This is a genomic window from Streptomyces sp. Pv4-95, assembly GCF_045782725.1.
Lineage (GTDB): Bacteria > Actinomycetota > Actinomycetes > Streptomycetales > Streptomycetaceae > Streptomyces.
On the sequence record NZ_CP127172.1, the window covers coordinates 4,006,946 to 4,064,616 of the forward strand.

General features: G+C 72.1%; 46 protein-coding genes and 3 tRNA genes (2 of these 49 running past the window's edge). 26 read left to right on the plus strand and 23 right to left on the minus strand.

From position 1 onward, the window contains the following. The 3 genes from QOM21_RS17590 to QOM21_RS17600 all read left to right on the plus strand — a co-directional run. On the plus strand, positions 1-524 hold the end of the coding sequence (locus QOM21_RS17590) for an ATP-binding protein (RefSeq protein WP_407550579.1). The gene continues 952 nt to the left of window position 1, outside the view; only the last 524 of its 1,476 coding nucleotides appear in the window; the start codon falls outside the window, past its left edge; its stop codon occupies positions 522-524. Positions 525-1,001: 477 nt separating this feature from the next. Beyond that, complete coding sequence (locus QOM21_RS17595) at positions 1,002-1,199, plus strand: helix-turn-helix domain-containing protein (RefSeq protein WP_078889597.1); 198 nt, start codon at positions 1,002-1,004, stop codon at positions 1,197-1,199. Beyond that, positions 1,199-2,482 (plus strand): tyrosine-type recombinase/integrase, encoded by a 1,284-nt coding sequence (locus tag QOM21_RS17600; RefSeq protein WP_407551217.1) that lies wholly within the window; start codon positions 1,199-1,201, stop codon positions 2,480-2,482. Before QOM21_RS17595 ends, QOM21_RS17600 begins: the two co-directional genes overlap by 1 nt. A gap of 80 nt (positions 2,483-2,562) precedes the next feature. On the opposite strand, the gene QOM21_RS17605 is transcribed toward QOM21_RS17600, so the two are convergent. Then, positions 2,563-2,635, minus strand: a tRNA-Arg gene (locus QOM21_RS17605). A 464-nt stretch (positions 2,636-3,099) separates the two neighbouring features. Continuing rightward, positions 3,100-3,190: transfer RNA gene (locus QOM21_RS17610), tRNA-Ser, on the minus strand. A gap of 239 nt (positions 3,191-3,429) precedes the next feature. Between QOM21_RS17610 and QOM21_RS17615 the strand changes: the two genes are divergently transcribed. Together QOM21_RS17615 and QOM21_RS17620 are read left to right on the plus strand one after the other, a co-directional pair. Further along, positions 3,430-3,930, plus strand: a complete 501-nt coding sequence (locus tag QOM21_RS17615; protein ID WP_407551219.1) for an SSI family serine proteinase inhibitor — start codon at positions 3,430-3,432, stop codon at positions 3,928-3,930. A gap of 272 nt (positions 3,931-4,202) precedes the next feature. Then, a complete protein-coding gene (locus QOM21_RS17620; RefSeq protein WP_407551220.1) occupies positions 4,203-8,483 on the plus strand; it encodes a PAS domain-containing protein in 4,281 nt (1,426 codons plus the stop codon). Positions 8,484-8,593: 110 nt separating this feature from the next. Here the strand turns inward: QOM21_RS17620 and QOM21_RS17625 are convergent, their stop codons facing one another. After that, a complete protein-coding gene (locus QOM21_RS17625; protein WP_407551221.1) occupies positions 8,594-10,243 on the minus strand; it encodes a long-chain fatty acid--CoA ligase in 1,650 nt (549 codons plus the stop codon). An 812-nt stretch (positions 10,244-11,055) separates the two neighbouring features. Beyond that, positions 11,056-13,065, minus strand: a complete 2,010-nt coding sequence (locus QOM21_RS17630) for a SpoIIE family protein phosphatase (protein WP_407551223.1) — start codon at positions 13,063-13,065, stop codon at positions 11,056-11,058. A gap of 93 nt (positions 13,066-13,158) precedes the next feature. Here QOM21_RS17630 and QOM21_RS17635 point away from each other — a divergent pair, with 93 nt between their 5' ends. After that, positions 13,159-17,466, plus strand: a complete 4,308-nt coding sequence (locus tag QOM21_RS17635; RefSeq protein ID WP_407551225.1) for a HAMP domain-containing protein — start codon at positions 13,159-13,161, stop codon at positions 17,464-17,466. Next, positions 17,463-18,218 (plus strand): two-component system response regulator, encoded by a 756-nt coding sequence (locus QOM21_RS17640; RefSeq protein ID WP_407551227.1) that lies wholly within the window; start codon positions 17,463-17,465, stop codon positions 18,216-18,218. The genes QOM21_RS17635 and QOM21_RS17640 overlap by 4 nt, the downstream gene beginning before the upstream one ends. A gap of 48 nt (positions 18,219-18,266) precedes the next feature. Here QOM21_RS17640 and QOM21_RS17645 read toward each other — a convergent pair whose 3' ends face one another. The 7 genes from QOM21_RS17645 to QOM21_RS17675 all read right to left on the minus strand — a co-directional run bounded on the left by QOM21_RS17645 (position 18,267) and on the right by QOM21_RS17675 (position 24,384). Beyond that, complete coding sequence (locus tag QOM21_RS17645; protein WP_407551229.1) at positions 18,267-18,800, minus strand: SigE family RNA polymerase sigma factor; 534 nt, start codon at positions 18,798-18,800, stop codon at positions 18,267-18,269. 180 nt (positions 18,801-18,980) lie between these two features. Next, on the minus strand, positions 18,981-20,147 hold the full coding sequence (locus QOM21_RS17650; RefSeq protein ID WP_407551230.1) for a lipid-transfer protein: 1,167 nt from the start codon (positions 20,145-20,147) through the stop codon (positions 18,981-18,983). After that, on the minus strand, positions 20,144-20,563 hold the full coding sequence (locus tag QOM21_RS17655) for a MaoC family dehydratase (RefSeq protein WP_407551232.1): 420 nt from the start codon (positions 20,561-20,563) through the stop codon (positions 20,144-20,146). Before QOM21_RS17655 ends, QOM21_RS17650 begins: the two co-directional genes overlap by 4 nt. Beyond that, positions 20,560-21,666 (minus strand): acyl-CoA dehydrogenase family protein, encoded by a 1,107-nt coding sequence (locus tag QOM21_RS17660; protein WP_407551234.1) that lies wholly within the window; start codon positions 21,664-21,666, stop codon positions 20,560-20,562. The genes QOM21_RS17655 and QOM21_RS17660 overlap by 4 nt, the downstream gene beginning before the upstream one ends. 1 nt (position 21,667) lies before the next feature. Then, positions 21,668-22,720 (minus strand): bifunctional MaoC family dehydratase N-terminal/OB-fold nucleic acid binding domain-containing protein, encoded by a 1,053-nt coding sequence (locus QOM21_RS17665; RefSeq protein WP_407551236.1) that lies wholly within the window; start codon positions 22,718-22,720, stop codon positions 21,668-21,670. Continuing rightward, positions 22,717-23,874 (minus strand): acyl-CoA dehydrogenase family protein, encoded by a 1,158-nt coding sequence (locus QOM21_RS17670; RefSeq protein ID WP_407551237.1) that lies wholly within the window; start codon positions 23,872-23,874, stop codon positions 22,717-22,719. The genes QOM21_RS17665 and QOM21_RS17670 overlap by 4 nt, the downstream gene beginning before the upstream one ends. Before the next feature lie 204 nt (positions 23,875-24,078). Continuing rightward, positions 24,079-24,384 (minus strand): hypothetical protein, encoded by a 306-nt coding sequence (locus QOM21_RS17675; RefSeq protein ID WP_407551239.1) that lies wholly within the window; start codon positions 24,382-24,384, stop codon positions 24,079-24,081. A gap of 418 nt (positions 24,385-24,802) precedes the next feature. Between QOM21_RS17675 and QOM21_RS17680 the strand changes: the two genes are divergently transcribed. Continuing rightward, positions 24,803-25,795 (plus strand): bifunctional DNA primase/polymerase, encoded by a 993-nt coding sequence (locus QOM21_RS17680; RefSeq protein ID WP_407551241.1) that lies wholly within the window; start codon positions 24,803-24,805, stop codon positions 25,793-25,795. A 153-nt stretch (positions 25,796-25,948) separates the two neighbouring features. Here QOM21_RS17680 and QOM21_RS17685 read toward each other — a convergent pair whose 3' ends face one another. The 3 genes from QOM21_RS17685 to QOM21_RS17695 form a co-directional block, all read right to left on the minus strand. Continuing rightward, on the minus strand, positions 25,949-26,719 hold the full coding sequence (locus tag QOM21_RS17685) for a class I SAM-dependent methyltransferase (protein WP_407551243.1): 771 nt from the start codon (positions 26,717-26,719) through the stop codon (positions 25,949-25,951). A 155-nt stretch (positions 26,720-26,874) separates the two neighbouring features. After that, the gene (locus QOM21_RS17690) at positions 26,875-27,372 is read right to left on the minus strand and encodes a GNAT family N-acetyltransferase (RefSeq protein ID WP_407551245.1); all 498 of its coding nucleotides are present in this window, start codon (positions 27,370-27,372) and stop codon (positions 26,875-26,877) included. A gap of 291 nt (positions 27,373-27,663) precedes the next feature. Then, positions 27,664-28,269 (minus strand): TlpA family protein disulfide reductase, encoded by a 606-nt coding sequence (locus tag QOM21_RS17695; protein WP_407551247.1) that lies wholly within the window; start codon positions 28,267-28,269, stop codon positions 27,664-27,666. Positions 28,270-28,463: 194 nt separating this feature from the next. On the opposite strand from QOM21_RS17695, the gene QOM21_RS17700 reads away from it, so the two are divergent. Beyond that, positions 28,464-28,919: a hypothetical protein gene (locus QOM21_RS17700; RefSeq protein WP_407551249.1), complete on the plus strand. Its 456-nt coding sequence runs from the start codon at positions 28,464-28,466 to the stop codon at positions 28,917-28,919. Between the two features lie 35 nt (positions 28,920-28,954). Here the strand turns inward: QOM21_RS17700 and QOM21_RS17705 are convergent, their stop codons facing one another. From QOM21_RS17705 to QOM21_RS17720, 4 genes are all read right to left on the minus strand, one after another. After that, positions 28,955-29,137: a DUF6381 family protein gene (locus QOM21_RS17705; RefSeq protein WP_407551250.1), complete on the minus strand. Its 183-nt coding sequence runs from the start codon at positions 29,135-29,137 to the stop codon at positions 28,955-28,957. A 311-nt stretch (positions 29,138-29,448) separates the two neighbouring features. Next, a complete protein-coding gene (locus tag QOM21_RS17710) occupies positions 29,449-30,069 on the minus strand; it encodes a hypothetical protein (protein ID WP_407551252.1) in 621 nt (206 codons plus the stop codon). 652 nt (positions 30,070-30,721) lie between these two features. Next, positions 30,722-30,808 (minus strand) — tRNA-Ser (locus QOM21_RS17715). A gap of 42 nt (positions 30,809-30,850) precedes the next feature. Continuing rightward, on the minus strand, positions 30,851-32,428 hold the full coding sequence (locus tag QOM21_RS17720; RefSeq protein ID WP_407551253.1) for a trypsin-like peptidase domain-containing protein: 1,578 nt from the start codon (positions 32,426-32,428) through the stop codon (positions 30,851-30,853). A 285-nt stretch (positions 32,429-32,713) separates the two neighbouring features. Between QOM21_RS17720 and QOM21_RS17725 the strand changes: the two genes are divergently transcribed. The 3 genes from QOM21_RS17725 (at position 32,714) to QOM21_RS17735 (ending at position 35,643) form a co-directional block, all read left to right on the plus strand. Next, on the plus strand, positions 32,714-33,559 hold the full coding sequence (locus QOM21_RS17725; protein ID WP_407551255.1) for a glycerophosphodiester phosphodiesterase: 846 nt from the start codon (positions 32,714-32,716) through the stop codon (positions 33,557-33,559). A 53-nt stretch (positions 33,560-33,612) separates the two neighbouring features. Further along, positions 33,613-34,284 carry an ATP-binding protein gene (locus tag QOM21_RS17730; RefSeq protein WP_407551257.1) on the plus strand — a complete coding sequence of 224 codons (672 nt, stop codon included), beginning with the start codon at positions 33,613-33,615 and terminating at the stop codon, positions 34,282-34,284. Positions 34,285-34,671: 387 nt separating this feature from the next. Continuing rightward, the gene (locus tag QOM21_RS17735) at positions 34,672-35,643 is read left to right on the plus strand and encodes a DUF5926 family protein (RefSeq protein ID WP_407551259.1); all 972 of its coding nucleotides are present in this window, start codon (positions 34,672-34,674) and stop codon (positions 35,641-35,643) included. A gap of 360 nt (positions 35,644-36,003) precedes the next feature. On the opposite strand, the gene QOM21_RS17740 is transcribed toward QOM21_RS17735, so the two are convergent. Then, positions 36,004-36,666, minus strand: a complete 663-nt coding sequence (locus tag QOM21_RS17740; protein ID WP_407551261.1) for a hypothetical protein — start codon at positions 36,664-36,666, stop codon at positions 36,004-36,006. A 209-nt stretch (positions 36,667-36,875) separates the two neighbouring features. After that, complete coding sequence (locus QOM21_RS17745; RefSeq protein ID WP_407551263.1) at positions 36,876-37,586, minus strand: bifunctional DNA primase/polymerase; 711 nt, start codon at positions 37,584-37,586, stop codon at positions 36,876-36,878. Positions 37,587-38,238: 652 nt separating this feature from the next. On the opposite strand from QOM21_RS17745, the gene QOM21_RS17750 reads away from it, so the two are divergent. Continuing rightward, positions 38,239-39,825, plus strand: coding sequence for a PP2C family protein-serine/threonine phosphatase (locus QOM21_RS17750; RefSeq protein ID WP_407551265.1), 1,587 nt, complete (start codon positions 38,239-38,241; stop codon positions 39,823-39,825). A gap of 117 nt (positions 39,826-39,942) precedes the next feature. Further along, positions 39,943-41,412: an aminopeptidase P family protein gene (locus QOM21_RS17755; protein WP_407551267.1), complete on the plus strand. Its 1,470-nt coding sequence runs from the start codon at positions 39,943-39,945 to the stop codon at positions 41,410-41,412. An 86-nt stretch (positions 41,413-41,498) separates the two neighbouring features. Here QOM21_RS17755 and QOM21_RS17760 read toward each other — a convergent pair whose 3' ends face one another. Beyond that, positions 41,499-42,131, minus strand: a complete 633-nt coding sequence (locus QOM21_RS17760; RefSeq protein ID WP_407551269.1) for a TetR/AcrR family transcriptional regulator C-terminal ligand-binding domain-containing protein — start codon at positions 42,129-42,131, stop codon at positions 41,499-41,501. 324 nt (positions 42,132-42,455) lie between these two features. Next, the gene (locus tag QOM21_RS17765; RefSeq protein WP_407551271.1) at positions 42,456-43,145 is read right to left on the minus strand and encodes a TetR/AcrR family transcriptional regulator; all 690 of its coding nucleotides are present in this window, start codon (positions 43,143-43,145) and stop codon (positions 42,456-42,458) included. A 92-nt stretch (positions 43,146-43,237) separates the two neighbouring features. Here QOM21_RS17765 and QOM21_RS17770 point away from each other — a divergent pair, with 92 nt between their 5' ends. Beyond that, a complete protein-coding gene (locus QOM21_RS17770) occupies positions 43,238-44,674 on the plus strand; it encodes an amidase (protein ID WP_407551273.1) in 1,437 nt (478 codons plus the stop codon). A gap of 96 nt (positions 44,675-44,770) precedes the next feature. Here QOM21_RS17770 and QOM21_RS17775 read toward each other — a convergent pair whose 3' ends face one another. After that, the gene (locus tag QOM21_RS17775) at positions 44,771-45,259 is read right to left on the minus strand and encodes an ATP-binding protein (protein WP_407551275.1); all 489 of its coding nucleotides are present in this window, start codon (positions 45,257-45,259) and stop codon (positions 44,771-44,773) included. A 245-nt stretch (positions 45,260-45,504) separates the two neighbouring features. On the opposite strand from QOM21_RS17775, the gene QOM21_RS17780 reads away from it, so the two are divergent. The 11 genes from QOM21_RS17780 to lysA all read left to right on the plus strand — a co-directional run. After that, positions 45,505-46,347, plus strand: a complete 843-nt coding sequence (locus QOM21_RS17780; protein WP_407551277.1) for a hypothetical protein — start codon at positions 45,505-45,507, stop codon at positions 46,345-46,347. A gap of 111 nt (positions 46,348-46,458) precedes the next feature. Then, a complete protein-coding gene (locus tag QOM21_RS17785) occupies positions 46,459-47,283 on the plus strand; it encodes a YcnI family protein (protein ID WP_407551279.1) in 825 nt (274 codons plus the stop codon). Between the two features lie 71 nt (positions 47,284-47,354). After that, positions 47,355-47,996, plus strand: coding sequence for an SCO family protein (locus QOM21_RS17790; RefSeq protein ID WP_407551281.1), 642 nt, complete (start codon positions 47,355-47,357; stop codon positions 47,994-47,996). Beyond that, positions 47,993-48,445, plus strand: coding sequence for a copper chaperone PCu(A)C (locus tag QOM21_RS17795; RefSeq protein WP_407551282.1), 453 nt, complete (start codon positions 47,993-47,995; stop codon positions 48,443-48,445). The genes QOM21_RS17790 and QOM21_RS17795 overlap by 4 nt, the downstream gene beginning before the upstream one ends. A 48-nt stretch (positions 48,446-48,493) precedes the next feature. Then, the gene (locus QOM21_RS17800; protein WP_407551284.1) at positions 48,494-50,722 is read left to right on the plus strand and encodes a copper resistance protein CopC; all 2,229 of its coding nucleotides are present in this window, start codon (positions 48,494-48,496) and stop codon (positions 50,720-50,722) included. After that, complete coding sequence (gene efeB / locus QOM21_RS17805) at positions 50,719-52,077, plus strand: iron uptake transporter deferrochelatase/peroxidase subunit (protein ID WP_407551286.1); 1,359 nt, start codon at positions 50,719-50,721, stop codon at positions 52,075-52,077. The genes QOM21_RS17800 and efeB overlap by 4 nt, the downstream gene beginning before the upstream one ends. 96 nt (positions 52,078-52,173) lie before the next feature. Then, positions 52,174-53,100, plus strand: coding sequence for a prephenate dehydratase (pheA, locus tag QOM21_RS17810; protein ID WP_407551288.1), 927 nt, complete (start codon positions 52,174-52,176; stop codon positions 53,098-53,100). Positions 53,101-53,728: 628 nt separating this feature from the next. Beyond that, complete coding sequence (serS, locus tag QOM21_RS17815) at positions 53,729-55,018, plus strand: serine--tRNA ligase (RefSeq protein WP_407551290.1); 1,290 nt, start codon at positions 53,729-53,731, stop codon at positions 55,016-55,018. Next, positions 55,015-55,884: an HAD family hydrolase gene (locus tag QOM21_RS17820; protein ID WP_407551292.1), complete on the plus strand. Its 870-nt coding sequence runs from the start codon at positions 55,015-55,017 to the stop codon at positions 55,882-55,884. The genes serS and QOM21_RS17820 overlap by 4 nt, the downstream gene beginning before the upstream one ends. Before the next feature lie 306 nt (positions 55,885-56,190). Beyond that, positions 56,191-56,505: an SAV_915 family protein gene (locus QOM21_RS17825; RefSeq protein ID WP_407551293.1), complete on the plus strand. Its 315-nt coding sequence runs from the start codon at positions 56,191-56,193 to the stop codon at positions 56,503-56,505. 15 nt (positions 56,506-56,520) lie between these two features. Next, positions 56,521-57,671 carry the 5' portion of a diaminopimelate decarboxylase gene (gene lysA, locus QOM21_RS17830; protein ID WP_407551295.1) on the plus strand. It continues 340 nt past the right edge of the window, so the window shows 1,151 of its 1,491 coding nt (coding positions 1-1,151); its start codon is at positions 56,521-56,523; its stop codon lies off the right edge, out of view.

The window sequence follows — 57,671 nt, forward strand, 5'->3', positions numbered from 1 at the left end:
CCGAACTGTGGACCGAGTACGCGGAGGTGCTGCCCGTGGTCCTCGGCTCGCTCCTGGACCTCACGGTCAAGGTCCGCGCAGCCGACGCGGAGACCCCCACCGACCTGCGGATGGCGGACTTCGCCCACCTGTGCGCGCAGCTGGATGCGGCAACCGGCCTGGGGGCGCTCACCGCTTACCGGGCCAGTCTGGACGATCTGAACGACGACGTGATCGAGGGCGATCTCCTCGCACAGACCGTTCTCCGGCATGCCGACACCATCGAGCCGGGCGGCGAGCAGCGGATGACCTCAACCGAGTGGCTGCACTGCCTCAGTCGCCTCTACAGCGGCGACGAACTGCGTCCCGTGCCCAAGGGCTGGCCGACCACGGGCAAAGTCCTCTCCGACCGGCTCAAGCGCCTCCAGCCGACGCTTGCCGCTCGCGGTGTCCTCATCGACACGGGCCGCACCAGCGAAGGGCGCTACCTCGAAATGACCCGCCTACAGGCCCCGCCACCGCACGTCCCGAAGCCGATGTTCTGACCCGAGATTCGCGCGCTCGCCCGGACAAGCAAGAAGAGCAACATGCCGCCCACGCCAGAGTTGCTCCTCTTGCTGTTCGGCGGAACGCCGCCCCAAGGCGCGCCGCGCAGCGGCTCCTTCTTCACGCTGTGAGGCGCACCCAACTACAACAAACACCCCCTCTTTTGTCCTAAGAGGGAAGACGCTGCGTCATCTGCGTCATGCAGGCCAAAAAACGGCACCTGACCTGCGGCACCAGCCATGACGCAGACGGAAGCGGCTGCGTCATCCTGCGTCATCTGCGTCATGCGATGACGCAGCCCAAGACGCTGCGATGACGCACCCCCAAACCGCTGCGTCACACAAAACCGCAGGTCAGAAGCGCAAATGACGCTGATGACGCAATGACGCAGGAATCCGCGCCTCGGACAGGCGCCACGTGGAAACGGGCGCGTCCGCCCTACCAACTCAACAGAGAGCCAGCCCGTGGAGGCAGCCGTGAGCACAGCTCCGCCCACCTCAATCGACGCGCTACGGGTGCCGGAAGTCATGACGGCACTGCGCCTCAGCCGCAGCAAGGTCTACGACCTCATCCGCTCGAACGAACTCCCCAGCATCACGATCGGGCGGGCCCGCCGCATCCCGGTCGACAGCGTCCGCGCGTACATGCGCGACCGATTGGAGGAAGCTGCCTGATGGCCAAGCGACGCGCCAACGGCGAAGGAACGATCACCAAGCGCACTGACGGGCGTTATCACGCCGCCGCTTACGTCTACCGGCCCGACGGGACCAGGGTACGGAAGTTTGTCTACGGCAAGACTCGCGAGGACGTGGGCAACAAGCTCATCGAATTGCAGGAGAAGACCCGGCAGGGAATTCCCGCCGCTACCTCCGCCATGGCGTTCGGCGACTTCCTCACCTACTGGCTCGCAGCCATCGCGCCCAACCGACTCAAGCCCGCGACGCTCAACAGCTACGAGGGCCTCTCACGGCTCTACATCAAACCCGCCCTCGGCAAGAAGAAGCTCAATCGCCTCTCCCCTACCGACATCCGACTGTTCCTCGCAGCGTTCAAGGGCGGCTGCCTCTGCTGCTTGCGAGGAGTTGACGCGGCACGCGACAAGGACGACCGGACTTGCTGCGCAGTGAACAAGTGCTGCAGGCGCCGGCCATCGGCACGCACCGTGCAATACATCCATGCAGTGCTTCGGTCCGCGCTCCAGCAGGCCGTCCGGGAGGAACTGATCGCACGCAACGTCGCCCGCATCGTCGAGACACCCACCGTCGAACCCCAGGAGGTACAGCCTTTGGATGCCGCTGAGGCCCGAATTTTGCTGAAGACGGCCCGCAACCACCGCCTCTACGCCCTGTGGCTGCTGCTCATCTCCACCGGCCTTCGGCGCGGGGAAGCTCTTGCGCTCACCTGGTCGGACATCGACCTGGCCGCCGGTCAGCTCCGGGTCCGGCGCAATCTCCAACGCATCAAGCGCGAGTTGCTCTTCGGCACACCGAAAACGGCCCGGTCGCTCCGAACGGTGTCCCTGCCGAAGAGGTGCGTTGACGCTCTCATCGCCCACAAGGCGCAGCAGGACGAGGAACGGAAGGTGGCCGGCTCCAAATGGCAGCCGGTCCCCGACCAGCCGAACGGCCTGGTCTTCACCACAGCCACCGGCCGGGCCACTGACCCCCGCAGCCTCAACCGCATGCTCACGATCCTGTGCCGGAACGCCAAGGTCCGTCGCGTACGGGTGCACGACCTCCGCCACACCTGCGCCTCATTGCTGCTGGCTCAGGGCGTCGATGCCCGCACGATCATGGAGACGCTGGGCCACAGCACCATCACCATGACACTGGATACGTACGCCCATGTGATGCAGACCACTCTCAAGGCTGCGGCTGACCGGATGGACGACGCCTTGGGGGTGGACAACCTGGGCGACGAAGAGAAGGACGACCCGGAGGACCAGCCGGTCGCGTGATGCCCAGCGCACCCCGCATTGATGTCACCCGCTGATGTCAAAGGCCCCCTGGACGATGTCCAGGGGGCCTTTGACCTGTGTGCGCTCGGCAGGATTCGAACCTGCAACCTTCTGATCCGTAGTCAGATGCTCTATCCGTTAAGCTACGAGCGCTTGGCTTTCCCGGCGGTTTTTCTTGCCGGTCGGCGTTGCGGGAACAACATTACATGACCGGCGCCGTGAGGTGAAATCCATTCCCCCAACCCCCTCTGACCTGCGCAAACGCGTTCGCAGGGGGTTCTGAGGGCGGTTCTCGCCGGGCGGGCTCCCCGGCGATTCGGATGAAGTTCGGGTGGGCGTCGTCCTCTTCGAAGGGGCCCCGGCCCACAGGGAGACATCCGCCCTCGTCACCGCAGCGGGCGCGCGTTCCGGGGGGGGCCGGGGCGGACGGCCTCGCAGCGGTCGCGCGGGCCGGCGGGGGCGTACACGTACCGGCACCCACAGAACCCGAAGGAAGGAGAAGGAAGTCGCCGGAGGGCGTCGGGTGTCGGCCGGAGGGCACGAAGGGAATGCGCGATCGGGTACGGAAAAGCGTTCAGGCCCCGGTCGCGGACGACCGGGGCCTGAACGAAGAGAAGCGGAGGCGGAGGGATTTGAACCCTCGATGGGGGGTAAGCCCCAAACCGCATTAGCAGTGCGGCGCCATAGACCGGACTAGGCGACGCCTCCACACACCCCACACGCGCAAGCGCGCTGTGGCGTGTCCAGATGATGGCACAGCTCTGCGGGCTGTCACCAATCGCCCCCTACCGTACTAGGCAGGCGACCCGAGCGGCAAAGACGTTCCCGCGGCGCAACGTCGGCGTCGGCGGCGCGTTAGGAGAAGCGGGGCCGTGCGGCCACGCAGTCGTACGCCCCCAGCGCGTACGCACCGCGTGCCCGCCCCGCACTCGCCCTTGGAGCTTGTGATGCCGCACCGCCGGACCTCCCTCTTCGCCGCGGCCGCCACCGCCGCCGTGTCCGTCGTCTCCGCCGTCGCCGCCCTCGCCCTGACGCCGGCCGCCGCGGCCGCCCCGATCCCGCTGGCCCAGCACCGCGCCCCGGAAGGTCTGCCGCCCCTCCTCTTCGGGCCCCGGCCCTCCGACCACCTGACGGTCACCGTGCACCACTCCGGTTCACCGCGGACCGACGGCACCTTCGAGCTGTACTGCCACCCCGACGGTGGCACGCACCGGTCCGCCAAGGACGCCTGCGACAAGCTGGACGGGATGTCGCGGTGGGGCGAGGACCCGTTCGCCCCCGTTCCGCAGAGCGCGCAGTGCACGATGATGTACGGCGGCCCGGCCACCGCGCATGTCACCGGCACCTGGGCGGGACGCCCGATCGACGCCGACTTCCGCCGCACCAACGGGTGCGAGATCCACCGCTGGGGCCGTTTCGTGCCGGTGCTGCCGGCGACCTCCTCGTGAGCCGGCCCGGGACCGGCCGGCATGCGGGCGTGGTCCGGCGCGGCGCGGGGTCCGGCCGCGGGACGGACGGCTGTTGGCGGACCGTTTCGTGCCGGAGTGGCGCGGCAGATCAGGACGCGGGGCACATGTCCGGCGTGCGGTGAGTCGCGCACAGCCGTGGCATTACCTCCTCGTCATCCGCCTCCGCGTCGCGGGCAAGTGCCCGTAGACTCCTTTCCAGCGACCTGCCACGGTGGGTCGGCAAGGTGCGGTAACAGGGAGGAAGCGTCGTCGTGAGCAGCAGGCCATCCCGAGGCGCTGCTCGCCTCGCAGCCATACTCGACGCCCTCCCGGACGCGCTGTTGCTCGTCAACTGCAACGGCACGGTCGTCAACGCCAACACCATTGCCCTGGAGACCTTCGAGGCGCCGGGCACCGCCCTGGTGGGGCGCGGCCTCCTCGATCTGCTGCCGACCTTCGACTCCAAGCGCATCCCCGGCTCCATGCGGCGCCGGGACGAGGAGATCGAGGGCCCGCGCACCAAGCCGACCCGGATGGTGGCGCGGCGTACCGACGGCACGGAGCTGCTGGTCGAGGTGACCAGCGCCAACCTCGAGGACGGCCGCACGCCGTACGAGTCCGCCTTCGAGGCGGCGTACGCCGAGCACCGGACCGGCTACACCGGCGATGAGCTGCTGATGCTCGTCGTCCGCGATCTGACCGGGACGCTGGACACCGAGACCGAGCTGGCGCGCCAGCAGCGGCAGACCGAGATGATCCTGCGGGCCGCGGCCGAGGGCGTCGTCGGCGTCGACGCCGAGGGCAAGGTCGTCCTGGTCAATCCGTCCGCCGCGCAGATCCTGGGCTTCCGGGCCAGCGAGCTGGGCGGCAAGGAGCTGCATCCGCTGATCCACCACTCCCGGGCGGACGGCTCGCCGCTGCCGTGGGAGGACACCCCGCTCGCCGACACCCTCAAGTCCGGGCGCAAGCACCGGGTGCGCGGGCAGGCGCTGTGGGCGAAGGACGGGCGCGCGGTGTCCGTGGATCTGACGACGGCGCCGGTGCGGGACGGCGATCAGCTCGTCGGCGCGGTGATGACCTTCACCGACCGCCGCCCTTACGAGGCGCTGGCGGCACGGCACGCCCAGCTGCTCGCCGTGCTCGACCAGGCGCTGCGCGGGCCGCTGGAGGAGCTGAACGGCGAGCTGAGCACGCTCGCCTCCGATCCCGCCGGGCAGCTGTGGCCCGAGGCGAACCAGATCCTGCATCACCTCGCCGCCGGGCACGCCCGGATGACGACGCTGGTGGACAACGTCCTGAGCTATCAGCGGCTGGACTCCGGCACGGACCGGCTCAACCGCGCGAAGGTCTCGCTCGACGGCGTCGTCGCGGCGGGCGTGGAGGGCGCGATCGAGCTGATCGGGCCGGGCCGGGCGCAGTTCGCGGTGCACGCGCCGCCCATAGAGGCCACCGTCGACGCCGACCGGATCGCCCAGGCCCTCTCCCACCTCATCGCGGACGTCGCGGGCGTGGACTCCACGGGCCGGATGTCGGCCGGCGGCGGGGACGCGGGCGCGCGGACGGGGCCGGTCCCCGGCGACTCGACGATCGTGGTGGCGGCCGCGCAGCGCGGTGATGTCGTACGGATCGAGGTGCGCGGCCCCTACGGCGGCGGGGACCCGGTCCACGGGCCGATCGTCCGCGGGATCGTGCGGCAGCACGGCGGCCTGGTGCAGACGCACGACGTGCCGGGTGCGCCGGGCGCGGGCGGCAGCGCGTATGTGCTGGAGCTGCCGATGGCGGCGGACGGCGCTGCGGCGCAGCCGGACAGTGCGCCGGAGACGACGGGCAACGAGACGACGGTGATGCCGGTTCCGGCGGCCCGAGCGCGCGGCACGCAGGCGGCGGACGGGACGGACGGTGCGGGCGTCCGGCAGCAGGGCGACGAGGGCACCGAGGGCGGTGACGGGGGCGCCGGTGGTTCCGGAGGCCCCGGTGGCGGCCCGGGTCCTGGTGGTTCCGACGGGACCGACGGCGGTGGCCTCGGCGGCGCCACGGGGCAGAGTTCTTCGGACGGCGGCGGTGTGGCGCTGCCCGCCCAGGCGAACGGCGCGCAGCCGACGGGACGTCGGCGGGCGCGGCACTCCGGCGCGGAGCAGGGCGAGACGTCCGGCGGTCCGCGGGCGCTGGGACCGGGGCAGGGGACGGGACCGCAGAACGGGCAGGGGCCGGCCGCCGCGGAGGAGCGCGGTGCGGCTCCGGCAGCCGCGAGCGGCGACCCGCGTGACACGTCCGGCTCCGGTACGCCGGGCGGCGGGGTGAGTGCCCAGCCACAGCCGCAGCACGCAAACGCGGCGGGCGGCTCCGAGGGCGACAGTCAGGGCGGCCGACCGGGCACGGCAGGGCCGGCGGTGCCTCCGGGCGCCGAGGCCGTTCCGCCGAGCGGTCGGCGACGGGCGCGGCAGGCGGCGCCGGAGGGCAGCGCGCTGCCCGCGCTCCCGGCGGGGGCGCAGGGCGCACCACGGAACCACACCCCGCCGCCGGCCCCGGCGCAAACGCAGGCACAGGCACAGGTACAGGCGCACGAGCAGCGTCAGGGCGGGCCCCAGGGGCTGTCGCCGGTGCAGCCGGCCGGCCGGCGTGCGCGCCGGGCGCTGGCCGAGGCGCCCGAGCGGCCCGCGGCGGGCGAGCGGGGCCCCGGGCACCCGTCCGACGCGACACCGCAGCCGGGCGGCGCACCGCATCCGTCGTCCTCCCGGTCCGCGGATTCGCTGTCACCCGCAGGGGCGCGTACGGCGTTCGCGCTGCCGCCCGCCGCGGCGGACCGGTCCCCGCAGTCGGCGCCGTCCCTGCCCGCGCAGGCGGGCCCGCAGGACAACGGTGGCACCGGCCGGCGCCGGGCACGCCGCGCGGTGGCGGGCGGGCCCGACGCGGCACCGGGTGAGCAGACCGGCCTCGCCCTCGAAGGACCGGGCAACCACGTCGACGCACAAGGCGATTGGGACGCCGAGCCGACCGGCCGCAGGCGCGCGAGGCGGGCCGCCGCCGAGGAGCGGGCGGCCGCGGCGATGGCCGATTCCGAGGCGTCCGGCACGTTCGTGGCGGGCCCGGAAGGGCTGGTGGCGCAGCCCTCCGAGCCGGCCGAGGCGACCGGTACGGTGACCGGCGCGGCGCCCGGGATCGCCCCGGCCGCGGACGCGTCCGCGGCTCCGGCTCCGGCTCCGGCTCCGACGGGCCGCCGTCGTGGGCGCCCCAGCCCCGTCGAGGAGCCGCCGGGTCAGGCCCCGGAGCAGGCCCCGGCCCCCGCGCAGGGACAGCCGCCCGCGCCCCGGCAGCCGCTGCCGCCCGCCGACGACGCCGGGGGTCCGCCGCCCGGCCATGCCCAGGAACGGGCGTTCAGCGTGCGCACGCTCGGCCAGGGCGTGCCGTTCGCGCAGCAGATCTCCGACCAGCAGCGTGCGGCGGTGCCGCCGGGCAGCACACCGCCCGGTGGCACGTCCGCCGGGTCGGGGCGCCGCCGTAAGCTCGCCGCGCCCCCGCAGGAGGGTGAGCGCGCGGCGGCCGCGGAGGCCCCGGCCCCCCAAGGCGGGCGCCCGCAGCCGGGGCCGCAGGTGGCGCAGCCGTCCCCTGCCCCGCAGCAGGCCCCACAGCATCCGCAGCACCAGCAGCACTCGGCGCAGCAGAAGCCGCAGGCCGCGGCGTCGCAGTCGCATCTGCTGGATGTCGGCGAGGGGCGCGCGTTCGCCATCTCGGCGCCCGACGAGGGCAGCGAGGGCCCCGAGCCGCTGGACGGCCCGAACGGCGCCATAGAGGTGATGGACCGTCAGCCTCCGCCCATGGACGACGAGTTGCCGCCGGAGCCGCTGGACAATCCGCGGCGGCTGCTGGTCTGGCCGGCGCCGGACGTCTCCACCCAGCAGGCGCTGAGCGACCGCGGCTACCGCCCGGTGATCGTCAACTCCCGCGAGGAGGTGGACGCGCAGATCGCGGCCTATCCGGCGGCGCTGTTCGTCGACCCGCTGACCGGGCCGATCACCCGCACCGCGCTCCAGTCGCTGCGCCAGGCGGCCGGCGCGGCCGAGGTCCCGGTGCTGGTCACCGCGGGCCTGGGGCAGGCCACCCGGGAGGCGGCGTACGGCGCCGACCCGGCCGTGCTCCTCAAGGCCCTCGCCCCGCGCGACAGCGAGCAGCACCCGCCGCGGGTGCTGCTGATCGAGCAGAACGACGCCATCGCGGGCGCCCTGACCGCCTCGCTGGAGCGGCGCGGGATGCAGGTCGCCCGGGCCGACGCGGACACCGACGCGGTGACCCTCGCGACGCAGATGCGGCCGAACCTCGTGGTGATGGACCTGATGCAGGTGCGGCGCCGGCGAGCCGGCATCGTGGACTGGCTGCGGGCCAACGGGCTGCTCGACCGCACGCCGCTGGTCGTCTACACCTCCGCGGACATGGACCCGGCCCAGCTGCCGCGGCTCGCGGCCGGCGAGACCGTCCTCTTCCTTGCGGAGCGCTCCACGAGCGCCGAGGTGCAGGCCCGGATCGTCGACCTGCTCGCGAAGATCGGCACGAACTGACGGAGCGGTCCGGGGGCCGCCCGACGAGCGGTGCGCCGTAGGGGAGACGCCTCGCGCCTTCCCTACGGCCGTCCCGGAGGGGGCCCGTCCGGGCCCCCTCGCCCGTCGGCTCAGCCGAGGGTCGTCACGTCCAGATCGCCGTCCGCGTACTGCCGGCGCAGCACCTTCTTGTCGAACTTGCCGACGCTCGTCTTCGGCACCGCGGGGATCACCGCCCACCGCTCCGGCAGCTGCCAGCGCGCGATGCGCTCGCCGAGGAACGCCTTCAGCTCCTCGTAGCCCGTGGCGGCGCCCTCCACCAGCACCACCGTCGCCAGCGGGCGCTCGCCCCACTTGTCGTCCGGTACGGCGACCACCGCGGCCTCGGCGACGTCCGGGTGGGCCATCAGATGGTTCTCCAGCTCCACCGAGGAGATCCACTCGCCGCCGGACTTGATGACGTCCTTGGCGCGGTCGGTCAGCGTCAGATAGCCGTTCGCGGTGATGGTGCCGACGTCACCGGTGCGCAGCCAGCCGTCCGGGCTGAACTTGTCCTCGGGGCGCAGCGGTTCGCCCTGGGCGCCGCCGTAGTAGGAGCCCGCGATCCACGGCCCGCGGACCTCCAGTTCGCCCGCGGACTCGCCGTCCCAGGGCAGTTCCTCGCCGCCCGGGCCGATCAGCCGCGCCTCGACGGAGGCGGGGAAGCGGCCCTGGGTGGCGCGGTAGGTCCACTCCTCCTCGCCGCTCACCCCGGCCGGCGGGTGGGAGACGCAGCCCAGCGGGGACGTCTCGGTCATGCCCCACGCGTGCACGACGCGGATGCCGTGCCGCTCCTCGAAGCCGCGCATCAGCACGGGCGGGCAGGCGGAGCCGCCGATGATGACGGTACGCAGGCAGGAGACATCGCGCTGCTTGGCGTCCAGTTCGGCGAGCAGGCCCTGCCAGATGGTGGGCACGGCGGCGCCGATGGTGGGGCGCACCGCCTCGATCATCTCGGCGAGCGGGGTGGGCTGCAGGAACCGGTCGGGCATCAGCAGGGACGCGCCGGCCATGAACGCGGCGTGCGGCAGGCCCCAGGCGTTGACGTGGAACATCGGCACGACCGGCAGGGCGGTGTCGCGGGAACTCAGGGCGAACGCCTCGGCGTTGTTGACCTGCAGCGAGTGCAGGTACAGGGAGCGGTGGCTGTAGAGCACGCCCTTGGGGTCGCCGGTCGTCCCCGAGGTGTAGCAGAGGGCCGCCGCCTGCCTCTCGTCGATCTCGGGCCAGGGGTAGCTCTCGTCCCGCCCGGCGATCAGCTCCTCGTAGTCGTGCACCCGGGCCTGCGCGCCCGCGAGGGGAGCGCGGTCGCCGGGACCTGCGACGACGATGTGCTCCAGCGTGGGCAGCTGCGGCAGCAGCGGGGCGAGGAGCGGGATCAGGGTGCCGTTGACGATCACGACCCGGTCCGCGGCGTGGTTGACGATCCAGATCAACTGCTCGGCGGGCAGCCGGAGGTTGAGGGTGTGCAGCACCGCCCCCATGGAGGGAATCGCGAGATACACCTCCAGGTGTTCGGCGTTGTTCCACATGAGGGTGCCCACGCGGTCCTCGGCGGCGACCCCGAGTTCGTCGCGCAGGGCGTGGGCGAGCTGCCCGGCACGGCTGCCGACCTCGGCGAACGAGCGCCGCTGCGGTTCTGCGCCGGTCCAGGTCAGGACCTGGGACTCGCCGTGGACGGTCGACCCGTGGGCCAGGATTCGCGAGACCGTGAGCGGTACGTCCTGCATCGTGCTGAGCACCGGGTGCCTCCGCTTGTTACGGGCGGGTAGTGGTGCTGTGATTCTCGACGCGTACCGGGCGGTATGTCACGCCCTTGAGATGTGTTCTTTATCCTCCGCCGCCGGGACCGGGCCGGAGCGGGTCCGCGGGACTGCCCACCCGACCCGGTCCGGCGCCCGTAGCCGCAGACGGAGAGTCGAAGCCTGCGGCCCGGGCAGCAAACGCCCCGGCGAGGGCAACTCCCGCCGGGGCGTCGTCCTCTTCTGCGACGGGAGCCGGAAATCCCGAAGGGCCGGCCGGACCACGGAGGAAATGGTCCGGAAAAGCGCCCTCAGGAGGCCATTGCCTCGCGCAGAAGAGTCGAATCCCAGGGGCGCCGATAAACCCTCGGGATAAATGCGCTGCCGGCCTCGTCGTAAAACTCTTCCGGACGGCGCAGCGAAGCCGTGCCACACCTCGGCCGCACCGGACGAGAAGGAGCCCGCGCCGGGGGCGAGGTGGTGGCCCCAGGTGGTGGCGTAGGGCTTCGCGCCCTCTGCGAACCCGGCCATGACGTGCACTTCATGCCGCTCCTCGCCGACCGGCCGGGGAAGACCCTCGGAGCCTCGGCGACCCGCCGCGCGCCTGTGAGATCGTCAACGAAATTGCTGTACGGACTCGTGCCTTTGAATGCGGAATTCACCGGAGCCACTACTTCCTCCGCTTGCGCTGGCACTACCTTTTCGCCATTGCCAAAACTAGCGGCAGGGGCGAGCCGCAACAATTCCCCGAAAGGGTGACCACGAACCCGTTGGCGGATATCTGATAATTCCCCGCGGGAAAAGGAGCCGTCCTATTCCGGGGCGGGCTGCCCCTTCGGCGCGGCCTGCAGGACCAGCACCGAGAGGTCGTCCTCGACCGGTCCCACACCGAAATCGTGCGCCGCCCGCCGTACGTGCTCCGCCAGCGCCTTGGCGCCCATCCCGGTGCCCTCGCGCAACACCTCGGCAAGCCCGTCGTTGTCGTCCAGCTGCCAGTTGCCGCAGCGGCGTTCGGTGACACCGTCGGTGACGCACACCAGGGTCTCGCCGGGGGCCAGGGTGAAGGGGCTGGCCCGGAATTCGGCGCCCTCGTCGATGCCGAGCAGCATCTGGGGGTCGCCGGTCGTCGTCACGGAGCCCTCCGCGGAGAGGTGCAGTGGCAGCGGGTGGCCGGCGCTGGCGACCATGCCGCGCGCGCCGGCCCCGCCCGGATCGACCTCCAGCTCCCCGAAGAGCAGGCTCAGGAAGCGGGAACTGGCGAGTTCGCCGCCGATCGCCACGGCCTCCGCGCTCTCCTCGGCCATGGCGACGTTCAACCGGCCGAGCACCGACTCGACGCCGTGGCCCTCGCGGGCCAGCAGGCGCACCAGGTGGCGGGCCAGCCCGGTGACCGACATCGCCTCCGGGTCCTTGCCCTGGACGTCTCCCAGGAGGAAGCACCAGCGGCAGTCGCCCATCGAGAAAACGTCGTAGAAGTCGCCGCCGACGGTCTGGCCCTCGCCGTGCGGCTCGTAGACGATCGCGGTGTCGACACCGGAGATCGTCGCCAGCGACGCGGGCAGCTGCCTGCGCTGGAGGGCCCGGCTGATGGTGGTCTGGCGGGTGTACTGGCGGGCGGTGAAGACGGCCTGCGCCACCCTGCGCGCCACGTCCTCCACCATCCGCGCCACCGCGTCCGTCATCATCAGCTGCCCTGCCCGGCCGAGCAGCAGAACGCCCTGGTCGGTGTCGCGGGCGACCAGCGGGAAGGCAAGTGCGGATCCGCCGCCGGGGTCCCCGCCCGCGCTTTCCGGCCAGGGCCACGGCGTCCCGGCCATCCGGGCCCCGACCGCCGGTGAGTCCCGCTCCAGCTCGGCGCGCAGCGGGTTGATGCGCTGCTCGTCGACGTGCCAGACGCGGGACAGCTGCATGTCCGGCCCTTCGCCGGTCAGCCAGATGCCGCACCAGTCGGCGAGGCGGGGGACGAGCAGCTGCGCGGCGAGCGCGGTGACCATGTCCTGGTCGAGCTGTCCAGCGAGGAGTTCGCTGGTCTCGGCGAGGAACGAAGGGCCGCCGCGGTCGGCCCACTCGGCGGCGTTGCGCACATGGGGCCGGGATGGGGCGAGGCCCGTCGGCGGCTCGACGGGCGGTTCGGTGGGGGACGCCGCCTCGGGAGGCGGCTCGGCAGGGGGCGCCGCTGCGGGCGGTGGCTCCGCGAGGGGCGGCGCCGCTACGGGAGGGGGATCCGTGGGAGCCGGGGACTCGGGAGGCGGCTCGGCCGGATAGGTCTCGGCGTCGGGCACCTCCTCGCGGGAGGGGAGCGGCGGCGCCGTCACGTACACAGGGTCGGCGATCGCCAGGCGGAACCACACGGTCTTCTCCGCGTGGCGGTAGGTGACCCCCCACTCCTCCGCCAGGGCACCGACGAGCTGGAGGCCGTAGCCGGGCTCGTCGTGGCGGGCGTCCACCCCGCCCCGCACCATGCGGGAGGGGTGGCGGTCGGTGACCTCGACGACCACGCCGCTGGGCCTGCTCCCGGCCGTCGCATCGGGCGGGGAGGGCAGCCGCTGCTCCATTCGGCAGAGCACGTCGATTTCGGTGCCCGCGTACATCACGGCGTTCGTCACCAGCTCGCTGACCAGCAGGGAGACATCGTCCGCGAGGTCGTCGGCGACCGCGTCCGGGACGGCGCCCGCGGGCGCGTCGGCGGGTTCGGTCACCGTCCGCGTGCGCCCGGTCAGCACCGCCCGGACGAACTTCCGGGCGGCGGAGGGCGCGAGTGGGTTGGCCGGCAGCCCCTTGCGGGACACCGACTGCGTCGCGTGAGCGGACAGCTGTCCCACTGCGCCCCCTGGGTGCACCGGGGAAGAAGGAGTGTCGGGCGCTTTATACTATGACATACATGCCCAAACGGATCATTGGGGGGATGGTGCGACATGGCACTCGACCCGGCCCGGCCTGATGCCGCCTCTCCGCCCGCGGAGTCCCCTGATACCCCCGACCCGCCGGCCGCCTCGGCACCGGCCGCTTCGGCGGATTCGGTCACCTCACCCGACGGGCAGTGGGTACGCACGAGCGCGCTGCGGCCGCTGCTCGCGGCGATGAACGCCCTGTGCGACGGCGACTTCTCGGCCCGGGTGGCGAGCCCCGACGACGGCGTGGTGGCGGACATGACCGGCGTCTTCAACCGGATCGTCGCGCGGAACGCCCATCTGGCCCAGGAGATGGAGCGGGTACGCGGGGAGATCATCCGGCAGGGCCGCCTGGACGAGCGGATCACCGCGAGCCCCGGCCAGGGCACCTGGGCGGCGAACGTCGACGCGGCGAACACCGTGCTGGAGGCGCTCGTGGTCCCGGTGGCGAAGGCCACCAGGGTGCTGGACGCGGTGGCGGACGGCGATCTGACCCAGCATGTCGACCTGCACGACGGCAAACGGCAGATGCGCGGCGATCTGCGCCGCCTCGGCAGCGGCGTCAACCGCATGGTCGATCAGCTCTCGCTCTTCACCGGCGAGGTCACCCGCGTCGCCCGCGAGGTCGGCACCGAGGGCCGGCTCGGCGGCCGGGCCAAGGCGCAGGGCCTGTCGGGCGACTGGCTGCATGTGACCGAGGCGGTCAACACCATGGCGTCGCGACTGACGGCTCAGGTGCGGGACATCGCGGTCGTCACCACGGCGGTGGCGCGCGGCGACCTGACGCAGCAGGTCACGGTCGAGGCCACCGGAGAGCTGCTGGAGCTGAAGCTGACCGTGAACACCATGGTCGACCAGCTGCGGGCGTTCGCCGACGAGGTCACCCGCGTCGCCCGCGAGGTCGGCACCGAAGGACAGCTCGGCGGCCGGGCCCAGGTACGCGGCGTCTCCGGCGTCTGGAAGGACCTCACCGACAACGTCAACTTCATGGCGTCCAACCTGACCTGGCAGGTCCGCAACATCGCGCAGGTGACCACGGCCGTCGCCAACGGGGACCTGAGCCAGAAGATCACGGTGGATGCGCAGGGCGAGATCCTCCAGCTGAAGTCGACGATCAACACGATGGTCGACCAGCTCTCCGCGTTCGCCGACGAGGTCACCCGCGTCGCCCGCGAGGTCGGCACCGAAGGACAGCTCGGCGGCCGGGCCCAGGTACGCGGCGTCTCCGGCGTCTGGAAGGACCTCACCGAGAGCGTCAACTTCATGGCGGACAACCTCACCTCCCAGGTCCGCAACATCGCCCAGGTGGCCACCGCCGTCGCCGAGGGCGACCTCGGCAAGACGATCACCGTCGAGGCGAAGGGCGAGATCCTGGAGCTGAAGTCGACGATCAACACCATGGTCGATCAGCTCTCCGCGTTCGCCGACGAGGTCACCCGCGTCGCCCGCGAGGTCGGCACCGAAGGCAACCTGGGCGGTCAGGCGCAGGTCAGAGGGGCGTCCGGGGTCTGGAAAGACCTCACGGACAACGTCAACTTCATGGCGCTCAACCTCACCTCCCAGGTCCGCAACATCGCCCAGGTGACCACGGCCGTCGCCAACGGCGACCTGTCGAAGAAGATCGACGTGGACGCCCGCGGCGAGATCCTGGAGCTGAAGGACACCGTGAACACGATGGTCCAGCAGCTGCGGGCGTTCGCCGACGAGGTCACCCGCGTCGCCCGCGAGGTCGGCACCGAAGGACGGCTCGGCGGCCGGGCCACCGTCCACGGTGTCTCCGGGGTCTGGAAGAACCTCACCGACAACGTCAACTTCATGGCCGACAACCTCACCTCCCAGGTCCGCAACATCGCCCAGGTGGCCACCGCCGTGGCCCGCGGCGACCTGTCGAAGAAGATCGACGTGGACGCCCGCGGCGAGATCCTGGAGCTGAAGACCACCATCAACACGATGGTCGACACCCTGTCGTCGTTCTCCTCCGAGGTGACCCGAGTGGCCCGCGAGGTGGGCAGCGAAGGGCAGTTGGGCGGCCAGGCCCGGGTGGAGGGCGTCTACGGGACGTGGAAGCGGCTGACCACCAGCGTCAACGAACTGGCACTGAACCTCACCACCCAGGTGCGTGCGATCGCCGAGGTCGCCAGCGCCGTCACCCAGGGCGACATGTCCGGCTCCATCTCCGTGGAGGCCCAGGGGGAGGTCGCCGCCCTCAAGAACAACATCAACCTCATGGTCTCCAACCTCCGCGAGACCACCCGCGCCAAGGACTGGCTGGAGTCGAACCTCACCCGTATCGCGGGCCTCATGCAGGGCCACCGCAACCTGGTCGAGGTCGCCGACCTGATCCTGCGCGAGCTGACCCCGCTGGTGAACGCGCAGTTCGGGGCCTTCTTCCTGGCGGCGGCCGGTGCCGAGCCGGGCGAGGGGCTGGAGCTGATCGCCGGGTACGGCACCGGGCAGGCCGAGGGCCGCAGCTCGCTCCCCCGGCCCGGCGCCCCCGGGTGGGGACTGATCACCCAGTCCGCGACGGAGAAGAAGCGCATCATCGTCGAGGCGGTCCCGCCGGACTACATCACCATCCGCTCCGGGCTGGGCGCCTCCGCCCCGGCCGCCGTCGTCATCCTGCCGATCCTCTTCGAGGACCAGGTGCTCGGCGTCATCGAACTGGCGTCGTTCAGCCGGTTCAGCGAGGTGCACCTCGCCTTCATCGACCAGTTCGTCAACACCATCGGTGTCTCCATCAACACCATCCTCGCCAACTCCCGTACCGAGGCGCTGCTTTCGGAGTCCCAGCGACTGACCGCCGAGCTGCGCCAGCGCTCCGACGAACTGCAGCTGACCAACGCCGAGTTGGAGGAGAAGGCGGCGCTGCTGGCCACGTCCTCGCAGTACAAGTCGGAGTTCTTGGCCAACATGTCGCACGAGCTGCGCACCCCGCTCAACTCCCTGCTGGTGCTCTCCCGGCTCCTCGCCGACAACCCCGACGGGCGGCTCTCCGCGCAGGAGGTCGAATTCGCCGTCACCATCCACCGGGCGGGCTCCGATCTGCTCCAGCTGATCAACGACATCCTGGACCTGTCGAAGATCGAGGCCGGGCGGATGGACGTGCACCCCAAGGCACTGCCGCTGGACAAGCTGCTGGAGTACGTCCGGGCGACGTTCCGGCCGCTCTGCGTCGACCGCGGCCTCTCGTTCGACGTACAGGTCGGCGCGGGGGTGCCGGACGAGCTGTTCTCGGACGAGCAGCGACTCCAGCAGATCCTGCGCAATCTGCTGTCCAACGCGGTGAAGTTCACCTCGTCCGGCGGCGTCGAGCTGAGCGTCGAACGGGCGTCGGGCGCGGACTTCGACGAGGACCCGCTGCGCAAGGCGGACGCGGTGGTCGCCTTCGCGATCAAGGACACCGGCATCGGCATCCCCGCGGAGAAGCTCGACGCGATCTTCGAGGCATTCCAGCAGTCCGACGGCACCACCAACCGCAAGTACGGCGGCACCGGCCTCGGCCTGTCCATCAGCAGGGACATGGCCACGCTGCTGGGCGGCCGGATCGTCGCGGAGAGCGAACCGGGGGTCGGCTCCACCTTCACCCTCTATGTGCCCGCGCGCTACGCCGGGCCCTCCCCCGCGCCGGGCTCCACCACGATCCGGTCGTCCACCCGCGGCTCCGCGCCGACCGGGGCGGTGCTCTCCGTACCGGGCGGGCGGATCACGGCCCGCACCGAGACCCCGCCGGCCGCCCTGCCACCCGCTCCGGCGGCTCCGGCCGCTCCGACCGCTCCGGCCCCTGCCGCCGCGCAGGTCGCCGACGGCAGTGACGTCACCTGGCCGGAGACGACGCGGCTCAAGCAGTGGCTCAGCGGGCGCGCCGGGGAGGTACTGGCCAACCGGCTGGTCCTGATCGTCGATGACGACATCCGCAACGTCTTCGCGCTCACGCATGTGCTCGGCCGGGTCGGGATCAGCGTGAAGTACGCCGAGAACGGGCGCGAGGGCCTCGAAGTCCTCGACCGCGCCCCCGACGTGTCGCTGGTGCTGATGGACATCATGATGCCCGAGATGGACGGCTACGAGATGATCCAAGCGATGCGGCGCACACCGCGGTTCGCCGAGCTGCCGGTCATCGCGCTCACCGCCAAGGCCATGCCTGGCGACCGCGAGAAGGCCATCGAGGGCGGAGCCGACGACTACATCCCCAAGCCGGTCGATGTGGACGGCCTGCTGACGGTCATCTGCCGGCTCCTCGATCCACAGGGCGAGGCCCAGGACACCCAGGAGGAGACCTCCCCGGCCCCCGACGGGGAGGACGACGAGGGAAAGGCGGAGCCGCAGTCATGACCACCGCACCGGACACCTCCAGCATCCTCATCGTCGACGACATGGAGGAGAATCTCGTCGCGCTCGAAGCCGTGCTGAGTTCCCTGACGCAGAAGGTGGTCCGCGCCCGCTCGGGGGAGGAGGCACTCAAGGCGATGCTGCGCGAGGAGTTCTCCGTCGTCCTCATCGACGTGATGATGCCGGGCATGAACGGCTTCGAGACCGCCGCCAACATCAAGGGCCTCGACCAGACCAAGGACGTGCCGATCATCCTGCTGACCGGCGCGTCGGTCGATCCGAACTACGCCTACCGCGGCTACACCGTGGGCGCCGCCGACTTCCTGATCAAGCCGTTCGATCCGTGGCTGCTGCGCACCAAGGTCAACGTCTTCCTCGACCTGCATCGCAAGAACCGTCAACTCGCGGCGCAGGCAGACCAGTTGAAGCGGCTTCTGACCTCGGACAACCCACCCGAAGGCGCCCCGGAGGCAGCGGCTTCGGAGGACGCCTCGTCTCCGGAGAACCCCGCGCAGCCCGAGCCGGACAGGACCCCGGTGCTGACGGAAGGCCCGGCCGGCGACGCGGCGCAGCAGGACACCGCCCCGGGCGACGGCTCCGACGACTCGGCGCGGCTGGCCGAGATCGCCGGTCAACTCGCCCAGCTGGAACTGACGTTGCGCGACAACAAGGGCAGGGAGCCCGAGGGGCTGGCCGAGCGCATCGCCGACCTGGAGCAGGCCGTCAGCCGGCTGCTGCCCGACCGGGGCCGGTGAGCACCCGGACCCGGGCAGAGAGGTGCCGGGTATCGATGCGCTGCGCTCTCACGCCGACAGGGCGAGTTCCGGGTCCTCGCGGAGCTTGGCCAGGGCGCGGGAGACGGCGCTCTTGACCGTGCCCACCGAGACCTCCATGACCTCCGCGGTCTGCGCCTCGCTCAGGTCCTCGTAATACCTGAGCACGACCATGGCCCGCTGGCGGGGAGGCAGCCGCATCACCGCCCGCCACATCGCGTCCCGCAGGCCCTGCAGCTCCGCCGGGTCGGGGGCGGGCGCCGGGTCCGGCTCGGGAAGCTCGTCGCAGACGAACTCCTCGACCTTGCGCTTGCGCCACTGGGAGGTGCGCGTGTTGATCAGCGCGCGGCGGACGTAGCCGTCGAGGGCGCGGTGGTCCTCGATGCGCTCCCACGCCACGAAGGTCTTGGTGAGCGCGGTCTGCAGCAGGTCCTCCGCGTCGTTGGGGTTCGCGGTGAGGGAGCGCGAAGCGCGCAGCAGCACCGGCCGCCGGGCCCGTACGTAGGAGGAGAACGACGGGAACACAGTGGCGTTCGAGGCGCTTGTGCACACTGGCGTGGTCATGGCTCAACGCTAGAAGTGAGCGGGGCCCAGGGGATCGGCCCCAGGTGCCGAAGCACCGTCCCTCTCAAGTTGTACGTGCGGCGCCGCCTGCACCTCCTCAGGGCGGACCGGCGGCTCCTCCCCCCTAGGGCGTGGCCCTCGGGATCGTCCGGGCCCGCGACGGGCCCGCCGTGCCCCCGCTCAGCCGTCGGCACCCAGGACCATCCCCGAGGTGGGCACGCCGGTACCCGCGGTGACCAGGACCCGGGCGGCGCCCGGAGTCTGGTTGACGGACGTGCCGCGGACCTGGCGCACCGCCTCGGCGATGCCGTTCATCCCGTGCAGATACGCCTCACCGAGCTGCCCGCCGTGGGTGTTCAGCGGCAGGGCGTCCGCGGCGACGAAGCCGGCCGCCTCGCCGGGGCCGCAGAAGCCGAACTCCTCCAGCTGCATCAGCACGAACGGGGTGAAGTGGTCGTAGAGGATGGCCACATCGATGTCCGACGGCCCCAGGGCCGCCGTACGCCACAGCTGGCGGGCCACCACCCCCATCTCCGGCAGGCCGGTCAGGTCGTCACGGTAGAAGCTGGTCATCTGCTCCTGCGCGCGGCCGGCCCCCTGCGCCGCGGCCGTGATCACCGCGGGCGCGCGCCGCAGATCGCGGGCGCGCTCGGTGGAGGTCACCACGATCGCCTGCCCCCCGTCGGTCTCCTGGCAGCAGTCGAGCAGCCGCAGCGGCTCCACGATCCACCGGGAGGCGGCGTGCTCGGCGAGGGTGATGGGCCTGCCGTAGAAGTGGGCGGCCGGGTTGCGGGCGGCGTGCCTGCGGTCGGTGACGGCGACGTGGCCGAAGGCATCCGGGGTCAACCCGTAGGTGTGGAGGTAGCGCTGGGCGGCCATGGCCACCCAGGAGGCGGGGGTGAGCAGCCCGAAGGGAAGGTTCCAGCCGAGCGCCGCGCCCTCCGCGGACGGCTCGCGCTGCTGCACCCCGGAGCCGAAGCGGCGGCCGGAGCGCTCGTTGAAGGCGCGGTAGCAGACGACGACGTCGGCGATGCCGGACGCGACCGCCAGGGCCGCCTGCTGGACGGTGGCGCAGGCCGCGCCGCCGCCGTAGTGGACGCGCGAGAAGAAGGACAGCTCGCCGATGCCGGCCGCCTGGGCGACGGTGATCTCCGGGTTGGTGTCCATGGTGAAGGTGACCATGCCGTCGACGTCGGCGGGGGTGAGGCCGGCGTCGTCGAGGGCGGCCCGCACGGCCTCTGCGGCCAGTGTGAGTTCGCTGCGGCCCGAGTCCTTGGAGAACTCGGTGGCACCGATCCCGGCGATGGCGGCCCGGCCGCCGAGCGCATCGGCGCGGCGCACGCTCACCGGTCCGCCTCCGGGCCGTCGGTGGCGGGGACGGTGACGGTGACGGTGCCGGTCACGTGGTTGCCCAGCCCGTTCGCCCCGAGGATCCGCACCTGCGCGGTGTCACCGTCGACGGCGGTGACCGTGCCCCGCAACACCATGGTGTCCCCCGGGTGGTTGGGCGCGCCGAGGCGGATGGCGACCTTGCGCAGGACGGCCCGGGGGCCGAAGGCGTCGGTGACGTAGCGGCCGACGAGTCCGTTGGTGGTCAGGATGTTCATGAAGATGTCCGGGGAGCCCTTCTCCCGGGCGGCCTCGGCGTCGTGGTGCACGTCCTGGTAGTCACGGGAGGCGACGGCCCCGGCGACGATCAGGGTCCGGGTGAGGGGAAGGGTGAGGGGCGCCAGTTCGTCCCCGATGGCGGCGGGCGGCGTCATACGGGCTCCTCCGTCCGGTGCGCGGTCAGCAACTCACCGAGTTCTTCGAGCAGTTGGGCTCCGGATCCAAGACAGGCGCCGAGCTGTCTGCCCCATAGGAAGTGCCGGTGGGCGGGGTGGGTGACATCGGCGCCGATGCCGCCGTGCAGATGCTGGCCGGCGTGCACCACGCGGATGCCCGCCTCTGCCGCCCACCAGGCGGCGGTCATCGCGTGCGCCGCCGCGTCCAGACCCTCGTCACGGCGCCAGGCCGCCTCGTAGGCGGTGACCCGGATCGCCTCGGTGTCCATGTGGGCGTCGGCGGCCTTCAGCAGGACACCCTGGTTCGTGGAGAGCGGGCGGCCGAACTGCTCGCGGGTGGAGGTGTGGGCCACCGCTCGCGCCAGGGCGCCGGCGCACACACCGGCCTGGAGACCGGCGAAGGCGGTGCGCGCGGTGGCGAGCACCTCGTCGTACGGGCCCGGCCCTTCGGCGTCCCCCAGGGGCTCGGCCGGGGCGCCGTCCAGGGTCAGCCGCCCGGCCGACCAGGGTGCGGTGGTCGCCACCGGTACGACGCCCACGCCCTCGTCCGCGGTCCGTACGAGCCACAGCCGGCGGTCCGCGTCCGGAACCAGGAGCAGCGTGGCCTCGCACAGCCAGGGCACGACGGGGACCGTGCCGGTCAGCCGCGCCGGGGCGCGGGAGGGAGCGGACCGGGCCGCCCCCTGCCCCGCCCCTGCGGGGGCCGCCCGTACCGGGGGCGCCGCCCCGCCGTGGGTGAAGGCGCCGGCCGCCACCTCCGCCCCCGAGCGCAGCGGCGGCAGCAGCCGCTCACGCTGCTCCGGGGTGCCGTGCGCGGCGACGGCGAGCAGGCCGTGGACGCAGGTCGCCGCGAGCGGCACCTGCGCGGTGGTCCGCCCCTGCTCCTCAAGCAGCAGGACCAGACCGAGCAGCCCGATGTCCTCGACCGCCTCCGGCAGCCCGGCCGCGGTCAGGGCTTTCCACAGGTGCCCGTCGGCGGTCGTCCCCAGGGCCGCGAGCCGCTCGGGCGTGGACAGGTCCGTGAAGATCTCCGCGGCCAGAGCGCTCGCGGCCCGCTGCTCGTCCGTGGGTGTGAATTCCACGTCAGCCCTCCCCCTCGGCCCGGAAGACGGGAAGCTCCCATTCCTCGTCCACGCGCAGGAATTCGAGCCGTACCGGCATCCCGATGCGCACCTTGTCGTACGGCACCCCGATCACGTTGCTCACCATCCGCACCCCTTCCACGAGTTCGATGAGCGCCACCGCGTAAGGGCCGGCCGCGTCGGAACCCTGGCCGAGGCGCGCGAAGGCGGGGAACTGCGGGTGGTGCATGACCACGTACGAGTAGACGGACCCCTGACCGCTCACCTCGACGGCCCGCCACTGCGGCGACCCGCAGGCGTTGCACCCGGGCAGCCACGGGAAGCGCGGCGTCCCGCAGCTCTCGCACCGCTGGATCAGCAGGCGGTGCGCGGCGACGCCCTCCCAGAACCCGGCGTTGTCCCGGTTCACGACCGGCCGCGGGCGCCTGGGGGCCGAGGGCGCGGGCGCCTCGGCCGCGGTGCCTCCGGGCGCGGTGGCCGTGCGGGCTCCTGCCGCTTCCGCGGACGCCGGGCCGGACGCTCGCGCGGCGGCCGGTGCGTACTTGAGGACGCGGAAGCGATGCGTTCCGGCGAGCTCGCCGTCGGCCCGCACATCCATGCGCGTGGTCACGAAGTACCCGGTGCCCAGCTTGGTGGTCTTGCGCCCGGACACCGACTCGATCATCCCGTCGAAGGTGATCCGGTCCCCGGGACGCAGTGGCCGCAGATACTCCTGCTCGCAGTCGGTGGCCACGATGGAGGTGTATCCGGCGTCCTCCAGCAGGGCGGACAGCTCGCCGTACGCCGCCGAACCGTCGGTGTGCCCGGACAGGCCACCCATCGTCCATGCCTGCAGCATCGTCGGCGGGGCGACGGCATTGGGCCCGCGGTAGGCCGGGTGATCGTCCCCCATCGCCTCGCACCAGTGCCTGATCATCGGCTCGTTGACGAGGTCCTTGCCGACCCCGGCGGTGGCCGTCGCCCGGCCCTCGAAGCGCTTGAGCTTCGCGTACAGCGCGTCCGGATCTCCGTCCGCCCGTGCTCCCCGGCCCCGCTCCGCACTCCGCCCGCTCACCGGCGCCCCCTCCGCATGCCGAGCCGCATCGTCGCGACGATCTCGCGCTGCACCTCGCTCACCCCGCCCCCGAAGGTGTTGATCTGCGCCGCGCGGTTCATCCGCTCCAGCTCGCCGTCCTCGAAGACACCCGGTGAACCGGCCCGCACCAGGCCCGCGTCCCCCACCACTTCCTGGCACATCCGGTAGACCTCGACCGTGCTCTCCGTCCCGGCGAACTTCACGCCGGCCGCGTCGCCGGGGTGGAGCGTCCCGGCGCCCACGTCGCCCACCAGCCGCCAGCTCAGCAGCCGGGTGGCGGCCAGCCGGGCGTGCGCCTCGGCCAGCCGGGAGCGCACCCACGCCCGGTCCGCGGGCCGCCGCCCCGTCGCACGGTCCGGGGTCGTGGCGTACGCGAGGGCCGCGTCGAAGGCGTCCTCGGCCTGCATCCCGATGGCGGCCAGTGCCACCCGCTCGTGGTTGAGCTGGTGGGTGATCAGCTGCCAGCCGGCGTTCTCCTCGCCGACGAGGTTCCCCGCCGGCACCCGGACGGCGTCATAGGACGTCGCGGTGGTCGTCAGCCCGCCGACCGTCTCGATCGGCGTCCAGGCGAACCCCGGTGCGTCGGTCGGCACGAGGAGGATCGATATGCCGCGGTGCTTGGGCGCTTCCGCATCCGTGCGGCAGGCGAGCCATATCCAGTTCGCCTGCTGCGCGTTGCTGGTGAAGCTCTTGCTGCCGTCGATCAGCCAGTCGCCGCCCGAGCGGACCGCCCGCGTACGCAGCGAGGCGAGGTCGGTGCCCGCCTCCGGCTCGGTGTAGCCGATCGCGAAGACGAGGTCGCCGCTGAGGATGCGCGGCAGGAAGTAGTCCTTCTGGCTCCGGGTGCCGTAGGCCATCAGCGTCGGGCCGACGGTGTTCAGCGTGACCATCGACACCGGTGCGCCCGCGCGGTACGCCTCGTCGAAGAAGACGAACTGTTCGTCGGGGCCGCGGCCCTGCCCTCCGTACGCGGTCGGCCAGCCGAGGCCCAGCAGGCCGTCCGCACCGATGCGGCGGCGGACCGCGCGCTGCTGCGCGGGGTCCTCGACCGGGCCGTCCGGCATCAGCTCCCGGAAGTAGGAGCGGAGTTCCGTGCGCAGCTGCCGCTGTCGCGCGGTAGGGGCGAGGTGCACGTCGGTGGCCTCCCCTTCAGGTGGCGGGACGCCGGGCGCCGGCCTCCCGGCGCACGAACGAGCGAGAGGGTTTCTGACTGTCCGTCAGAAACCCTCTCGCTGTCAAGGTCGGCGCGGCGGACCCCAGAGCAGCCCCATTCACCGCCGCGCCGAACCTCGCATCACCCGCCGGTCATCCGCCGCCTCCCCGAGCGGCGGGGTGTGTCACCAGAGGTTGCTGAAGTTGACGGTCTCGTTGGCCTGGTCGATGCGCGTGAAGCCGGAGCCGTTCACGCTCGCGGTGTTGTTCTGGTTCGAGGCACCGGGCCCGTTGGCCACCTGCTGGGTGGACGTCGAGTTGCCGTTGTTGTTACCCCCGACACCGGAGCCCGACTGGCTCGTCGATGCCGCGCTCGACCCGTTGTTCGCAAGGCCGCCGTTGTCGGCCTGCGCCACGCCGGTGAAAAGGACGGCCGCGAAAGGCACGGCGGCCGCAAAGGCGATGACGCGGGCGGTACGGGTGCTTGCCATGTCTATTCCTCCTACGGAACACAACTTCGGAACCTGCTGGAACTCATCGATCCGGAGACGCCCACGCTGCCTGCGTCCCCTTTGGAAGCTCTTGAAGTGCAGGAACTCCGTTTGTTCACCGAGCAGTTGGCCACCTGCCGCAGTGCTTGTCTCGACGTCGCGAACTCAGGATTGCCCACCGAATCCCCGGCGAACCCGTCAGGACAGGTCGATTCCCTCGCAAGCATGAGGAACCCCGCGTAAACCCGGACCGCGCCTCGGCGCCCCCACTCGCGCCCCTCTTGCCCCCCTCCGCCATACCCCGGCCCCGGTCGGAGGCTTCCCGCAAGGGCAGCGGCGACCGTGAATTTTTCGGCCCACCCCCGGCGCGCGGCCTACCCCCCTTCCCTTCATCGAACATTCGTACGAAAATAGATCCATGGCCACGCCACGACGCCATACGGAACCGCCCCCGGGCCCCACCCCACGCACCCAACCGGCAGCGGACACCACCCCACGCCCGGAAGACACCCAGGAAGGAGCTCCGGAAAGCCCCGGCTCCCCGCCGCTCCTCCTCGCACCCGCCGACGCGCATGCCGCCGCCCTCGCGCACGCCCTGAGCGCCGCCGCCCGCGGCTACGCCGTCATCCCGCTGACCCGCACCAAGCTGCCCGCCGTCCGCTCCCCGCACCGCGGCCACCCCGAGTCCCCGCCCTGCCGGGGCGCCTGCGGCCGCCCCGGTCACGGCGTGCACGACGCCACCACCGACCCCCTCGACATCCGCAGACTGTTCGCCGCCGCCCCCTGGGCCACCGGCTACGGCATCGCCTGCGGCCTGCCGCCGCACCACCTCATCGGCATCGACCTCGACACCAAGAACGGCGCGGACAGCCTCACGGCCCTCCGGTTCATCGCCGAGGCCCACCGCTTCCCGCTCCCGCCGACCGTCACGGTCCTCACCCCCAGCGGCGGCCGCCACCTCTGGCTGACGGGTCCGCCGTCACCACCGGCCCCGCGGGTCCCCAACTCCGTGGGCCGCCTCGCCCCGGGCATCGACATCCGCGGCGCCGGCGGCTATCTCGTCGGCCCCGGATCCGTCACCGTCCACGGCCGCTACGTCCTCGCCCCCCGCACGCCCGAGCACCCCGCCCCGGCGCCCCGAGGTCTGCTCACCCTCCTCACATCACCCGCGGCCCCCGCACGCCCCGACGCCCCGCAGGCCGTACCGCCCCAGCCCGCCGGCGCCCTCGTCCGCTTCGTCCGCAGCTCCCCGGCCGGCCAACGCAACGCCCGCCTCTTCTGGGCCGCCTGCCGCGCCCACGAATGCGGCCTCGGGCCGGAACTCTCCGCCCGCCTCCTGGCCGCCGCCCGCGACACCGGCCTCACCGAACAGGAGGCCCGCGCCACACTCGCCTCGGCCGCCCGCCGCTGAGGCGGCCCCGGCGTACACCTCACACCGGGCCGCCGGGCCCACGCGACACCTTCCCGCTCACGCGCCGCGACCGGGCTCACGCGCCCGGCTCCCGCTCACAGGTCCTGCTCCGGGCCACGCGCCCCGACTCCGGCCTGCGCGACCGGCTCCTGCTCACGCACCGGTCTCCGGTTTGCGCGCCTCGATCAGGAAACGGGTGGTATGCGCGACGAACGCCCCCTCCCGGCGGATCAGCTCATCCAATTCCCGCAGGCGATCGCGGTATTGATCGACGGTGAACCCCGGGACCATCCAGATCACCTTCCGCAGGAAGTAGACGACGGCCCCGATGTCGAAGAACTCCGTCCGCAGCGACTGCGTACGCAGGTCGACCACCTCCAGTCCGGCCGCCTCCGCATCCCGCCGGGCGTCCTCGGGGTGGCGGGCGCGCCGCACTTCCTCCGGCTGCGGCCCCAGGAAGAACTCGACCAGCTCGAACACGCTGGCAGGACCGACCTGCTGGGAGAAATACCGCCCACCGGGACGGAGCACCCGGGCGATCTCCGACCACCACACGGTGACCGGATGGCGGCTGGTCACCAGGTCGAAGGCGGCATCGGCGAACGGCAGCGGCGGCTCGTCCTCGTCGGCCACCACGACGGCGCCGAGCGGATGCAGCACATCGGTGGCCTTGGCGACATTCGGCGGCCAGGACTCCGTGGCCACCATCACCGGCGGCAGCGGCGCGGCCCCCGCCAGCACCTCACCGCCGCCCGTCTGGATGTCCAGCGCCGCCGAAGCCTTCGCCAGCCGCTCGCCCATGGAGCGTTGGTATCCCCACGACGGCCGCTCCTCCGTGGCCCGCCCCGCCAGCCAGGAAAAGTCCCAGCCCGCCACGGAGACCGACTCGGCCTCGGCAATCAGATCCTCAAAAGTACGGTCCATACCTACATATTCACGGCAAAAGCTCAGCTGGGCCAACGATTTACGCCCGCGGTGCCACGATCGCCCCCGGTCCCGCCGCGTGCCCCGGACCGCGGGCACGGAACCCACCAGGGGCGCCCTCCCGTCACGCCCCGCCTCGCCCCTCCCCTACCGGTCTACTCCTCCGCCACGTCGATCACGAACACCGGCCGCTCCCACCGCACGCCAGGCGGATTCGCGGGCTCCGTCCCACCGGGCCGGGCGCCCATGCTCCGGTAGAAACCGGCCGCGGGCGGATGCGAGACGACCCGCACCCGGGCCAGACCGGCACGGCGCGCCTCCTCCCGCATGTGCTCCATGAGCAGCCGTCCGATCCCGGCCCCCTGCTCCTGGTCCGCCACGAACATCAGGTCCAGCTCGGGCGGATCGACCACCAGCGAGTAGAAGCCCAGCAGCCGGCCGTCCCGCTCGTCATCCACGGCCACGAACACCCGGTGCGCCTCGACGTAGTCCGGCCCCACCCGGTACCCGTCGACCGCCGAGGCGTACAGGCCCTCGTAGGCCCCGGAACCCCGCACCATGCGACTGATTCGCTTGGCGTCGCGGGCCACCGCCCGCCGAATGGTCACCCCGGCGCCTGCCCGGCCCCGCGCCCCCGCACCCCGCGAACCCATCGCGCCCACTCCCTCTCACCGGCTCCCGGCCGCCGCGCCCCCGAAACGGGCGCGGCCACCCGGCCGTGTACCGCCGCCCCAAAAAATGGGGCCATCACCTGCAGGTTTGCAGCCCGCGGAGGCTGTACGCAACGTCATCGCGGCCCGGCCGCCGCCAGGGTTCACCCGCTCCTCGTGCCCGTAGGCCCACCAGCAGACACGACCGGCAGCGGAACCGCCGGGACGGACGGCCCACATCTCGGCGACCACCTAGCCGACGGCCCGCCTCTCGGCGATCACCGGCCGGACGGCTCACTTCTCGGCGATCACCGGGGCGATCATCCTGCGGAGTTCGTCCTGCTCCAGCGCCCCGAGCGTCCGGGCGGCGGGCCGACCCTCGCGGTCGAGGACGACGGTCGCCGGGATCGCCTGCACATTGAGCGTGCCCTTGGGAAAGCGCAGCAGCAGTTTCGCGGTCGGATCGAACAGACTCGGGTAGGGCATCTTGTGCCGCTCCTCGAAGCTGACGGCCTGCGTTTTCTCCGCGTCGCCGACGTTGATGCCCACGAACGCGACGTCCCGGCCCTTACTCGCCTTCGCCACCGCGGCGAAGTTCGGCGCCTCGGCGATACACGGGCCACACGTCGAGCCCCACACATTCAGGACGACGACCTTGCCCTTGTAGTCGGCGACATCCAAAGGCTTACCGCGCGTGGTGGAACCGGAGATATCGGGAGCCGCCTTCCGGTCCGCCACGGGAATCGTGCCCACTCCGCCCTTCCCCCGCACGAAGTCCGCCCGGGAATCGTCGTCCGATTCCGCGCCGCCACAGGCGCTCAGGCTCAGCGCGGCAACCCCCGCAAGCAGGGCTCTACTCCAGTACTGCGAGGGGAAGTTGAGGACGCGGCAGGCACTCATGGTTCAGCAGTTTTGCACGAGCCGGGAACAAGGATTCACGCGGGCCGGGCAGACCGCCACTCCGCCCCAACAGGCCGGCCCACAAAGGAATCTCCACCCCCCGGAAACCCTCACCGGAGAAGTCTCCGGCCGCCTCTCGGAACCCTTCCACCGTGTGGCACGTCCTGCCATGAAGCAGAAGGGAGAACCCACAAGTGCCCACCACCGCACGCCGCGCCTTCCGGGCAGGCGGCGCCCTGTTCGCCCTGGCGGTCATCGCCTGGGGCGTCATATCCCTCCTGCCGACGCCTGCCACCAGGGCCGCGGAGCAGGTGGAACGGCAAGCAGGGATGCACCACGACCAACACGAGCCGGCCCAACGCTTCTACGTCCCGACATCCGCACACAGCAAGAATGGCGTCGCAGTCCTCCGCTACCGGGTGCACGGCAGCCAGGATTCCTGCGTACGCGACTTCCTCAGAACGTACGAAATCAAGGCCGAGCCCCAGAACGTCACGCGCCTCGAAACCACCTACAGCGATGACACCGGGAACACCCACCGCCTGATCACCGTCGCCTACGAGCACCCCGCCGCCCCCGGCAAAGACACCCGCTCCGACAACACAGCAGCCCGGATAACCGTCACCGCAAGGCCCCCCACCGACGGCTGAGGTCGAACCCGCCGCAAATGGGGGACGCACGAGGACTACATGGGCCCCCTTCCGAGGTCCCCCTTGTCGTCGGCCTGCTTGCTTTCCTGCTCCAGCATCCGGGCCCTGGCCTTGAGCAGCATTCGCGCATCCGGGTCGGTGGCCCGCTCCGCAGCCTCTTTCAGCTCCTCTGCCTTGGCACGCATCTGCTGAATACGACCATGGTCGAATTCACTCATGATCACTCCCCGAAGTGGAGAGACAACTGACCACTTCAGGACACCAGCGCTTGCGCCCCCATGCATCTCGAACCACCGACACCAGGCAGCCACACCCACCCGCAACCGCGCCCCGGACAACCGCCAGGCCCCACGAAGGCCACGCCGAGCACTACGCCGTTCCGCCGGAACCGGCCGCGGCGGCGAGGAGTCCCCAGCACGCAGAAGGGGCACCCGATCCCCTCAGGCGCCCCTCTGACCAGCTACTTCGCTCACCTCGACGCTAGCTGTGGGACGTCAGCCCACAGTGCCGTCGCCGCCAGGAGCGCGGCTTACGGGTGGTACTTCTCCTCGACCGTCTCACCGGCGCCGGACTTGGTGTCCATGGTGACGCGGACGGTCACGCTGCCGGTCTTCGCGGCCTTCTCCAACTCGTCCACGGTGCACTTCAAGGTGCCGTAGCCGTCGTCGCCGATGGACACGTTGCCGGAGTCGTCCGAGCAGATCGAGGCCGCGCCGAGGATCTTCGTGGCGTTGGCGACGAAGAACGCCTGATCCGTGCCACCGCCCTCGGGCTTGACGATCAGCTTGCCGGGCGCGAGGTACTCCAGCTTGCCGACGATCGTGCGGTGGTTACCGGCGTGCGCGACGCCGCCACCCCCGGCCGAGGAGGACTCGCCGCCGCCCCCTGCGGCGGACGACGCCGAGGCGGACTCACCGCCGGCCTGGCCCTGCGAGCCGGAACCGTCCGAGGAGGAGCCGCCCGTGGGCTGCGCCGAGGGCGGCGCCTGCTTCGAGTCGGACGCGGCCGAAGAGCCCGAGGCCCCCGCCGCCCCGGAGCCCTCCCCGCAGGCCGTGACCCCCATGCCCAGCGCCGCGGCTGCCACGACAGCGACGGCGATACGGCGGCCGGCGCGGCCGCGGAGGCGGTTGGTGACGGTGGCGGTGTTCATCGTGTACTCCCGTTGCTCTGTTCTCTCGTCTCGTTCCCGGACGACACCAAGCTTCGAAGATCAAGTTGGCGTTCCACTAACAGACGACTAATGCGCCACCCCGGACCGTCCGAAGCACGCCCCGACCTCGGCCGCGACGCCCCTCCCCAACTCCCCAACCGACAACAGCCATCCGAAGCGCAGCCCCCGAAGCCGGGTGTGCAGACGGCGAACAAGCCACCGCCTCGGCCCCAGGAAGGCCCCCCGCCACTAGGCAGCCCTTCCTCACGTCCATGAGCGGATCCCCGCTCTGCGCCGGCAGAGGTCGGCCCCGGTGAACGAACGGCGAAAGGCCGTACGGGGCAGGTGCGTTGAAACGGCGAGCCCGCAACACCACTCGCTCCACCCCCATCCCCGTACTCACCCCCACCCGCAACCGCACCCTCATCCGATCGCGGAGTACACAGCCGTCCGGCTACGAGCGCCCTCGAAGGCGGTCGCACCGGCTGAGCTGGACGGAGGTGACCGGCTGGCCGGCTGACCGGCCGCAGCTTGGCCGCGCGCGCCGGTCACAGGCGGGATACACGCGAACCGAGGTGAGACAGAACGAACGCAGAAGGGGTGCCCGATTCTCTCGGGCACCCCTTCTGACCAGCTAGTTCGCTGACCTCTGCGGAGGCTGTGGGATTTGAACCCACGGTGGCGTTGCCGCCACGACAGTTTTCAAGACTGTTCCCTTAGGCCGCTCGGGCAAGCCTCCCCGCGACGCCGGTGAACGGTGTCGCGGGATCAGACTAGCGCGTCACTTGTCGCCCGTGCGCTGCCCGAGGGTTACTTCGGCCGTGTGCTCCTGGCCGCCGCGCTTGTAGGTGAGGGTGACCTGGTCGCCGGGCTTGTGCTGCCAGATCTCGCTGATCAGGGTGGGGCCGCTGTCGATCACCGTGTTGTCGAGCTTGGTGATGGTGTCGCCCGGCTTCAGGCCGGCCTTGTCGGCAGGGCCGTTCGGGGTGACCGCGTCGGAGCCGTCGTTGCCCGTCTGGGCGATGGTGGCGCCGTTGCCGGTGTCCTTCATGGCGACCTGGACGCCGATCTGCGGGTAGATCGGCCGGCCCGTCTTGATCAGGTCCTGGGCGACCCGCTTGGCCTGGTCGATGGGGATCGCGAAGCCCAGGCCGATGCTGCCGGACTGCTGGGGCTCGCCCATACCGCCGCCGCTGCCGGCCGACTGGATGGCGGAGTTGATGCCGATGACGTTGCCGCCGGCGTCCATCAGGGGGCCACCGGAGTTACCGGGGTTTATCGACGCGTCGGTCTGCAGGGCGCTCATGTAGGAGGCGCTGGTGCCGCCGCCGTCGCTGGAGGCCACCGGGCGGTCCTTGGCGCTGATGATGCCGGTGGTGACCGTGCCGGAGAGGCCGAACGGGGCGCCGATCGCGATGGTGGCGTCGCCGACCCGGACGTTGGAGGACTTGCCCAGCGGCAGCGGGTTGAGCGCGGCGCCCGAGGCGTTCTTGAGCTTGACCACGGCGACGTCGTAGCCCTGTGCCCGGCCGACGACCTCGACGTCGTACTTCTTGCCGTTGGAGAACGTCGCGGTGAGCTTGCCGCCGCCCTCGGCCGCGCCGGCGACGACGTGGTTGTTGGTGAGGATGTGTCCCTGCTTGTCGTAGATGAAGCCGGTGCCCGTGCCGCCCTCGCCGGTCGCGCCCTGCGCCTCGATCGTCACGACGCTGGGCAGCGCCTTCTGCGCTATCCCCGAGACCGAGGTGGGCTTGCGGTTCAGCGCCTCGGGGTCGCCGGAGGCGGTCACCGTCGTCGAGGTGCCGTCGTCGCGGCCCGCGGCCCAGAAGCCGATACCGCCGCCGACGCCGCCCGCGACCAGCGCCGCGGCGAGGACGGCGGCGATCAGGCCGCCGTTGCGCTTCTTGGGGGGGCCGCCGGGCGCACCCCAGGGGTCGCCGCCGCCTCCGTAGGGCGGCTGCGCGCCCCAGCTGCCGCCGGACGAGCCGTGCGGCGTGGTGTAGGCGGGCATCTGACCGGTCGGCGCGCCCGGGGCTCCGGGCTGCGGGTGGCCCCACGCCGGTGCGCCGGAGGCCGCGGGTCCGCCGGACGTGGTGGGCATCCGGGCCGTGTCGGACGCCGCGCGGTCGTCGCCCGGATACCCGGCGGACGGCGTACCGCCAACGGGGGCACCGGGGGCGCCGGCGGCGTTCGGTGCGAAGTCCGGCGGCGGGGGCGCCGCGGGAGGAGCGGACGGCGCGGGCGGGGCGTCCGGAGTCTGGGCGCCGGAGGCGGACGCGGGGGCGCTGTCCGATGCCTGCGGCCCCGTCGGCGGCCTGGCCTCCGACGGGCCGGGGGCTCCCTCGTTCTCGGTGCTCACAGCTCTCTCCTCAGCTTCACGACTGTGCCGGCCGACGGCCCCGGGGCCTCGTCCGGTTCCTTTGTCCACAGGGATGCGGAACCCGGTACTCCAGGATTGGGGATCCCGGCGATACAGGCGAGTCTCGGTCTCCCAGCCTTTCCCACGCCGCGTCAGGACGCCGTAAGCCGAGGCTGTGACTGTGACCTCATCCTTTATGCCGGACAAAACCGGCGCATCCTCGGTAGTGCGCATCAGCCACCGGCCGGGCGTCGGCCCGGAGGTGGTGGGTGGCACGATAACGCGGTGACCTATGCACGCCCCGCCCAGGACGCCCGTCCGGGTCCTTCCGCCATTTCCGTCGTAGCCCATCGAGGTGCCTCCGAGGACGCCCCGGAACACACGCTCGCCGCCTATCGCAAGGCGATCGAGGACGGCGCGGACGCGCTGGAGTGCGATGTCCGGATGACCGCCGACGGCCAATTGGTCTGCGTCCACGACCGACGGGTGAACCGCACCTCCAACGGACGCGGTGCCGTCTCCGCACTGGAGCTCGCCGATCTGGCCACCCTGGACTTCGGATCCTGGAAGGCCGGCCCGGACGACAACGAGGCCCCCGACCGGCAGCACGAGGACCCCGAGCGCACCTCCGTGCTCACCCTGGAGCGGCTGCTGGAGCTGGTCGCCGACGCCGACCGCCGGGTCGAGCTGGCCATCGAGACCAAACACCCGACCCGATGGGCCGGTCAGGTGGAGGAGCGGCTGGTCGAGCTGCTCAGCCGCTTCGGACACACGAAACCGGCCATGCCCGCCGACCAGCCGCCGGCGGTTCGCGTCATGAGCTTCTCGGCACGCTCCCTGCACCGCGTGCGCGCCGTCGCGCCGGACATTCCCGGTGTCTACCTCATGCAGTTCCTGACGCCGCGCTACCGCGATGGCCGGCTGCCGACCGGGGTGGGTATCGCGGGCCCGGGCGTACGGATCCTGCGCGCGCATCCCGACTACGTCGAGAAGGCCCATCGCGCGGGCCATCGCGTGCACGTCTGGACGGTCAACGAGGAGGCCGATGTGGAGCTGTGCCGCGAGTTGGGCGTGGACGCTGTCATCACAAATCGCCCCAAACAGGTACGTAGTCAACTCGGCCTTGGCTAAGGCTCATCACAGGGTGTGCACCGGCGCATTCGGCCTGTATCCGATTGTTCCGAGTGCGTCACTGCGTGTCGCCTGGCCGGTTTCCGGTCCAGTCCATTGGGGCATTCATCCCGTGGCGTGGGGCAAAGGAGGTCTCGGGGGTGGCGTTGGTGGTGGCACAAGAGGTGCCGACGTCGTCGATCATGGCCGTACCCCATGGAGCAATGGGTGTAGGCATGGCCAGGCGGCGCATGCGAGAAGAGCTGTTGGCAAGTGGAGTTCAGGACACGGTCGTCGATGACGCGGTCCTTATCCTCTCGGAACTACTGAGCAATTCGTGTCGGCATGCACGTCCGATATACGAAAACGGCTCACCGGATTCCGTAAGAGATGTCTCGGACGTCTATTCCTCGGGGTCCATCCGGGCCTCGTGGCAGATCGACGGACACGGCAGGCTGACCGTCGCGGTCACCGACGGCGGCGGCCCGACCCGACCGATTCCGGCCACTCCGTCGGTGACGGCGCGCGGTGGCCGAGGTCTGGCGATCATCCGGTCCCTCGCGAAGGACTGGGGGGTCCGTGAATCCGTTCCGGGCGAGGTGACGGTCTGGGCCGTCCTGAGCCTGGCGGACGCGTTCGCCACACGTCTGGACCTGTCATCCGCGCTCCCGCCCTCGCTCGTGGCGGGACTTGCCTCCGGCCTGCCGCCGGAGCTGGCCTTCGCGGACTTCGACGACCCGATGTAGCGACGCCGGCCCCGGGAGCCGCGAGACGCGCGCGTCCATCCCGGGGTGACGCATGCGTGTGGCTACGCACAGCGCGCAGCCACACGCAGAGGACGGACCGTTCGGGTACGGGAAATCCGCAGGGCTGCGACGTACGTGCACGGGAGCACCATCACGCCCTGCATCCCTGCCGTACGGCCCTGCACCGGACTCCGCGCGGGCACCCCGGGGACGGCGGCAGCGTGACCCGGGCTCCGCGGTTGCTCCTTCCGGGGGAGCCCGCGAACGGCAACTCCGGGGCGGACGCGCCCACCTGAAGGCTCCCGCACACCCATGGACGGCCACGCTCCTCTAGGCTCGCGCGGAAACGCGTCCGTACGCCCAGGAACGACCAGGAGACACCGTCGCATGGCCAAGAAGCGCCGCCCCCAGACCCAGGCCGCAGCACACGGCACAGCCGCCGACGGGAACTACCCGGTCGTCGGCGCCCGGGAGCCCTGTCCGTGCGGCTCCGGACGCCGCTACAAGGCCTGTCACGGCCGGAGCGCGTCACACGCCGTCACCGAGCTGGTGCAGCGGCCCTTCGAGGGGCTTCCCGGCGAGTGCGACTGGGTGGCGCTGCGTGAGCTGGTGCCCGCCGCCACGGTCGAGCTGACCCTCAAGGACGGGCTGCCGGAGGGCGTTCCGTCGGTGACCCTCGCGACGGTGCTGCCGATGGCCTGGCCGGCGCTGCGCCGCGACAACGGCGCCGTCCTGCTCGGCCTGCAGAACGACACCGCCTCCGGCGACATCAGCCGCGACCTCGCGGACACGCTCCAGCGGGCGCTGGCCGCGGAGCCCGGCACTCCGGTCGCCGCCCGCCGCTCCTCCGCCGACGGACCGCGGCTGCAGGATCTGCTCGACCCGGGCGCGACTTTCGAGCCGACCGTGCACAGCGGCTTCGAGTTCTGGGTGGAGGACGCCGAGAACGCCACCGGCGACGTCGCGGCCTCTCTGGAGCGGGCCAACGCCGCGGCCCTCCCGACGGCCCGGATCCCCGGCCTGGAGGGGGCCTACTGGTGCGAGGCCCCGGAGAAGAACCACCTGCGCTGGGTGACGTCCTACCCGGAGGAGCAGCTGCTTGACGCGCTCGCCAGGCTGCACGCCGCGGGCACCTCCTCGCTCGGCGAGGGCACCCGCCTCGTCGGCTCGTTCCGGGCGCACGGCCTGGTCGTGCCGGTCTGGGACCTGCCCTCCGCGATGGGCGCCGACGAGGTCGCGGGGCCGGCCGTCGCGTTCGCCGAGCGGCTCACCGAGGCCCTCGCCTCGAACGCCCCGCTCACCCCGGAGGAGCGCAGGTCGCGTGGCGGCCTGACCAACCGCCAGGTCACCCTGAGCTGATCGTCACGACTCCGGACGCCCGCGGAAGTGACTCCTGTCACAACCCCCTTACCAGCCGGTAAATAGGCGTCCGGAAATCCACGATCGAATTTGCGAACCGCCGATCTCTTGTTACGGTTCTAAAAGCCCGGTCGCTGGTGCATCCCCCGTCGCCAGCGACCGGGCGTTTCCATGCCCGGTGCCGGACGTCCTTCCCGGCCGGGCCACCGCACCCGCCCCCGTGCTGCCGCACCGCTGCGCGCGCCGTGCGAACTCCCGCCTGATCACAGGGGATTACCTCCCGGGACGCTCGCCCACACCCCTGCCGCTCAAGGCCCGCGGCCGCCCGACCAGCGCTCACCGGCCCGGATCGGCGCCGCGCTACGCGGAGTTGTTCCCCGCGCGCAGCAGCAGCCGCTCGCCCGCAGCGTCGGCGAACTCCGCCACCGCGCCGTACGGCACCCCGCTCTTGTGCACGGTCGCGCCGGTCGGCGTCTCGCACATTCCCGGCCGGTCCGCCACCGGCACCGTGCAGTGCACCTGGAGAGTGCTGTCGTCCGGCCGCAGCAGTGTCAGCACGGCACGCAGCGGGTCACCCGTACGGTTTCGGTAGTACGTACGCGCCCAGGTCGCGCCGTCCTCGGCGAGCACGCAGGTCTGGGCCTGGACCCGCTGGGGAGAGGTGAGTTCGGGGCCGCAGCGGGAGATGCGCCGGTCGTCGGAGAGCAGCGGCAGCCCCAGGTCACCGAGGGTGCCGTCGCGGGCCTCGCGGTGCGTGGCGGAGCCGACAACACCGCCTTCGCCCCTGGCTCGGGGCCCGGCGGGCGCACCCTCGTGTCCGGGCCTGCCGGTCTTCGCGCCCTTCGCGGAATGCCCCGACTCGCTTGGCCGGACGGCGTCTTCGGCCGTTTCGTTCCGTGCGCCCGGCGCCAGGGTGTCCGCAGGGCCTGCGGTCGCCGCGGCCAGCGGGATGGCGATGGCCGCAACGGCCGTGCCGGCGAGCGCGATCATGCGGAACTTCGGGGCGCGCTGCAAGGGGACCACCTGCGATTGATGTGCCACCGGTGGCGGCTTGACGGTCCGCCGAACTTACCGGGCGCCGGGGGTGGTCCCGGGGCCGCAGACACCCGTTTCCCGTAGTGGTGCGTGCCGCTCACACCCGGACGGGTGAACGCCCGCGTGTTCTTTCCGGCCATGCCGCTCACGCACGCGGCACGGCCCGGTCCGGAGGCGGTCCGGTGCGGTCCCGCGCGTCAGTACGCGAGTCGGCTGCCCCCGTCGGGGGCGCTGGTGCTCGCCGTGACCAGTGCGTCGACGATCGTGGCGACCTTCGGCAGCCAGGGCGCGGCCGGGCCGGCGGCCGGCGGCCGCTCCCAGTGCACCGCGCCGGCGCCGATCTGCGACGGCGGGAGCACGACATAGCCGCCCTCGCCGTGGAAGCGCAGTGAGCTGGGGACCCAGTCGCGGGAGTGCAGCAGCTCGCCCAACTCCGGCAGGTCGTACGGCGATACCAGGAGCGACCAGCGGGTGGGGGTGGCCACCACGGGGCCCAGGCGGACGCCGAAGTGGTCGAGGGCGGCCAGCGCGCGGGCGCCGGCGACGGCGGGCAGGCTCACCGCGCAGGGCGCGCTGCCGCCGGTGGCCAGCACGATCGGGGCGTCCGGGCGGTTGGTCCACCACCAGCGCACCATGCGCGCGTCGGTCGTGGCCGCGAGCAGGCCGGGGTCGAAGGGGTGTGCGCCGGGCACCACACAGTCGGGGTCGGGACAGCTGCACTCTCTCGTGCCCCGCTCTCCGAGGCCGAGCCGACCGCCGGCCGACTGCCGGCCTCCGGACCGCACTCCGACACCCGGGAGCACCGGCCACTGCCACTCGGTGGCGCAGTGGAGCGCCGCACCGAGCAGTGCCGACCTTCCGCCGCGCCGGAACAGGGGCTTGCGTCGCCTTCCGAGGATCTCGCGCATGAGCGCTCGTTCCTTTCCGTTAACGCCGAGGGCTATGTCCATCGCACTACATACCGGTTCGTGCCGCTATGTGGCGTTTCATGCGACCTGGTCAAGCAACCCGGGGTCGAACACGCCACGTGGATCATTGGTCACCGCGTGTACAAATGCAGCGCATCACGCCGTACGCCGAGCGTGGAACGTGGCGGGGGGTGGCGCGCGCATGGCGCTTGCTGTGCGGTGGTGCAATCCCGCCACTCGGGAGTGCGTCGCGGTCGTCGTCGTGTGAGACGTCCGTGCCCGCCGGAGAGTTCCGGTGCGGCCCCAACTGGCCCCGCACCTTTCCGAGTACGTACCCGCCACTGTGGAGATGACGCGCTGTCGATCGCCGCCAGTCGACCTCAAATTGACGGTTGGGGGGCCATTTTCAGGCCAATCTACAGACCTGGCTGACACCGTAAAGCCCCCTGGGACAATGCTGGACATCACGTCGTCGGTGCGTGTAGATGTGGAGACATTGATAGCGGAGCAGCAGGACATGGGGGTTTGCAATGCTATTGAGGAAATTGAGCGGTCGAACAAACCGCACAACACCACTCAACAAAACGCTTCACTCCCAACCAAATTCTGGTCTGACCTGCGGCAATACTAGATACGACGATAGCCGTCGGCCATGACCTCCTCCCACGTGCCGAAAGTGGCTGGAATCGAACCAGGACTTCCCACCCCCGCGCACACTGCCGATCCGCTTGCCGCAACCGGCTCCGATGACTCCGCGGATGCCGAAGGAACGCCGGCGGCATCCCCCTCCGAAACCGCCGCGGGCTCAGGCCCGGACACCACCGGGGACCTCGCCGCGGACATCTCGCCCGTCGATCAGCTCGCCGCCGTCCAGGACCGGCTCGCCGGCTGGCTCTCCGACCTCACCACGCTTCACGACCTGACCGAACGGCTGGCCCGCACCCGCACCTTGGAGGACGCCCTCCACGAGACGCTGCGGGCCGGCGCCTCCCTGGTGGGCGCGCAGCGCGGCCTGGTCGTCCTCGAACCGGCCGACGGCCTCGGGCCGGAGACCTCGATCGGCCTCGGCCTCGGCCACGCCGACATCGGCCACATCGAGACCATCCCGCGCCGCGCCCTGTCGTACGCGCGGATACTGGACGGCCTGCCGGAACCGGGCGCGGGCGAGGAAGCCCGCGGCGGAGGCGACACCGCCGCCGGCGACGCCCGCACCGAGATCTCCGAACCCGACATCCCCGGCGAGAAGGACCTCGACCCCCGCCTGCGCGAGGTCGCCGCCCGCCTCGGCTACGCCGCCAGCTACGCCGTCCCGATCACCGCCGACCCGATCGGCAGGATCGGCGCGGCCGTCTGGCTCTACGACGAGCCCGCCGCGCCCACCGAACGGCAGCGGCACCTCATCGGGCTCTTCCGCGCCCACGCCTCCGAACATCTCGCCCGGCTCCTCGAACTCCACCGCAGCCGGCAGGTGGCGCGGACGCTGCGCGAGGAGTTGCTGCCCAGCCGGCTGCCGCGGGTCCCGGGCGTACGGCTCGCGGTACGCCACAGCACCGGCCCTCGCGGCGGCGGAGACTGGTACGACGCGCTGCCGCTGCCGGACGGCGCGCTGGGCCTGGCCGTCGGCTCGGTGACCGGCTCCGGGCCGAGCGCGGTGGCCGCCATGGGACGGCTGCGCGCCTCACTGCGCGCGTACGCGGTCATGGAGGGCGAGGACCCGGTCGCGGTGCTCTCCGACCTCGAACTGCTGCTGCGGCTGACCGAGCCGGCCCGCAGCGCCACCGCCCTGTTCGCCTACGCCGAGGCGCCGCCCGGCGCACCGGGCGGACCGCCCGCGCGCTCGGTGCCGGCCGGCGCCCCCGCCCCGCGCAAGCTCGTACTGGCCGGGGCCGGCCACTGCCCACCGTTGATCATCGGCGATACGCGCGCCGAGTTCGTCGAGACCTCGCTGTCCGCGCCGTTGGGCATTCTCGCCTGCTGGGAGGCGCCGAGCGTGGAGATCGGCCCGGCACCCGGCGAGACCCTGCTGCTCTACAGCGACGGTCTGCTGCACCGCACCGGCGACCCCATGGACCGCGCCTTCGCCCGGCTGCACTCCGCGGCTGCCGGCGTACCGAAGGGGAGCCGCCACGACCCGGACGCGGTCGTCGACCACATCCTGCGCACGATGCTCCCGCAGGGCCTGGACGAGCCCGATTCGGAGGAGGACGTGGTGCTCCTGGCCGCCCGCTTCGACGAGTAGCCGGGGCGTCCGTGCACTCGATGGCCGGATCGCCGGAGAGGTCACACCTTCCTCCCCCTGGACCGCATTCGATCCGCACATACGATGGAAGGCGGTTCAGTCTTAAAAGGAGGCATTGTGACCGACGAGCTCACACCGGAGACCCCGGACGAGGACGAGCAGCCGATCAAGCAGCGCAAGAACGGCCTGTACCCGGGCGTGTCGGACGAGCTCGCGGAGTCCATGAAGAGCGGCTGGGCCGACACCGAGCTGCACGACCTGCAGCCGATCGAGCAGGCCCCGAACGCCGCCCGGCGTCGTGCCGCCCTGTCCGCGCGCTTCCCCGGCGAGCGCCTGGTGATTCCCGCGGGCAACCTCAAGACCCGCTCCAACGACACCGAGTACGACTTCCGTGCGTCGACGGAGTACGTCTACCTCACCGGTGACCAGACCGACGACAGCGTCCTGGTCCTGGAGCCCCGCGCCGCCGGTGCCGAGGGCCATGACGCGACGGTCTACCGCCTGCCCCGCTCCGACCGCGAGAACGGCGAGTTCTGGCTCAACGGCATGGGCGAGCTGTGGGTCGGCCGCCGCAACAGCCTCCGCGAGTCCGAGGTGCTGCTCGGCGTGCCCTGCAAGGACGTACGCGAACTCCCCGAGGCGCTCACCGAGGCCACCGGCCCGGTGCGGGTCGTGCGCGGGCACGACGCCGGTATCGAGGCCGCGCTGGCCGACAAGGTCACCGCCGAGCGCGACGAGGAGCTGCGGGTCCACCTCTCCGAAGCGCGTGTGATCAAGGACGAGTTCGAGATCGGCGAGCTGCAGAAGGCCGTCGACTCCACCGTCCGCGGCTTCGAGGACGTCGTGAAGGTCCTCGACAAGGCCGAGGCGACCAGCGAGCGCTACATCGAGGGCACGTTCTTCCTGCGCGCCCGCGTCGAGGGCAACGACGTCGGCTACGGCTCCATCTGCGCCGCGGGTCCGCACGCCACCACCCTGCACTGGGTCCGCAACAACGGCGAGGTCCGCTCCGGCGACCTGCTGCTGCTGGACGCCGGCGTGGAGACGAACAGCCTCTACACCGCCGACGTGACGCGCACCCTGCCGATCAACGGCCGCTACACCGACCTCCAGCGCAAGATCTACGACGCGGTGTACGAGGCCCAGGAGGCGGGCATCGCGGCGGTCAGGCCCGGCGCGAAGTACCGCGACTTCCACGACGCGGCGCAGCGGGTGCTCGCCGAGAAGCTCGTGGCCTGGGGGCTCGTCGAGGGCCCGGTGGAGCGGGTGCTGGAGCTGGCACTGCAGCGCCGCTGGACCCTGCACGGCACCGGCCACATGCTCGGCCTGGACGTCCACGACTGCGCCGCGGCCCGCACCGAGGCGTACGTCAACGGCACGCTGGAGCCCGGCATGGTGCTGACCGTCGAGCCCGGCCTGTACTTCCAGGCGGACGATCTGACGGTGCCGGAGGAGTACCGCGGCATCGGCGTCCGGATCGAGGACGACATCCTCGTCACCGAGGACGGCAACCGGAACCTCTCGGCCGGTCTGCCGCGCCGCTCCGACGAGGTCGAGAGCTGGATGGCCGGCCTGCTCGCCGAGTAGCCGTGCGGGCAGCGCGCCCGTAGCCGCTTCGCAGACGGCCGGTGGTCCTTCCGGGGACCACCGGCCGTCGTGCGTCCGGCGAGGACTCAGCCGTCCCCCGGCGGTGTGCCGCCCTTCGGCGCGTAGGCGCCGGCGCGGACCGCCGCCCAGACCGCGGTGGCCGTGGACTCGGCGAGGGCGGGATCGACGGGCCGGCGGGCGATCAGGATCCGGTAGTAGAAGGGCGCGCCGAGGGCCGACATCACGTCCTCCGGGTCGGTGTCCGCGGGCACCTCGCCGCGCTCGACGGCCCGCCGCACCATCAGGCCCGCGAGCTTGAGCCGGGCGTCGAAGAAGTCCCGCAGCACCGTGGCGGCCTGGGGGTCGCGGGCCGCGGCGGAGACCACCGCCTCGATCATGCTCTGCATCCGCCCGTCGGCGTAGAAGGCGGCGATCGACCGGGCCAGCGTGCGCAGGTCCCCGGGCAGCGTGCCGGTGTCGGGGAGCGGCACCTCCGCGCTCAGCTCCGTCAGGAGTTCGCAGACCACGCCCTCGACGCTGCGCCAGCGACGGTAGAGCGTCGCGAGATGCACGCCGGAGCGCTGCGCGACCTTCTCCATCGTGAGCGAGGCGTACCCGCCGGAGCCCAACTCCTCGAAGACGGCGGCCATTACGGCCTGCCGGGTCCGGGCCGTGCGGCCTCCGGGCCGGCTCTCGCCCGGGGGTTGGTGCGCTGTCACGGCGGCTCCGTATTGCAGTGCAGGTTCACGCCAAGTATTGTCCGAACAAGATTAACGCGAGCAACTTCGCGTTAATCCTGGTGCGCGCCGGTCTCGCAAGCCCAGGGGACGCCGCGGGGGAGGTCCTCTCGTTGCGAGACCGCGCTGCTCACCTTCCACCGGACATGATTTCCGGCCAGCTTTCCGCGGCCGATGTTCACTCCGGGATTGACGTCCGCTCCGGGATGGACGTCTCCGTGCGCGACTCGCTCCGTCACGGCCCCAACACCCGCTCCGGCGCAAGATATTGACGTGGCGTCACACCCGTCATCCACACCAGAGGCCCTACGCCGTGCCTTCGGGGTCTTCGGTGACGGCGGATCGCGCCTCACCGGCGTCCTCCTGGGCCGGTTGCCGCGCGAGCGCGGTCCAGGAGCGCAGGAGCAGGTCGAAGGCGTCGACGACGACGTCACCCTGGATGCCCTCGGGGGCCAGCAGGCGCTGGATGAGCAGGCCGTCCTCCAGGGCATGGACGATCAGGGCGAGGAAGGCGGGGTCCGCGGGCGAGGCGACGCCGCGGGCGGCGAACGCCTGCTCCAGGCCGCCGGCATGGGCGTCGCGGGCGAGGCGTTCCCGTTCGGCTAGGAGGGGGCGCAGTTCCTCGTTCCGCAGCGCGTGCAGGACGAGTTCCATGCGCAGGGCGAGCCATTCGGGCAGGTGACGGGCCCGGTCGCGGTTCCAGGCCCGGAGCCTGTCGAGGGCGTCGGCGAAGGAGGCGGCGCCCTCGGTGAGCGCGCGGACCTCCTCCAGTTCGCGGCGCGTGCGGTGCTGGAGCAGCTCGGCGACGAGGGCGTTCTTGTCCTCGAAGTTCCCGTAGAAGGCGCCGCGGGTGTAGCCGGCGCGCTCGGCGATCTGCTCGACGGAGGTGCCGTTGACCCCGCGTTCGACGAACAGTTCGGCGGCGGCGGTCAGCAGGCGTTCGCGGGTCTGCTGACGGCTCTCTTCGCGGGTCAGGCGCTTGCGTTCGGGGCTCACAGCGGCATCCTACGGCGCACCCGGGCCAAAATATTCAGTTCTGTATCCAGATACAGCTCTGTATCTTTGCGTCGGAGCGAAGGGAGAGCCCGATGGAGAAGACCGAGCTGTGGGCGCTGGAGGCGTCGGAGCTGGCGAAGCTGATGGCGTCCGGAGAGGTCTCCGCGGCGGAGACCGTGGACGCACACCTGGAGCGGATCGCCGCGGTCAACCCGCGGGTCAACGCGGTGACCCGGCTGCTGGCGGACAGCGCCCGGCAGGCGGCGCGGGAGACCGACCGGCGCCGGGCCGCCGGGGAGCGGCTGGGCCCGCTGGCCGGGGTGCCGTTCACGGTGAAGGAGAACCTCCACGTCGCCGGATCGGCGACCACGCACGGCGTGCCGTACTTCCGCGACCGGGTGGCGCAGGCGGACGCTCCCCCGGTGCGGCGACTGCGCGCGGCCGGGGCGATTCCGATCGGGCGCACCAACATGCCCGACCTGGCGATCGCCGGGGTGCACACGACGAGCCAGCTGTTCGGGGACACCGTCAACCCGTGGGACCCGCAGCGCACGCCCGGCGGCACCAGCGGCGGCGACGCGGTGGCGGTGGCGACCGGCATGGCGGCGCTGGGCCTGGGCAACGACTCCGGCGGATCGGTGCGCAACCCGGCGACGTTCAACGGCGTCGCGGGCCTGAAGCCGAGCTACGGGCGGTTCCCCGCCGACCACCGGATGAGCGACGACGAACCGGTCCTGGGCCACCAACTCTTCCCCGTGGACGGGCCGTTGGCCCGGTCGGTGGCAGATCTGCGGGCGTCCTACGAGGTGCTGGCGGGGACCGACCCGCAGGACCCGCGTGCGGTCCCGGCCCCGCTGTACTGGCCGCGACCGGGCACACCGGTGCGCGTCGGCGTGGTGACCGACCCCGGCGACCGGGGTGACGTCCACCCGGACGTGCGCGCGGCGATCGAGGCGGCGGCGGCCGCCCTGGAGGACGCCGGGCACCCCGTCGAGGAGGTGCGGGTGCCGCGGCTGCAGGACGCCCTCGACGGCTACGGCGCACTGCTGCGGACCGAGTTCTCCCTGGCCTGGCCGGTGATCAGGCGGCTGCTCACCGACGACAGCGCCCGCCACATCGAGCTGGACGCGCACCGCCACCCACCCGTCGACCTGGCGGAGTACCTCCGGCAGACCGGTGTACGCCTCGGCGTCCAGCGCGCGTGGGCCCGCTTCTTCGAGCGCTGTCCGCTGCTGCTCGGGCCGGTGTCCACACAGCCGGCACCGCAGCCCGTGGTGCCACGGACCCCGGAGGAGCGCGACGCGATGATGATGCCGATGCGGCTGCTCACCGCGACGACGTACGTGGGGGTGCCGGCCGTGGCCGTGCCCACCGGACTCGCGGCCGGGCTGCCGCAGGGCGTCCAGGTCGTGGCGGGGATGTATCGCGAAGACCTGTGCCTGGACGCGGCCCAACGGATCGAGGAGCGCCTCGGCGTACTCGCCCCGCTCGACCCGCGCCCGCACCGGCTCGACGGAGTCGCGGGGTAGCGGGGAGCGGGGGAGCGGGGAGCGGCCGGCATCCGGGGCGGGCGTGGCCGCCGCGGGTCTCAGCAGGTCGGAGCGGAGCCCCCGTGGCCCGCCCGCTCAGGACGCCATCGGCAGCGCCGCTCCCTCGCGCCACTTGAGGATCTTGTCGAAGCTGACGACCGCGCCGCGCCGGCCCGTGCGGTTGCGGTAGCGGACGTGGTCGGTGAGGGCCTCGATGAGGAAGAGGCCGCGGCCGGCCTCGGCGTACGGGGGAGCCTGCGCGGGGGCCGGGGCCGGCAGCGGGGCGGGGTCCACGGCGGCCCGGCCGGTGGGCGGGCACTGCGGGCGGCTGAAGCCGGGGCCGGAGTCGGTCACCTCGATGCGGCAGGTGTCGCCGTCGATGAAGGCCGTGACGCGGTAGTCCTCGGTCGCGGCGTCACCGCCGTGCTCGACGGCGTTCGCACAGGCTTCGGACAGGGCCACCGACAGGTCGTAGCAGATGTCGGGGTCGACGCCCGCCGCTTCCATGGTGCCCAGCAGCAGACGACGGGCGAGCGGCACACTTGCCGCCTCGCGCCGCAAGTGGAGGGACCACCAGATGCTCATCGCTCCAGCCTCCTGGCCGCGGCTCGACATACCGATACGTATTGCCGCACCGTATGGTCCGTAAGCGTGTCCGGGATGTGACACCGCTCATTCGGCGGATGCGGCACCAAGCGCACCGGTGTAGGCGCACTCTGTGGCGCGCGCCCCCGTGCGCCCCACCGGGCGCCGATGCGGCCCCCGCACGCGGCGCTGAGCGGCGCCCTGCCGTAGGCAGCCGAGGGGCGCAGTGGGATGATGACGCCGCCATGACTGCCTCGCCAGCCCCCACAGCGCGCGCAGCTGCCGACCTACGGCTGCTGCGTGCCGCGGTGTTCACCGCGGTCTGCGTCGCGCTGTCCGCGGCCGGGCACATGGCGGCCTCGTTCTCCGCCGTCCCGCTGTGGACCCTGGGCGTCGCCGCTGTCGTCGTGTTCGCGGTCGCCGCCCCGCTGGCCGGGCGGGAACGGTCGCTGCCGTCGATCGCCGCCGGACTGGCCGTGGGGCAGGTGACACTGCACGCGCTGTTCGCGCTGGGTCAGCAGCCGGCCTCCGCCGTCGCGAAGACCGGCGGCAACGGCGTCGCGGGCCTCTCCGACCACGCGGCGATCACCATGGCCCGTCAGGTGGCATGCGGCCTGGGAACCGGCCCGCTGGACGGCGACGCGGCGCGGCGCATCCTCGGCTCGGGCGGCTTCGACACCGCCCTGGCGGCCGGCTCCGCCGGACACGCCGGACACCGGATGTCGGCCGGGGCGACCGCCGATCCGGCCATGGCGCACTGTCTGCTGCCGTCCCTGCCGATGCTGCTCGGGCACCTGCTCGCGGCGCTCGCGCTCGGGTGGCTGCTGCGCCGGGGCGAGGCGGCACTCTGGCGGCTGGTCCGGCTGTCGGCTCCTGCGGCGCGCGAAGTCGCCGCCCAGGCGCTCGTCGTCGCGCTGCGCGGGGCGCTCACGCTGGTGGGCGCCCTGATCGCCGGGCCGGCCACCGCGCACGACAACACGCTGCGCGCCCCCGTTTCGTACGGGGATGACAAACCGGGCCCGCAGGTCCTCGCGCTCCACCACAGTGTCGTCAGGCGGGGGCCACCCACCCTGGCCCTCGCGGCCTGACGACACGCGAAGCACTCCCCCACCGGACGGGTACGGGCTCTCGCGCCGTCGCCGCATGCGCGCCAGAGCAATTCCTCCGAACCGTTCTCCTGTCTGTGGAGTGTTTTCTACATGTCGAAGATGTCGCACCTCTCGCACCCGGCGCCCGCGCGTACCTCGGCCGGCCCGGCCGACGGCCCCACCGCCTCCGCGCGCCCCGGGCGGCGGCTGGCCCGCCGGCTGCCCGTCCTGGGCGGGATCGCCGCGGGCAGCGTGCTGCTGCTCGCCGGCCCGGCCTTCGCGCACGTCAGCGTCCAGCCCGAGGCGGCCGAGAAGGGCGGCTACGCCACGGTCAACTTCAAGGTGCCCAACGAGCGTGACGACGCCTCGACGGTGAAGCTGGAGGTCAACCTGCCGACCGACCACCCGCTGGCGTCCGTCATGCCACAGCCGGTGCCCGGCTGGAAGGTGGAGGTCACCAAGACCAAGCTCGACAAGCCGCTGGAGATGCACGGCGAGAAGATCAACGAGGCGCCCTCGAAGATCACTTGGACCGCGGACGGCAAGGGCGTCGAGCCCGGCCAGTTCCAGCAGTTCCCGGTCTCCGTCGGCCAGCTGCCCGAGGACGCCGACCAGCTCGTCTTCAAGGCCCTCCAGACGTACGACGACAAGGAGGTCGTGCGCTGGATCGAGCCGGCGAAGGAGGGCGGCCCGGAGCCGGAGAACCCGGCGCCGGTGCTGAAGCTCACCGCGGCGACCGGCGACGGCCACGGCCACGGCGCGGGTGCCGCGGGCGACGACGCCAAGAGCACCGAGGACGGCGGCAAGCACACCGAGGCCGCCGAGGACGCGTCCGGCAGCGACACCCTGGCACGCGTGCTGGCCGTCGTCGGCATCGTCGTCGGCATCGCCGGAGTCGGCTTCGGCGTCCTCGCCGGCCGGCGCCGCAGCTCCTGACCTGCGACCGGGCCGGCACCGACGCGCGCCGGCCCGGCGCTCCATCCCCTGGACACACGGACATTTCTGCAATGCGTAGAAGGACCATGCTGGCGTCCGCCCTCGCGGCGGCCGCAGCCCTCACCCTGACCGCCTGTGGCCCCGACGACGGCAAGCCCGCCGCCGATGTCTCCGGCTCCACCTCCCGGCCGATCGTCACGCTCGACAGCCCGCTGGAGAAGCCGGATCTTCAGCTGACCGACTCCGACGGCGAGAAGTACGACCTGCTGGAGAAGACCAAGGGCCACCCGACCCTCATCTACTTCGGCTACACCAACTGCCCGGACGTCTGCCCGCTGACGATGGCCAACATCGCCGTCGCGGTCAAACAGCTGCCGAAGGCGGAACAGGACGACCTGCGCGTCCTGTTCGTCACCTCCGACCCCGAACGCGACACCCCCGCCGCCCTCAAGAAGTGGCTCGCCGGCATCGACGCGGACTTCACCGGCCTGACCGGCTCGTTCGACGCCATCCAGCAGGGCGCGCGCAGCGTGAACATCGGCATCGAGAAGCCGGTCAAGAAGAAGAACGGCGATGTCGTCTCGACGCACGGTGCCCAGGTCCTGCTGTCGTCCGCCAAGGACGACCGGATCCACTGGATGGGCATGCAGGAGGCGACCGCCGACAACTACACCAAGGCACTGCCGAAGATCATCAAGGGACAGAACCCGTGAACCGCCGCATAACCCTGACCGCCGCTCTCGCTCTCACCGCAGGTCTCACGCTCGCCGGCTGCGGCGGCGGGGACGCCAAGGCCCCGGAACTCAAGGTCTCCGGCGCATACATGCCGCAGCCGGTCACGCAGGACATGGCCGGTGCGTTCCTCGTCGTCAAGAACACCGGCGACACCGCCGACAAGCTCACCTCGGTCACCAGCGACCTGTCCAAGGACATCACGATCCACAAGACGGTCGGCAGCAAGATGGAGGAGGTCCCCTCCCTGAACGTGCCGGCCGGCGGTGAGCTCACGCTCGCCCGTGGCGGCAACCACCTGATGTTCATGGGCCTGAAGAACAAGCCCGCCGAGGGCGACACCGTCACCATCGAGCTGCACTTCGCGACCGCCGACCCGATCACGGTCGACGTCCCGGTGAAGTCGGTCTCGTACGCGCCGAAGAAGTAGCGGCGGTGGAGACCACGGCACCCGACCGGAAGTAAGGGGAGCACCACTATGGCCATCACCGGCTCCTGGCCGCGGCGGTCCGCCGCGCTGCGCCTGCTGGTCCTCGCGGCGGCGCTGCTGGCCGCGCTGCTCGGCGGCGCGGCCCCGGCCGACGCGCACGCCGCGCTGACCGGCAGCACTCCCGCCCAGGGGTCGGTGGTGGACCGTGCCCCCGAGCAGGTCACACTCAGCTTCTCCGAGGGTGTCGCGATGGGCGACGACTCCATCCGGGTCCTGGACCCCCAGGGCAAGCGGGTGGACCGCGGCAAGCTGCGCAACCTGTGCAGCGGCAGCGTCGTCAAGTACGGCGCGGGACTGCCGCCGGGCCTGGCCGACGGCACGTACACCGTCGCCTGGCAGGCGGTCTCCGCGGACAGCCACCCCGTCTCCGGCGCCTTCACCTTCTCCGTCGGCGCACCCTCCAAGACCACCGCCGCGGTCCCCGAACAGGAGGTCGGCGGCGGGCTGGTGGGTGCCCTCTACGGCATCGCCCGCTACCTCGCCTACGCCGGTTTCGTGCTGCTGGCCGGCGGCGCCGCCTTCGTCGTGGCCTGCCGCCCGGCCGCCGCCCGGGTCCGGTCCGTCCAGCGCCTGGTCGTCCAGGGCTGGGCCGCGCTGACCGCGGCCACCATCGCGATGCTGCTGCTGCGCGCCCCGTACACCGGGTCCGGCGACCTCGCCGATGTCTTCGATCTCGGCGGTCTCCAGCAGGTCCTGGCGACCAAGCCGGGCGCCGCGCTGGTCTCCCGGATCCTGCTGCTCGCCGCCGCGGCGCTGTTCGTCGCGGTGCTCTTCGGGGCGTACGCGCGGGCGCTGGAGCCGGCTCAGGGGGACGAGACCGGTGAGGCGGACGGCGCGGAGCGGGGCGAGGAGAGCGAGGCGGAGGCGGCTCGGCGGCGCGCGGACCTCACCAGGGGGCTGGGCATCGGCGGAGTGATCGTCGCCGCCGGGCTCGCCGCGACCTGGGCGATGGCCGAACACGCCTCGACCGGTCTGCAGACCGCCGTCGCGATGCCCGTCGATGTCCTGCACCTGCTCGCGGTCGCCGCCTGGCTGGGCGGGCTGACCGCCCTGGTCGTGTCCCTGTACTGGGGGCCGCCGGTGGAGCGCGCCGCCGTCCGCCGCTTCTCGCGGATCGCGTTCGGCTCGGTGGTGGTGCTGGTGGCCACCGGGATCTACCAGTCCTGGCGGCAGGTGGGCAGCTGGGACGCCCTGACCGACACCTCCTACGGGCGGCTTCTGCTGCTCAAGGCGGGCCTGGTCGTGGTGCTCGTCGGCATCGCCTGGACGTCCCGGCGGTGGACGGCCCGGCTCACGGAGCTCCGTACGGAGACGGCGGGGGCGGCGACGAGCCCGGCACCGGGTCCGTCCGAGGGGGCGGCCGCGCCCGCTTCCGTATCCGGACCGGAGACCGAGTCCGAGACCGGAACCGAGTCCGAGTCCGAGACGGAGACGGAGACGGAGACGGAACGCGAGCGCACGCCTGTGGCGGTCGTCGCCGCGTCCGCGTCGGTGTCCACCACCGACTCCGGGACAGACTCAGGGACCGACTCCACGAACGACTCAGGAACGGACTCCGGGTCGGACTGCGGGACGGGTGAGGCGTCCGACGCCGCCGCCGGCTCCGCGTCCGCCGCCACCGGCGACGACCCGGTCGACGCCGACCGCGCGGCTCAACTCGCCCGTCAGCGGGCCGCGTTGAGCACCGCACGCACCAAGCGCATGCGCGACGCCGATCCGCAGCGGCTGGGGCTGCGGCGGTCGGTGCTGGCGGAGGCGACGGTCGCGGTCGTGCTGCTCGCGGTGACCACCGTGCTGACGGCCACCGAACCGGCCCGTACGGAAGCCGCGGTGAAAGCCGCCGAGGCCGGGCAGTCCGCCGACACCAACCAGCCGCGGGTACTGACCATCCCGTTCGACACCGGCGGCCCGCGGGGCAAGGGCACCGCGCGTATCGACCTCGACCCCGGGCGCAGCGGCAGCGCCAACGAGCTGCATCTGCGGATCTCCGACGGCTCGGGCGCGACCATGGACGTCCCCGAGGTGAAGATCTCCTTCACCCTGAAGGACAAGAAGCTCGGGCCGCTCCCCGTCGTGCCCGACCACATCAGCGAAGGTCACTGGAGCGCGAGCGGCGTCCAGCTGCCGGTCCCCGGGAAGTGGCAGCTCTCGCTGCTCGTGCGGACCTCCGACATCGACCAGGTGACCGAGACCAGGAACGTGAAGATCGACCGATGAGCAAGCAGACCCCGGGCAGGAAGACGCCCGGCAAGAAGATCCCCGGGCCCGGCCGCGCGCCTGGGCCTGCTGCCACGGCGACCGCCGACAAGGCCGCCGCACCGGCCGGGCCCGACGCGCCCGTCCTGGAGCTGTCCCGCCGCCGGCTGCTCGGCACCGTCGGTGCGGCGGGCGCGGCCGGGCTGGTCGCGGGCGGCGCCGGCGGCGCCCTCACGGTCACCGCCGCGCGCGACGACGCCCCCGCGCCCCTCACCGGCATCGGCTCGACCGAGGTCGCGTTCCGCGAGGAGCGTGCCGCGCACCAGTCGGGCATCACCACCCCGTTGCAGGCCAACGGCCACCTCCTCGCCTTCGACCTGGCGCCCGGCACGGACCGCAAGGGCGCGGCCGCCCTGCTGCGCCGCTGGTCCCGGACGGCCGAGGAGCTGATGGCGGGCCGGACGCCGGACGCCGACACCGGGGTCGCGCTCGACGCGGGCCCCTCCTCCTTGACCGTCACCTTCGGCTTCGGCCACAGCTTCTTCGGACGTACCGGCCTGCAGAAGAAGCGCCCGGTCCAGCTCGACCCGCTGCCCGACTTCTCCTCGGACGCCTTGGATCCGGGGCGCAGCAACGGCGATCTGTGGATCCAGATCGGCGCGGATGACGCGCTGGTCGCCTTTCACGCGCTGCGCGCGCTGCAGAAGGAGGCGGCGGGGCGGGCGCGCCTGCGATGGCAGATGAACGGCTTCAACCGCACGCCCGGCGCCACCGCCCGTCCCATGACCACCCGCAATCTGATGGGGCAGATCGACGGCACCAACAATCCCCGGCCGTCGGACCCGGACTTCGACGCGCGCATCTTCGTGGACCGCGACACCGACCAGGAGTGGATGCGCGGCGGCTCGTTCGCCGTCGTCCGCCGTATCCGGATGCTGCTGGACGACTGGGAGAAGCGTTCACGCCGCGAACAGGAGCGGGTCATCGGCCGCCGCAAGGACAACGGCGCGCCGCTGACCGGCGGGGCCGAGACCACCCCGATGCGGCTGGACGAGACCGGCGCCGACGGGCTGCCGGTCATCCCCGCGGACGCGCACGCCAGGATCGCCGCGCCGGAGTCCAACCAGGGCGCGGCGATGCTGCGCCGCCCGTTCTCCTTCCACGACGGGTTCCGCGACGACGGTGCCCCGGACGCGGGGCTGCTCTTCATCTGCTGGCAGGCCGATCCGCTGCGCGCCTTCACCCAGGTCCAGCGGAAGCTCGACCGCGGCGACGCGCTGTCGCCCTTCCTGCGGCACGAGGCGAGCGGCCTGTACGCGGTGCCGCCCGCCGCGGAGCCGGGGGACTACGTGGGCCGTCCCCTGCTGGAGGGCTGAGGGAAGTGGCCGCTGGGCCGGGAAACGGCTCGGTATCGTGACAGGGCAGGGAGATCGGCGGGTTGCCCCCGCAATGACGCGAGGGAGTCCTTTGTGATGTCGGCCAGTCGCTATACGTATCTCGGCCCCGCGGGCACCTTCACGGAGGCCGCCCTGCGCACGCTCCCGGAGGCGGCCACCCGCGAGCTGGTGCCGATGGTGTCGGTGCCGGCCGCCCTGGACGCGGTGCGCGGCGGTGAGGCGGCCGCGGCGCTGGTGCCGATCGAGAACTCCGTCGAGGGCGGGGTGACGACCACCCTCGACGAGCTGGCCTCCGGCGAGCCGCTGATGATCTACCGCGAGGTGCTGCTGCCGATCGCGTTCGCGCTGCTGGTGCGCCCCGGTACGGCCCTGCACGACGTGAAGACGGTGACCGGCCACCCGGTCGCCCAGCCACAGGTGCGCAAGTGGCTGGCGACCCAGCTCCCGGAGGCGCTCTGGGAGTCGGCGGCCTCGAACGCGGACGGCGCGCGACTGGTGCAGGAGGGCCGCTACGACGGTGCCTTCGCGGGCGAGTTCGCGGCCGCCACGTACGGTCTGGAGCCGCTGGTCTCCGACATCCACGACGCGCAGAACGCCGCCACCCGCTTCGTGCTGGTGGGCCGGCCCGCCCGGCCCGCGTCGCCGACCGGCGCGGACAAGACGTCGGTCGTGCTGTGGCTGCGCGAGGACCACCCGGGCGCGCTGCTGGAGCTGCTGCAGGAGTACGCGGTCCGCGGCGTCAACATGATGCGGATCGAGTCCCGGCCGACCGGCGAGGGCATCGGCCGCTACTGCTTCTCCGTCGACTGCGAGGGGCACCTCACCGACCGCCGGGTCAGCGAGGTCCTGATGGGGCTCAAGCGGGTCTGCCGCGAGGTGCGCTTCCTCGGCTCGTATCCGCGGGCGGACAAGGTGACGGCGACCGTGCGCCAGGAGATGACGGACGCGGCCTTCACGGAGGCGTCGGACTGGCTCGGGCGTTGCCTGGACGGGCGGGCCTGACGGGCGGTCCGGTGCGTGGGACCTGCGACTTCGACCGGGTCCCACGGTTGTCCACAAAGTTATCCACAGGGCTGGTTCTCGACCTGTGGGTAAGTCGACACGGGAGTCGGACAGAGTCGACAAATCCCTCTACCGACCCCACAACGCTCCACAGTGCCCCACAGCAGCTCACGTGGTGCCGCGTCAGCACAATTCCCGTGATCAATCCTTTAGAGCTAGTCAATCCCACACGAAAGAGTGCGGGAAGGGGGTTTGGGCGAGGAATCCATAGCCGAGCATTCGAAGGTCGGAATGATCAGTTCCGACTTCCACAGATCTCACACACAGCCTGTGGATAAGAATCCCTCAACCCCCACCCCCTGTGGAAAACCGAGGCGTCCGACCCGTCCGGCCACCGGCCCAACTCGCCGCCCCCGACCGGTTGATCACTCGTCACGCACTCCGCGAATGCCCCATACCGGCGAATGCCCGCGAATTCCCCGGCGGTTTTCCGGGCGGCTCCGGAGATGATCCTTTCCCGCATTCCACCCCCCACCCCTCGGGGAATAAAATTCCCCAAAACGGACAAAGCGGAACGCGGGGGAATGTGGCGTCGAGGGCCGGGGCCCGGCCCCGGTAGCCTGGTGGGGTGATTGACCTTCGCCTGCTCCGTGAGGACCCCGACCGTGTGCGCGCCTCCCAGCGCGCCCGTGGAGAGGACGTCGCCCTCGTCGACGCGCTTCTCTCCGCCGACGAGCGGCGCAGGTCGTCCAGCGTCCGCTTCGACGAGCTGCGTGCCGAGCAGAAGTCGCTCGGCAAGCTCATCCCCAAGGCCGCCGGTGACGAGAAGGCCGAGCTGCTGAAGAAGGCCGGCGAGCTGTCCGCCGCCGTCAAGGCCGCCGACGCCGCACAGGACGAGGCCAAGGACGAGACGCAGGCACTGCTGCGCAAGCTCGGCAACCTCGTCCACCCGGACGTGCCGATCGGCGGCGAGGAGGACTTCACCGTCCTCGAAACCCTCGGCACACCGCGCGACTTCGCGGCCGAGGGCTTCACGCCCAAGGACCACCTGGAGATCGGCGAGCTGCTCGGCGCGATCGACGTCGAGCGCGGCGCCAAGGTCTCCGGATCGCGCTTCTACTACCTCACCGGCATCGGCGCGCTGCTGGAGCTCGCGCTCGTCAACGCCGCCATCGCGCAGGCCACCGCGGCGGGCTTCACGCCCATGCTGACCCCGGCCCTGGTGCGTCCGCGCGCCATGGAGGGCACCGGCTTCCTCGGCCAGGCCGCGGAGAACGTCTACCACCTGGAGAAGGACGACTACTACCTGGTCGGCACCTCCGAGGTCCCGCTCGCCGCGTACCACATGGACGAGATCGTCGACGCGGCCAAGCTGCCGCTGCGCTACGCCGGTTTCTCGCCCTGCTTCCGCCGCGAGGCCGGCACCTACGGCAAGGACACCCGCGGCATCTTCCGGGTCCACCAGTTCGACAAGGTCGAGATGTTCTCCTACGTCGCGCCGGACGACGCGCAGGCGGAGCACCAGCGGCTGCTGGACTGGGAGAAGCAGTGGCTGACCGGCCTGGAGCTGCCGTTCCAGGTGATCGATGTCGCCACCGGTGACCTCGGCTCCTCGGCCTCGCGCAAGTTCGACTGCGAGGCGTGGATCCCGACCCAGGGCAAGTACCGCGAGCTGACCTCGGCATCGAACTGCGACGAGTTCCAGGCCCGCCGGCTGTCGGTGCGGATGCGGGAGAACGTCGACGGCAAGCAGCGGGTCTCGCCGCTGGCCACCCTCAACGGCACGCTCTGCGCCGTCCCCCGCACCATCGTGGCGATCTTCGAGAACCACCAGCTGCCGGACGGCTCGGTGCGCGTTCCCGAGATGCTCCGCCCCTACCTGGGCGGCCGGGAGATCCTGGAGCCCGTCGCCAAGTGACCGCCGCAGGCTCCACGGTGCCCGCCCCTCGGGCACTGCCGTACAAGCTCATCGCGACGGATCTCGACGGGACGCTGCTGCGGCACGACGAGACCATCTCCGAGCGCACCCGCGACGCGCTCGCCGCGGCCACCGCGGCGGGTGCGGCGCACATCGTCGTCACCGGGCGCGCGGTCCCCTGGACCCGGCACATCCTCGACAGCCTGGACTACCAGGGGCTGGCGGTGTGCGGTCAGGGCGCGCAGGTCTACCACGCCGGTGAGCACCGGCTGCTGACGTCGGTGACCCTGGACCGGCAGCTGGCCGGACTCGCGCTGTCCAAGATCGAGGCGGAGACCGGCCCGCTGCTGCTGGCCGCGAGCCGGGACGGCCTGGAGGGCGAGGTGCTGGTGGCCCCCGGCTACCGCATCCAGGAGGGCCCGCTGCCCAACGTCATGATCGACGACCCGGGCGAGCTGTGGGCGGCACCGCTCAACAAGGTCTACCTCCAGCACCCGACGCTCGACGACGACGCCCTGGCCGGGGTCGCGCGCGAGATCGCCGGGGACCTGGTGGGCGTGACGGTGTCCGGCGAGGGCATCGTCGAGCTGCTGCCGCTGGGTCTGACGAAGGCCACCGGCCTGTCGCTCGCCGCCCGCCGCCTGGGCATCACGGCCAAGGAGACCCTGGCCTTCGGCGACATGCCCAACGACATCTCGATGTTCGCCTGGGCCGCGTACGGCGTGGCGATGGCCAACGCCCATGACGAACTCAAGGCCGTCGCCGACGAGATCACCGCCTCCAACGAAGAGGACGGCATCGCGGACGTCCTGGAGCGGCTCTACCCCTGCACCGCCCCCGCGGGCGCCGAGGGCACGACGGCCTGACCCTCCTGGGAACCCCCGGCGCGCCATGAGCGCCTGCCTCGGCGACCACGCCGGGGGTGACGCCAACTTCCTTCATCTCAGGGCGCCTTGGGCAACACGGCGGTTGGCCTGGTGTCCGCACAAGGGCCGCACGGGGGCCACCCGTCGGCCACCGCGCGGCAGCATCGCGTCAAGTCCCGGCCGTTCGGCGTCAATGACGCGTCAGCGGACGGAGCCCGACGGTTTTCCCGGGCATAGCGTCAGTATCGAGCCCCGACGCATCCTTCCCGCCGGCCGGGGCCACTGTCCTCTGCGAGGAGCTTCGCCGTGTCCCACATCCTGTACGCGGAAGATCCCGAGCCTGCCGAACGCCTCCCGGCCGGGCCCCTGTTCGTTCCCGTCCGGCCGGGACCCGCGGGCTGCACGGCCCGCCTGTTCCGGACGCCGCTCGGTGGCCGTACCGCCGTCGGCTTCACCTCGCCGCAGCGGCTGGCCGCGGCGCTCGGCGGGGGCCAGCCCTGGATAAGGCTCTCCGAGCCGGCGCTGCGCGCGCTGGCCGAGCCGGTCGGAGTGGCGATGGTGACCGTCGACCCCCGGTTCCGCCCCGAAGCCGCGCCGCGGCAGCACCTACGGGCCGTCTGAGGGAGCAGTCACACCATGACTCACCACACTCTGCCCCGGGCCGACACCTCGCCTGTGCCCGCCCCTCCGGCCGACCGGCCGACCCCTGCCCCGGCCGTCCCGGCGGCCACCGAACCACGGGCCACGGTCGGCCCGGCGCCCGCCCGGCCCGCCACGGTCCCCGTGCCGCGGGCGGCCGAGCCCGACGCGCCGCCCTCGGCCCCGGAGAGCGTGCCGCTGTCCGTCTGGCCGACCTCCGCGCTGCCGCTCCCGGACGGCGGCATCTCCGTCGGCGGCGTCCCCCTCACCCAGCTGGCCGAACGCTTCGGCACCCCCGCCTACGTCCTGGACGAGGGAGAGGTCCGGCTCCGCTGCCGGGCCTATGTGCGGGCATTTCCCGAAGCCGATGTCTTCTACGCGGCGAAGGCGTTCCTCTGCCGCGCCATGGCGAACTGGGTCCGGGAGGAGGGCCTCGGCCTCGACGTCTGCTCCGCCGGCGAGCTGGAGCTGGCCGTCTCCACGGGGTTCCCCGCCGAGCGGATCCTGCTGCACGGCAACGCCAAGAGCCCGGCCGACCTGCGGACGGCGCTCCGGCTCGGCGTCGGCCGGATCGTCATCGACAGCACCTCGGAGATCGCCCGGCTCGCCGCTCTCGTCCCGGTGGGGAGCCGGCAGAAGGTGCTGATCCGGGTCGTGCCCGGGATCGCTGCCGGCGGCCACGCCAAGATCCGTACCGGGACCGACGACCAGAAGTTCGGCCTGTCGCTCACCGACGGGTCCGCCCGGCACGCCATCGCCCGGGTACTCGGCCAGAAGGGCCTCGAACTCGTCGGACTGCACTGCCACTTGGGCTCGCAGATCACCACCGTCAAGCCGTTCCTTTCCGCCGTACGACGGCTGGTCGGCCTACTCGCCCGGATCCGCGATCAGCACGGCAGCACACTGCCCGAGCTGGATCTGGGCGGCGGCCACGGCATCGCCTACCGCCCCGGCGAGCCCGCACTGGACCTCGCCTGCCTCGGCACGAAGGTCCGGGCCGAACTGGCCCGCGGCTGCGCGGCGGCCGGACTGCCGGTGCCCCGGCTGGCCATCGAACCGGGCCGCGCCATCGCGGGCCCCGCGGGCATCGCGCTCTACCGGGTGCTTGCCGTCAAGCAGACCGGCGCTCACCGGTTCGTGGCGGTGGA

Coding starts and splice junctions, on each gene's coding strand:
- QOM21_RS17680 (WP_407551241.1), top strand. CDS start 24,803: ATGGCCACGCCACGACGCCATACGGAACCGCCCCCGGGCCCCACCCCA.
- QOM21_RS17615 (WP_407551219.1), top strand. CDS start 3,430: ATGCCGCACCGCCGGACCTCCCTCTTCGCCGCGGCCGCCACCGCCGCC.
- QOM21_RS17780 (WP_407551277.1), top strand. CDS start 45,505: ATGACTGCCTCGCCAGCCCCCACAGCGCGCGCAGCTGCCGACCTACGG.
- QOM21_RS17800 (WP_407551284.1), top strand. CDS start 48,494: ATGGCCATCACCGGCTCCTGGCCGCGGCGGTCCGCCGCGCTGCGCCTG.
- QOM21_RS17770 (WP_407551273.1), top strand. CDS start 43,238: ATGGAGAAGACCGAGCTGTGGGCGCTGGAGGCGTCGGAGCTGGCGAAG.
- QOM21_RS17640 (WP_407551227.1), top strand. CDS start 17,463: ATGACCACCGCACCGGACACCTCCAGCATCCTCATCGTCGACGACATG.
- QOM21_RS17685 (WP_407551243.1), bottom strand. CDS start 26,719: ATGGACCGTACTTTTGAGGATCTGATTGCCGAGGCCGAGTCGGTCTCC.
- QOM21_RS17790 (WP_407551281.1), top strand. CDS start 47,355: ATGCGTAGAAGGACCATGCTGGCGTCCGCCCTCGCGGCGGCCGCAGCC.
- QOM21_RS17645 (WP_407551229.1), bottom strand. CDS start 18,800: ATGACCACGCCAGTGTGCACAAGCGCCTCGAACGCCACTGTGTTCCCG.
- QOM21_RS17675 (WP_407551239.1), bottom strand. CDS start 24,384: ATGGCAAGCACCCGTACCGCCCGCGTCATCGCCTTTGCGGCCGCCGTG.
- efeB (WP_407551286.1), top strand. CDS start 50,719: ATGAGCAAGCAGACCCCGGGCAGGAAGACGCCCGGCAAGAAGATCCCC.
- QOM21_RS17745 (WP_407551263.1), bottom strand. CDS start 37,586: ATGCGCGAGATCCTCGGAAGGCGACGCAAGCCCCTGTTCCGGCGCGGC.
- QOM21_RS17655 (WP_407551232.1), bottom strand. CDS start 20,563: ATGACGCCGCCCGCCGCCATCGGGGACGAACTGGCGCCCCTCACCCTT.
- QOM21_RS17600 (WP_407551217.1), top strand. CDS start 1,199: ATGGCCAAGCGACGCGCCAACGGCGAAGGAACGATCACCAAGCGCACT.
- QOM21_RS17735 (WP_407551259.1), top strand. CDS start 34,672: ATGGCCAAGAAGCGCCGCCCCCAGACCCAGGCCGCAGCACACGGCACA.
- QOM21_RS17705 (WP_407551250.1), bottom strand. CDS start 29,137: ATGAGTGAATTCGACCATGGTCGTATTCAGCAGATGCGTGCCAAGGCA.
- QOM21_RS17785 (WP_407551279.1), top strand. CDS start 46,459: ATGTCGAAGATGTCGCACCTCTCGCACCCGGCGCCCGCGCGTACCTCG.
- QOM21_RS17750 (WP_407551265.1), top strand. CDS start 38,239: ATGACCTCCTCCCACGTGCCGAAAGTGGCTGGAATCGAACCAGGACTT.
- QOM21_RS17775 (WP_407551275.1), bottom strand. CDS start 45,259: ATGAGCATCTGGTGGTCCCTCCACTTGCGGCGCGAGGCGGCAAGTGTG.
- QOM21_RS17695 (WP_407551247.1), bottom strand. CDS start 28,269: ATGAGTGCCTGCCGCGTCCTCAACTTCCCCTCGCAGTACTGGAGTAGA.
- QOM21_RS17710 (WP_407551252.1), bottom strand. CDS start 30,069: ATGAACACCGCCACCGTCACCAACCGCCTCCGCGGCCGCGCCGGCCGC.
- QOM21_RS17635 (WP_407551225.1), top strand. CDS start 13,159: ATGGCACTCGACCCGGCCCGGCCTGATGCCGCCTCTCCGCCCGCGGAG.
- QOM21_RS17690 (WP_407551245.1), bottom strand. CDS start 27,372: ATGGGTTCGCGGGGTGCGGGGGCGCGGGGCCGGGCAGGCGCCGGGGTG.
- pheA (WP_407551288.1), top strand. CDS start 52,174: ATGTCGGCCAGTCGCTATACGTATCTCGGCCCCGCGGGCACCTTCACG.